50 protein-coding genes, 1 tRNA gene and 1 riboswitch (2 of these 52 only partly in view) are annotated in these 55,546 nt (G+C 65.7%); of the genes, 21 read left to right on the top strand and 30 right to left on the bottom strand.

The window, feature by feature from the left end; translation table 11 throughout:
• Together C8C93_RS13335 and C8C93_RS13330 are read right to left on the bottom strand one after the other, a co-directional pair.
• Window positions 1-251 carry the 5' portion of a hypothetical protein gene (locus C8C93_RS13335; RefSeq protein ID WP_055395103.1) on the bottom strand. Its footprint begins 154 nt before the window's first position, so only the first 251 of its 405 coding nucleotides appear in the window; its start codon is at window positions 249-251; its stop codon lies beyond the left edge, outside the window.
• Window positions 252-442: 191 nt separating this feature from the next.
• The gene (locus C8C93_RS13330; protein WP_121507215.1) at window positions 443-1,345 is read right to left on the bottom strand and encodes a LysR family transcriptional regulator; all 903 of its coding nucleotides are present in this window, start codon (window positions 1,343-1,345) and stop codon (window positions 443-445) included.
• A gap of 312 nt (window positions 1,346-1,657) precedes the next feature.
• On the opposite strand from C8C93_RS13330, the gene C8C93_RS13325 reads away from it, so the two are divergent.
• Window positions 1,658-2,299, top strand: coding sequence for an NAD(P)-dependent oxidoreductase (locus C8C93_RS13325; protein ID WP_121507214.1), 642 nt, complete (start codon window positions 1,658-1,660; stop codon window positions 2,297-2,299).
• Between the two features lie 57 nt (window positions 2,300-2,356).
• Here the strand turns inward: C8C93_RS13325 and C8C93_RS25015 are convergent, their stop codons facing one another.
• The 6 genes from C8C93_RS25015 to C8C93_RS13295 form a co-directional block, all read right to left on the bottom strand.
• Window positions 2,357-3,049, bottom strand: coding sequence for a type II CAAX prenyl endopeptidase Rce1 family protein (locus C8C93_RS25015; protein WP_147433769.1), 693 nt, complete (start codon window positions 3,047-3,049; stop codon window positions 2,357-2,359).
• A gap of 183 nt (window positions 3,050-3,232) precedes the next feature.
• The gene (locus C8C93_RS13315) at window positions 3,233-4,513 is read right to left on the bottom strand and encodes a TRAP transporter large permease subunit (protein ID WP_121507212.1); all 1,281 of its coding nucleotides are present in this window, start codon (window positions 4,511-4,513) and stop codon (window positions 3,233-3,235) included.
• A gap of 33 nt (window positions 4,514-4,546) precedes the next feature.
• Window positions 4,547-5,116: a TRAP transporter small permease gene (locus C8C93_RS13310; RefSeq protein WP_108498345.1), complete on the bottom strand. Its 570-nt coding sequence runs from the start codon at window positions 5,114-5,116 to the stop codon at window positions 4,547-4,549.
• A 26-nt stretch (window positions 5,117-5,142) separates the two neighbouring features.
• Entirely contained in the window at window positions 5,143-6,372 is a 1,230-nt protein-coding gene (locus C8C93_RS13305; protein WP_121507211.1) for a fumarylacetoacetate hydrolase family protein, read from the bottom strand.
• A 54-nt stretch (window positions 6,373-6,426) separates the two neighbouring features.
• The gene (locus C8C93_RS13300) at window positions 6,427-8,208 is read right to left on the bottom strand and encodes an IlvD/Edd family dehydratase (RefSeq protein ID WP_121507210.1); all 1,782 of its coding nucleotides are present in this window, start codon (window positions 8,206-8,208) and stop codon (window positions 6,427-6,429) included.
• A gap of 71 nt (window positions 8,209-8,279) precedes the next feature.
• On the bottom strand, window positions 8,280-9,299 hold the full coding sequence (locus C8C93_RS13295; protein ID WP_121507209.1) for a TRAP transporter substrate-binding protein: 1,020 nt from the start codon (window positions 9,297-9,299) through the stop codon (window positions 8,280-8,282).
• A 157-nt stretch (window positions 9,300-9,456) separates the two neighbouring features.
• Between C8C93_RS13295 and C8C93_RS13290 the strand changes: the two genes are divergently transcribed.
• The 4 genes from C8C93_RS13290 (at window position 9,457) to C8C93_RS13275 (ending at window position 13,078) form a co-directional block, all read left to right on the top strand.
• Window positions 9,457-10,431: a LysR family transcriptional regulator gene (locus C8C93_RS13290; RefSeq protein ID WP_055401603.1), complete on the top strand. Its 975-nt coding sequence runs from the start codon at window positions 9,457-9,459 to the stop codon at window positions 10,429-10,431.
• Window positions 10,432-10,546: 115 nt separating this feature from the next.
• Complete coding sequence (locus C8C93_RS13285) at window positions 10,547-11,032, top strand: hypothetical protein (protein WP_121507208.1); 486 nt, start codon at window positions 10,547-10,549, stop codon at window positions 11,030-11,032.
• A 141-nt stretch (window positions 11,033-11,173) separates the two neighbouring features.
• The gene (locus C8C93_RS13280; RefSeq protein ID WP_147433768.1) at window positions 11,174-11,860 is read left to right on the top strand and encodes an acyloxyacyl hydrolase; all 687 of its coding nucleotides are present in this window, start codon (window positions 11,174-11,176) and stop codon (window positions 11,858-11,860) included.
• A 182-nt stretch (window positions 11,861-12,042) separates the two neighbouring features.
• Window positions 12,043-12,213, top strand: a riboswitch (FMN riboswitch).
• A 316-nt stretch (window positions 12,214-12,529) separates the two neighbouring features.
• On the top strand, window positions 12,530-13,078 hold the full coding sequence (locus C8C93_RS13275; protein WP_121419297.1) for a 6,7-dimethyl-8-ribityllumazine synthase: 549 nt from the start codon (window positions 12,530-12,532) through the stop codon (window positions 13,076-13,078).
• A gap of 260 nt (window positions 13,079-13,338) precedes the next feature.
• Here the strand turns inward: C8C93_RS13275 and C8C93_RS13270 are convergent, their stop codons facing one another.
• From C8C93_RS13270 to C8C93_RS13260, 3 genes are all read right to left on the bottom strand, one after another.
• A complete protein-coding gene (locus tag C8C93_RS13270) occupies window positions 13,339-14,940 on the bottom strand; it encodes a methyl-accepting chemotaxis protein (protein WP_121507206.1) in 1,602 nt (533 codons plus the stop codon).
• 389 nt (window positions 14,941-15,329) lie between these two features.
• Window positions 15,330-16,604 carry a CaiB/BaiF CoA-transferase family protein gene (locus tag C8C93_RS13265; protein WP_121507205.1) on the bottom strand — a complete coding sequence of 425 codons (1,275 nt, stop codon included), beginning with the start codon at window positions 16,602-16,604 and terminating at the stop codon, window positions 15,330-15,332.
• Between the two features lie 237 nt (window positions 16,605-16,841).
• Window positions 16,842-18,038 carry an acyl-CoA dehydrogenase gene (locus C8C93_RS13260; RefSeq protein ID WP_121507204.1) on the bottom strand — a complete coding sequence of 399 codons (1,197 nt, stop codon included), beginning with the start codon at window positions 18,036-18,038 and terminating at the stop codon, window positions 16,842-16,844.
• Window positions 18,039-18,213: 175 nt separating this feature from the next.
• Here C8C93_RS13260 and C8C93_RS13255 point away from each other — a divergent pair, with 175 nt between their 5' ends.
• The 5 genes from C8C93_RS13255 (at window position 18,214) to C8C93_RS13235 (ending at window position 21,613) form a co-directional block, all read left to right on the top strand.
• Complete coding sequence (locus C8C93_RS13255) at window positions 18,214-19,179, top strand: LysR family transcriptional regulator (protein WP_121507203.1); 966 nt, start codon at window positions 18,214-18,216, stop codon at window positions 19,177-19,179.
• A gap of 80 nt (window positions 19,180-19,259) precedes the next feature.
• The gene (locus C8C93_RS13250; protein WP_055401611.1) at window positions 19,260-19,475 is read left to right on the top strand and encodes a hypothetical protein; all 216 of its coding nucleotides are present in this window, start codon (window positions 19,260-19,262) and stop codon (window positions 19,473-19,475) included.
• A 337-nt stretch (window positions 19,476-19,812) separates the two neighbouring features.
• On the top strand, window positions 19,813-20,691 hold the full coding sequence (locus C8C93_RS13245) for a DUF6279 family lipoprotein (RefSeq protein WP_121507202.1): 879 nt from the start codon (window positions 19,813-19,815) through the stop codon (window positions 20,689-20,691).
• Between the two features lie 166 nt (window positions 20,692-20,857).
• A complete protein-coding gene (locus tag C8C93_RS13240) occupies window positions 20,858-21,199 on the top strand; it encodes a DUF1090 family protein (RefSeq protein ID WP_121507201.1) in 342 nt (113 codons plus the stop codon).
• A gap of 204 nt (window positions 21,200-21,403) precedes the next feature.
• Window positions 21,404-21,613: a hypothetical protein gene (locus tag C8C93_RS13235; RefSeq protein ID WP_121508790.1), complete on the top strand. Its 210-nt coding sequence runs from the start codon at window positions 21,404-21,406 to the stop codon at window positions 21,611-21,613.
• Window positions 21,614-21,839: 226 nt separating this feature from the next.
• Here the strand turns inward: C8C93_RS13235 and C8C93_RS13230 are convergent.
• Window positions 21,840-21,924 (bottom strand) — tRNA-Leu (locus tag C8C93_RS13230).
• A gap of 40 nt (window positions 21,925-21,964) precedes the next feature.
• On the opposite strand from C8C93_RS13230, the gene cysM reads away from it, so the two are divergent.
• The 3 genes from cysM to C8C93_RS13215 all read left to right on the top strand — a co-directional run bounded on the left by cysM (window position 21,965) and on the right by C8C93_RS13215 (window position 23,777).
• Window positions 21,965-22,867: a cysteine synthase CysM gene (gene cysM / locus C8C93_RS13225; RefSeq protein ID WP_121507200.1), complete on the top strand. Its 903-nt coding sequence runs from the start codon at window positions 21,965-21,967 to the stop codon at window positions 22,865-22,867.
• Window positions 22,868-22,965: 98 nt separating this feature from the next.
• Entirely contained in the window at window positions 22,966-23,544 is a 579-nt protein-coding gene (locus C8C93_RS13220; RefSeq protein ID WP_055401638.1) for an NUDIX domain-containing protein, read from the top strand.
• A 5-nt stretch (window positions 23,545-23,549) separates the two neighbouring features.
• Entirely contained in the window at window positions 23,550-23,777 is a 228-nt protein-coding gene (locus tag C8C93_RS13215; protein ID WP_010459874.1) for a sulfurtransferase TusA family protein, read from the top strand.
• A gap of 99 nt (window positions 23,778-23,876) precedes the next feature.
• Here the strand turns inward: C8C93_RS13215 and galU are convergent, their stop codons facing one another.
• Both galU and C8C93_RS13205 read right to left on the bottom strand, forming a co-directional pair.
• The gene (gene galU, locus C8C93_RS13210; protein ID WP_055401640.1) at window positions 23,877-24,764 is read right to left on the bottom strand and encodes a UTP--glucose-1-phosphate uridylyltransferase GalU; all 888 of its coding nucleotides are present in this window, start codon (window positions 24,762-24,764) and stop codon (window positions 23,877-23,879) included.
• Between the two features lie 97 nt (window positions 24,765-24,861).
• Window positions 24,862-27,759 (bottom strand): valine--tRNA ligase, encoded by a 2,898-nt coding sequence (locus tag C8C93_RS13205; RefSeq protein ID WP_121507199.1) that lies wholly within the window; start codon window positions 27,757-27,759, stop codon window positions 24,862-24,864.
• Window positions 27,760-28,037: 278 nt separating this feature from the next.
• Here C8C93_RS13205 and C8C93_RS13200 point away from each other — a divergent pair, with 278 nt between their 5' ends.
• The gene (locus tag C8C93_RS13200) at window positions 28,038-29,903 is read left to right on the top strand and encodes a M48 family metallopeptidase (protein ID WP_121507198.1); all 1,866 of its coding nucleotides are present in this window, start codon (window positions 28,038-28,040) and stop codon (window positions 29,901-29,903) included.
• A 153-nt stretch (window positions 29,904-30,056) separates the two neighbouring features.
• Here C8C93_RS13200 and C8C93_RS13195 read toward each other — a convergent pair whose 3' ends face one another.
• Entirely contained in the window at window positions 30,057-30,677 is a 621-nt protein-coding gene (locus C8C93_RS13195) for a VOC family protein (RefSeq protein ID WP_055401646.1), read from the bottom strand.
• A 216-nt stretch (window positions 30,678-30,893) separates the two neighbouring features.
• Here C8C93_RS13195 and C8C93_RS13190 point away from each other — a divergent pair, with 216 nt between their 5' ends.
• Window positions 30,894-32,645, top strand: a complete 1,752-nt coding sequence (locus tag C8C93_RS13190) for an ABC-F family ATP-binding cassette domain-containing protein (protein ID WP_233559379.1) — start codon at window positions 30,894-30,896, stop codon at window positions 32,643-32,645.
• Window positions 32,646-32,771: 126 nt separating this feature from the next.
• On the opposite strand, the gene C8C93_RS13185 is transcribed toward C8C93_RS13190, so the two are convergent.
• The 7 genes from C8C93_RS13185 to hemC all read right to left on the bottom strand — a co-directional run bounded on the left by C8C93_RS13185 (window position 32,772) and on the right by hemC (window position 39,378).
• On the bottom strand, window positions 32,772-33,350 hold the full coding sequence (locus C8C93_RS13185) for a YceI family protein (protein WP_121419308.1): 579 nt from the start codon (window positions 33,348-33,350) through the stop codon (window positions 32,772-32,774).
• A gap of 87 nt (window positions 33,351-33,437) precedes the next feature.
• Window positions 33,438-34,013 (bottom strand): YceI family protein, encoded by a 576-nt coding sequence (locus C8C93_RS13180; protein WP_121419309.1) that lies wholly within the window; start codon window positions 34,011-34,013, stop codon window positions 33,438-33,440.
• Between the two features lie 95 nt (window positions 34,014-34,108).
• Window positions 34,109-34,693, bottom strand: coding sequence for a cytochrome b (locus tag C8C93_RS13175; protein WP_121419310.1), 585 nt, complete (start codon window positions 34,691-34,693; stop codon window positions 34,109-34,111).
• Between the two features lie 338 nt (window positions 34,694-35,031).
• Window positions 35,032-36,309: a heme biosynthesis protein HemY gene (locus C8C93_RS13170; protein WP_121507196.1), complete on the bottom strand. Its 1,278-nt coding sequence runs from the start codon at window positions 36,307-36,309 to the stop codon at window positions 35,032-35,034.
• A gap of 164 nt (window positions 36,310-36,473) precedes the next feature.
• On the bottom strand, window positions 36,474-37,619 hold the full coding sequence (locus C8C93_RS13165) for a uroporphyrinogen-III C-methyltransferase (protein WP_199727025.1): 1,146 nt from the start codon (window positions 37,617-37,619) through the stop codon (window positions 36,474-36,476).
• Entirely contained in the window at window positions 37,616-38,428 is an 813-nt protein-coding gene (locus C8C93_RS13160; protein ID WP_121507195.1) for a uroporphyrinogen-III synthase, read from the bottom strand. The genes C8C93_RS13165 and C8C93_RS13160 overlap by 4 nt, the downstream gene beginning before the upstream one ends.
• Before the next feature lie 11 nt (window positions 38,429-38,439).
• The gene (hemC, locus tag C8C93_RS13155) at window positions 38,440-39,378 is read right to left on the bottom strand and encodes a hydroxymethylbilane synthase (protein WP_121507194.1); all 939 of its coding nucleotides are present in this window, start codon (window positions 39,376-39,378) and stop codon (window positions 38,440-38,442) included.
• 132 nt (window positions 39,379-39,510) lie between these two features.
• Between hemC and ppc the strand changes: the two genes are divergently transcribed.
• Entirely contained in the window at window positions 39,511-42,300 is a 2,790-nt protein-coding gene (gene ppc, locus C8C93_RS13150; RefSeq protein WP_121507193.1) for a phosphoenolpyruvate carboxylase, read from the top strand.
• Between the two features lie 220 nt (window positions 42,301-42,520).
• Here ppc and C8C93_RS13145 read toward each other — a convergent pair whose 3' ends face one another.
• The 3 genes from C8C93_RS13145 to C8C93_RS13135 form a co-directional block, all read right to left on the bottom strand.
• Window positions 42,521-42,814 (bottom strand): hypothetical protein, encoded by a 294-nt coding sequence (locus tag C8C93_RS13145; RefSeq protein WP_055397528.1) that lies wholly within the window; start codon window positions 42,812-42,814, stop codon window positions 42,521-42,523.
• Window positions 42,815-43,139: 325 nt separating this feature from the next.
• Entirely contained in the window at window positions 43,140-44,498 is a 1,359-nt protein-coding gene (locus tag C8C93_RS13140; RefSeq protein ID WP_370109175.1) for an AI-2E family transporter, read from the bottom strand.
• A 162-nt stretch (window positions 44,499-44,660) separates the two neighbouring features.
• A complete protein-coding gene (locus tag C8C93_RS13135) occupies window positions 44,661-45,896 on the bottom strand; it encodes a spherulation-specific family 4 protein (protein WP_158603269.1) in 1,236 nt (411 codons plus the stop codon).
• A 142-nt stretch (window positions 45,897-46,038) separates the two neighbouring features.
• Here C8C93_RS13135 and C8C93_RS13130 point away from each other — a divergent pair, with 142 nt between their 5' ends.
• A complete protein-coding gene (locus C8C93_RS13130; RefSeq protein WP_228899943.1) occupies window positions 46,039-46,776 on the top strand; it encodes a hypothetical protein in 738 nt (245 codons plus the stop codon).
• On the top strand, window positions 46,773-47,369 hold the full coding sequence (locus C8C93_RS13125) for a FlgO family outer membrane protein (protein ID WP_304505073.1): 597 nt from the start codon (window positions 46,773-46,775) through the stop codon (window positions 47,367-47,369). Before C8C93_RS13130 ends, C8C93_RS13125 begins: the two co-directional genes overlap by 4 nt.
• A gap of 197 nt (window positions 47,370-47,566) precedes the next feature.
• Here C8C93_RS13125 and flhC read toward each other — a convergent pair whose 3' ends face one another.
• The 5 genes from flhC to C8C93_RS13095 form a co-directional block, all read right to left on the bottom strand.
• A complete protein-coding gene (gene flhC, locus C8C93_RS13115) occupies window positions 47,567-48,127 on the bottom strand; it encodes a flagellar transcriptional regulator FlhC (RefSeq protein WP_010459839.1) in 561 nt (186 codons plus the stop codon).
• 48 nt (window positions 48,128-48,175) lie between these two features.
• Window positions 48,176-48,502 (bottom strand): flagellar transcriptional regulator FlhD, encoded by a 327-nt coding sequence (gene flhD / locus C8C93_RS13110; RefSeq protein WP_055400499.1) that lies wholly within the window; start codon window positions 48,500-48,502, stop codon window positions 48,176-48,178.
• Window positions 48,503-48,818: 316 nt separating this feature from the next.
• On the bottom strand, window positions 48,819-49,721 hold the full coding sequence (locus tag C8C93_RS13105) for a sulfurtransferase (protein WP_121507189.1): 903 nt from the start codon (window positions 49,719-49,721) through the stop codon (window positions 48,819-48,821).
• A gap of 102 nt (window positions 49,722-49,823) precedes the next feature.
• Window positions 49,824-50,735 (bottom strand): DMT family transporter, encoded by a 912-nt coding sequence (locus C8C93_RS13100; protein WP_121507188.1) that lies wholly within the window; start codon window positions 50,733-50,735, stop codon window positions 49,824-49,826.
• 323 nt (window positions 50,736-51,058) lie between these two features.
• Window positions 51,059-52,189 (bottom strand): aromatic ring-hydroxylating dioxygenase subunit alpha, encoded by a 1,131-nt coding sequence (locus tag C8C93_RS13095; protein ID WP_121419318.1) that lies wholly within the window; start codon window positions 52,187-52,189, stop codon window positions 51,059-51,061.
• A 277-nt stretch (window positions 52,190-52,466) separates the two neighbouring features.
• Here C8C93_RS13095 and C8C93_RS13090 point away from each other — a divergent pair, with 277 nt between their 5' ends.
• From C8C93_RS13090 to dxs, 3 genes are all read left to right on the top strand, one after another.
• Window positions 52,467-52,709: an exodeoxyribonuclease VII small subunit gene (locus C8C93_RS13090; RefSeq protein ID WP_055400508.1), complete on the top strand. Its 243-nt coding sequence runs from the start codon at window positions 52,467-52,469 to the stop codon at window positions 52,707-52,709.
• Entirely contained in the window at window positions 52,706-53,671 is a 966-nt protein-coding gene (locus C8C93_RS13085) for a polyprenyl synthetase family protein (protein WP_121507187.1), read from the top strand. The genes C8C93_RS13090 and C8C93_RS13085 overlap by 4 nt, the downstream gene beginning before the upstream one ends.
• A gap of 115 nt (window positions 53,672-53,786) precedes the next feature.
• Window positions 53,787-55,546, top strand: the 5' portion of a protein-coding gene (gene dxs / locus C8C93_RS13080; protein WP_121419320.1) for a 1-deoxy-D-xylulose-5-phosphate synthase. 145 nt of this gene lie beyond the right edge of the window; the window shows 1,760 of its 1,905 coding nt (coding positions 1-1,760); the start codon lies at window positions 53,787-53,789; its stop codon lies beyond the right edge, outside the window.

Genomic DNA, 55,546 nt, shown 5'->3' with positions numbered 1-55,546 from the left:
AGCGGCTGGCTGTGGGTGTGAACGATTTGCGTGCCTTGCGGAAAGATCTCCGTGCCCAGGCGCTGCAGCACCGTCAGCAGATCGGCCTGGTTGCGGGCGACCTGCCAGCTGGTGTCTGCATCATCGCGGTAGTGGTCGATGCGGAAATCCAGGTCATCGGCAACGCTACCGAGCAGCGTGGGGACATCGCCTTTTTCAAAGGCGGCCAGTACGCGGTCGATGGGGAAGTTTGTGGTGAGGTTGGTCGTCATGTGCGCTCTCCAGTCGGGGGGTTAAAAGGGCCAGAAGCAGGCCCTTGGGGGGCGACTGTAGGCAGCCGACGCTGCCTGCACAACGATGGAATTTGTGGGTCTGAACGATAAAAAAATGATGGATAAAAAGTGGCAGCGATGTCCCGGCGAAGGAAGGCGCCGAAGGCAGTCACCCACGGACTGTTCCCCTCTCATTCCGTGACGCCGGGCAGCTGGCTCAGATAGCGGTGCAGCGCGGCAATGGTCTGGCGCACCTTGGCGGGCTGGGCGTCGCGCTGGGGCGTCATGGCCCAGATGTCCAGGGTGCCAAACGACCAGTCGGGCAACAGCCGCACCAGCCGCCCGGCCTGCAGCGCATCGTGCGAATCCATGCTGCCCACCAGCGCCAGGCCCAGCCCGGCCTCGCACATCTGCTGGATCGACAGCTGGTTGTTGCTGGCAATGCGCGGCTCCACCCGCAGGGCCCGGGGATCGCCCGTGGGGCTGCGCAGGTCGATCAGCAGGCCGCCGTTCTCGCGCGCAAAGCCCAGCCAGCTGTGCGAGAGCAGTGCGTCCGGGTGCTGTGGCACGCCGTGGGCAGCCACCCAGCCGGGCGCCGCGCACAGGTACCACTGCATGCCTCCCAGGCGCCGTGCTGCCCAGGTAGAGTCCTGCAGGCGCCCGTAGCGCACGGCCAGATCGATGCGGGCATTGATGAGGTCAATGGGCGAATCGTCTACCAGCAGGCGCAGGCGCAGCGCCGGGTGGGCGGCCAGCAGCTCGCCCAGCGCTGGGGCAATGTGGCGTGCAAACCCGACGGTAGCCGACAGCCGCAGCTCGCCACTCGGGGCATCGCGCGACGCGGCCAGCTCGGCCCGCGCCTGGTCGGCTGCGGCACACATGGCGGCGCAGCGCGCGTGGTAGCGCTGGCCTGCTTCAGTGAGTGCAAGCTTGCGCGTAGAGCGGTGAAGCAGGGTCACACCGCCATCGCTTTCCAGCTTGCGCACCTGCTGGCTCACGGCAGAAGTGCTCATGCCCAGGGCGCGGGCGGCGCCGCTCATCGAGCCGTGCTGCACCACGGCGGCAAACACCGCCATGCGTTTGAGGTCTTCCATATCAGGTCCTCTCGTCAATTCCCACTGGGCTGTTGTCCGCCTCCATGCCTTGGAACTGGCGCGACCAAGGCCAGTGCCCCCGCGCAAGGGCCGCCAAGCTGCTTGTGCGGCGCTTCGCTGGAGTGCGCTGGGGGTGTCCCCATCCCGCATGGCGCAGCCATGCGAGAGAGGGGGAGGGCGCAGAGCGACTCAGGGGGTAATTCATCCATTGTGAAGTTGAGCTTCAAAGAGAAGGCCAATTTAGCCATCTACCGCCCGCTTTGACAATCTCCTATTCTCACTACATCGCAACTTCGACCCAAGGACATCGATATGAACATTGCCCTGATTGGCGCCACCGGCTTTGTTGGCGCTGCTGTGCTGAATGAACTGCTGCAACGCGGCCACCGCGTGACGGTACTGGCCCGCAACCCCGCCAAGCTCGCCGCGCGCGAAGGTCTTACGGTAGTGGCGGCCGACGCGCAAGACGCCGCCCAGGTCGCCAAGGCCGCTGCCGGCCATGATGCTGTGGTCAGCGCCTATAACCCCGGCTGGGAGAACCCCAACATCCACGACGAGTTCCTGAAAGGTACCCGCGCCATCATCGACGGCACCAAAGCGGCTGGTGTGCGCCGCTTTCTGATGGTGGGTGGCGCTGGCAGCCTGTTTCTGGCGCCCGGCGTGCAGCTGGTGGATACGCCCCAGTTCCCCGCCGAATGGAAGCAGGGCGCCCTGGCCGCGCGCGAGGCGCTGAACTGGATTCGCACCGAAAACACGCTGGACTGGACCTTCCTCTCGCCGCCCATCCTGCTGCAGCCTGGCGAACGCACGGGCCAATACCGCCTGGGCGACGAAGCGCCGCTGATGAATGGCGAGCAACCCGGCAGCATCAGCGTGGCCGACCTGGCTGTGGCCATCGTGGACGAGCTGGAGACGCCGCGCCACGTGCAAAAGCGGTTTACGGTGGCGAACTGAGCCTTTCCGGATTGACAGGGGCTGCGTCCAGTGGGCGCAGCCCTTTTCTTTGTGACTTCAGGAAAAAGCCGCCAGGTCGATCAGTGTGTGGCCCAGCACTATGGGCCACAGGGTTCTCCAGTGCAGGAACCAGCGGCACATCACCCCATGCGCAAAGAAGGCCGCGATCACGCCGTGCCTGCCGTGCTCCCAGTGCGCCAGCGCAAAGATGGTTGATACGCAGAGTGTGAAGCGCCTTTCTGAAGGATGTTGGCGCGCACTGGCGTACAGCAGCCATGGCAGCCCAATGAAAAAGATGCTCTCTACCAGCCCGGCGCTGACTGCCGCATAGATTTGCACCGCCGCACCCGCCAGGCCCTGAGGGAAAAGATGTACCAACTGGAAGCTGCCAGGCGACGGGCCGAGTACCCGCCACGACAAGTTTCTCGCCACCAGAAAGGCCAGCCCTGCGGTGACGAACACCATCAGCCCCTGTCCTGCAAGGGGCCACAGGTTTTTCCCGAGCGGTACGAGTCCGTAGTTTCTTGGGCGCAATGCGGCTTTGTGGGAGAGCAGTCCCAGCAAGAGAGCCGGAAGCACTACCCATTGAAGCCCGCCAACCGCCCAGAAGATCAGTGCTCCCCAGCTTCCCAGGGTCGGCAGGTAAAAGCCATTGAGTTGCCAGACGAGCAGTACCGGGATCAGGGCCCCGCCCACAAGCAGCTGTTGCCAAGTAGTGAGAACAAACGGCCGTTTCAATGTCGAGATCAAGCGCTTCTCCCGGGTCCTGGTGGTTGGTCATCCCGTTCACCTGTCTCGGAAAGCTTTGACCGATGCGGGGAGGATCATCTTCTCCTCAGCTGGATGGTCCAGCCGCATCGCCAAACACCTGGGCGTGAAATAGTCCCCAACGCGCCCCCCAGATACATCTGCAGGCGCGTTGGGCGGAATCTCTCACCCGATAAACCACCGCATCGGCACCAGCACGATCGATGGAAACAGCACCATCAGGAACATCATGGCGAACTGCGCCGCCATGAAGGGGATCACTCCGCGCGTGACCTCGTCCATGCGCATCTTGCCCACGCCCGCCACCACGTTCAGCACCGTGCCCACGGGTGGGGTGATCAGCCCGATGGCGTTGTTCATGATGAACAGCACGCCGAAGTAGACCGGGTCGATGCCTGCGGCCTTTACCACCGGCATCAGCACCGGGGTCAGGATCAGGATGGTGGGCGTCATGTCCATGGCGGTGCCCACGGCCATCACCAGCACCATGATGGCGATGAGCAGCAGCGTGGGGTGTTCCATCAAGGGCTTGAGCAGGCTCACCAGCTGGCGCGGGATGTCGGCCACGGTGATGAGCCAGGCGCTGACCATGGCGGCCGCCACCAGGAACATGATCACGGCCGTGGTCTTGGCGGCGCTGATGAACACATCGGTCAGCTGGCGCCAGTGCAGCTCGCGGTAGACCAGCGTGGCCACCAGCAGGGCATAGACCGCAGCGACGGCAGCGGCTTCAGTGGGTGTGAATACGCCCATCTTCAAGCCCACGATCACGATGACCGGCAGGAACAGCGCCCAGGTCGATTCCTTGAGCGCCTGCAGCTTCTCGGCCGTGGAGGCCTTGGGCGGTGGCGTGACGTTTTCGCGCTGCGAGACCCAGTACCAGGTGATGGCAATCGCCACTCCCATCAGCAGCCCCGGCACGATGCCGGCCAGGAACAGCTTGCTGATCGACACGTTGGCCGCGACGCCGAACACCACGAAGCCGATGGACGGCGGAATCACCGGCGCGATGATGCCGGCCGAGGCAATGAGCCCGCCCGCTCGTGCCTTGTCGTGCCCGGCCTTCACCATCATGGGCAGCAGCAGGGCCGCCAGTGCCGCCGTGTCGGCCACGGCGGAGCCCGACAGCGCCGCCAGCATGCAGGCCGCCAGGATGGCAACGAACCCCAGCCCGCCCCGCTTGTGCCCCACCAGCGTAAGCGCGAGCTTGACGATGCGCTGCGACAGACCACCCACGTTCATGATCTCGCCCGCCAGCATGAAGAAGGGCACGGCCAGCAGCGGAAAACTGTCCGCGCCGTTGATCACGTTCTGCGCGAGGATTTGCGCGTCGAACAGGTCCAGGTGCCACATCAGGGCCGCGCCGGACACCAGCAGCGCGTAGGCAATCGGAACGCCGATGGCCATGGCGGCCAGCAGGGAGCCGAGGAAGATAAAAACGGTCATGGGAGAGCGCTCCAGGTCATTGCGGTGTGGGGCTCACTGGCGTGAGGCCGTGGGCGCTGGGGCTGTGTGCGGCAACTGGCTGCCCACGGCGGCCAGTTCTTCGGATTCGGCGATGTGCAGCAGCTCGTTGTCGGGCATCTGCCCCGACACAATCCGCCACAGATCCAGCGCCAGCAGCAGCCCCGCCGCCACGGCAAACACCACGCCCGACGCATAGAAGATGGCCATGGACGCGCCCGTGACCGGCGCATCCACATCCCAGTTGATGCGCGCCTGTGCCAGCGCGCCGCTGAAGAGCAGCCAGGTGCACCAGATCATCAGCGCGTAGCTGATGGCGAGGCAGATGCGCTGGCCCAGCGGCGGCAGGCGCGCCAGCAGAAAGTCCGTGCCCAGGTGGCCCCGCTCGCGCACCGCCACGATGGCGCCCAGGAAGGTGATCCACACGAACAGCCAGCGCGAGACCTCCTCGCTGATGGCGATGCCGGAGTTGAACGCGTAGCGCAGCACCACATTGCCGAACACCATCACCACCATCACGGCCAGCGCCAGGGCGATGAGCAGGTTGATCCAGCGGCAGCAGCGGTCGATGAAGGCATTGAGCATGAGGTTGACTCCTGTTTTCTTTTGACTCAAAGCGCTGTGCCCTGCAGCAGCCCGCGCTGCGCCAGGTTGGCCATGAAGGCGCGCAGGCCAAAGCGCCAGGGCGGCGCGGCCTCGCTGTGCGCCACGCGGTTGTGCAGTCCGCCCAGCCAGGCGCTCTGGATGGACACCAGATCGCCCAGCTGGTGGGTGAAGCCGCCGCCCGGCTGGCCGCGGTCTTCGATGGGGGCGAACAGCGTGCCCAGGAACAGCATGAACCCGTCCGGGTACTGGTGCGCGGCCAGCGTCTGCGCCACCAGGTCGGTGGGGTCGCGGCTGATGCTGGCCATGGTGTTGATGCCGCGCAGCTCAAAGCCGTCCGCGCCCGCCACACGCAGGTGCACTGTTTCATTGCGCACCTGTTCCAGCCCGAAGCTGGCGTCGAACAGGCGGATGAAGGGGCCTAAAGCGCATGACGCGTTGTTGTCCTTGGCCTTGCCCAGCAGCAGGGCGCTGCGGCCCTCGATGTCGCGCAGGTTCACGTCGTTGCCCAGCGTGGCGCCCACGATCTGGCCCCGGCTGTTCACGGCAAGCACCACCTCGGGCTCGGGGTTGTTCCAGGCCGAATCGGAGCGGATGCCGATGTCGTCCCCGCAGCCGACGGACGCCAGCACCGGCGCCTTGGTGAAGACCTCGGCATCGGGGCCAATACCCACCTCCAGATACTGCGACCACAGGCCTTTCTCTTGCAACAACGTTTTGAGTTCCATGGCCTCGGGCGAACCAGGGCGGATGTCGGCAAGGTTCTCGCCGATCAGCTCGATGACCTGGCTTCGCAAGGCTTGCGCACGGCTGGCGTCGCCCCGGGCCTGTTCTTCGATCACGCGCTCGATCAGGCTGGCGGCAAACGTGACGCCCGCCGCCTTGACCACCTGCAGGTCGCACGGCGCCAGCAGCCAGGGGCGGCTCTTGTCGCGCGTTCCGGGCAGGCTGTTGGCCAGCAGGTCATCCACGCTGCACAGGTACTGGCCGGTGGCTGCACGCACCGCCTCGGCGGGCGCCAGGGCGTCGAGCAGCGTGCTCATGGTGGGGTAGTGCGCGCTGAGGTCGAACACGCCTTCGGGCCGCAGGGCCACCACAGCTGGGCCCGCGACGGCGCCCTGTGGTGCCCACACCCGGCCCACCAGCGTGCCCTGCAGGCCATCGTCGGGAAGCACTTGCAATGCGGTCTGGGGCGCACGGGCCCGTTCGGCAACTGCCGCCGCCGTCATGTTGTTCATGGAGAGTCCTTCGAAAAAATCCGGGGGTGGCGCCGGTGGCCCGCCCGCTCGTTGTCAGTGGTTGTGGCGTGGTGTCTTTTCGGAAATGCGCTGGAATGCCAGCGCGAAGTCCAGCGTCGCGCCATCGGCCAGCTGCCCTGTCTTCTCGCGGTACAGCGCTTCCCAGGGGGACTGGCTCGCGGGCACGGGTGGGTCGGGCAGTTCACGTTTTCGGCGGGCGATTTCCTCGGGCGCGACCAGCGCATCGCAGCGCCCTGTGTTGAGGTCGATGCGGACCGTGTCGCCGCTTTGCAGCCAGGAGAGGCCCCCACCCACGGCGCTCTCGGGCGATGCGTTGAGGATGGACGGGCTGTCTGCCGTGCCCGACTGGCGCCCGTCACCCAGTGTGGGCAGGGTGTTGATGCCGCGCCGGATCAGCGCATCGGGCGGCTGCATGTTGACCACCTCGGCCGAACCCGGCCAGCCGATGGGCCCGGCGCCGCGCATGACCAGGATGCAGCCCTCGTCGATGTCGAGCGCTGGGTCGTTGATGCGTGCGTGGTAGTCGTCCGCGCCTTCAAAAACCACGGCACGGGCTTCGAAGATGCCCTCGCGGCCCGGCTGGCTCAGGTAGCGCTCGCGAAACGCGGGCGATATCACCGAGGTTTTCATGATGCCGAAGTCAAACAGGTTGCCGCTGAGCACCAGGAACCCAGCTTTTTCCATCAGCGGCGCGTTGAAGGGGCGAATCACTTCACGGTCGCGCGCTTCGTGGCCCTGCAGGTTGTCGCCGATGGTTTTGCCCGTCACGCTGGCGCAGTCGTTGTGCAGGCGGCCCGCTTGCTGCAGCTCCCACATCAGCGCAGGCACACCGCCCGCGCGAAAGAACCGTTCGCCCAGGAACTGGCCTGCAGGCTGCATGTTCAGCAGCAGGGGCAGGTCGTAGGCGTGGTCCGTCCAGTCCTGGGCCTCCAGCACCACGCCTGCATGCCGCGCCATGGCCATCACGTGCACCTGCGCATTGCTGGAGCCCCCGGCCACACTGATGACCGACAGCGCGTTCAAGAAGCTCTCGCGCGTCAGGATGCGCGAGGGGCGCAGGTCTTCATAGGCCATATCAACAATGCGCCGCCCGGTTTCGTAGGCCATCTGGCCGCGTTCGCGGTACGGTGCAGGAATGGCCGCGCAGCCGGGCAGCGACAGGCCCAGGGCTTCTGCCACTGCGTTCATGGTCGAGGCCGTGCCCATGGTGTTGCAGTGGCCCGCCGATGGTGCGCTGCTGCAGGCGCGCTGCAGAAACTCTTCTTCATCAATCTCGCCCGCCGCGAGCTGGCGGCGGCTGCGCCAGATGACGGTGCCCGAACCTACCAGCTGCCCGTCGTGCCAGCCATCGAGCATCGGCCCGCCCGAGAGCACGATGGCCGGAATGTCCACCGTGGACGCGGCCATGACGCCAGCAGGCGTGGTCTTGTCGCAGCCCGTGGTCAGCACCACCGCGTCGATGGGGTAGCCGTACAGGATCTCCACCAGCCCCAGATAGGCCAGGTTGCGGTCCAGTGCGGCCGTGGGCCGGCGGCAGTTTTCAAAGATGGGGTGAACAGGGAACTCCATCGGAATGCCGCCCGCATCGCGGATGCCGTCGCGCACGCGGCGCGCCAGGTCCAGGTGGATGCGGTTGCAGGGCGACAGGTCGCTGCCCGTCTGCGCGATGCCGATGATGGGCCGGCCCGAGCGCAGTTCCTCGGGCGTGAGCCCGTAGTTCATGAAGCGTTCGAGGTACATCGCGGTCATGTCCGAGCGCTCGGGGGCGGCAAACCAGTCGCGGGAGCGGAAGGGGCGGCGGGGTGTTTTGGTCATGGGGTCGGGACGTCGCAAAAGGAGGGGCGGGGGCGCAGCTGCAACCAGCTGCGCCCCGGGAGGCGAATCGCTTACTTCCCGCCCCGCGCCTTCGCCAGCTCGCCCATCATTTCGCTGGTGGTCTCTTCACCAAACTCCTTGCCGTACTTGGCCAGCACGGGCTGCAGCTTGGTGCGCAGCTTGGCCTGCTCGGCGACGGGCAGCTCGGTGATCTGCATGCCGGCCTTCTTCAGCTCGCCCAGGGCGGTCTCGCTGAAGGCACGGATGGTCTTGCGTTCGAACAGCGTGGCCTCGCGGGCAGCCTCCTGCACGATCTTGCGCTCGTCGGCCGAAAGGCCGTCCCAGGTCTTCTTGGAGATGAGCAGCACCCACGCGCTGTACATGTGGCGCGACAGCACCAGGTGCTTTTGCACCTCATAGAACTTGCTGGCCAGGATGGTGGCAGGCGGGTTCTCCTGGCCGTCGACGGCCTTTTGTTCCATGGCCGTGTACAGCTCGGTGAACGGCATGGGCGTGGCGTTGGTGCCCAGCGCGTTGAAGGTGTCGAGGAACAAGGGGCTCTGGATCACGCGCAGCTTCAGGCCTGCCAGATCGTCGGCCGTGTTGATAGGTCGGCGCGAGTTGGTCACGTGGCGGAAGCCGTTTTCCCAGAAGCCCAGGCCGATCAGGCCCTTGTCGGGCAGCATGGCCAGCAGCTTCTGGCCGAAGGGGCCGTCGAGCAAGGCGTCGGCTTCGGCCTCGGTGTTGAAGGTGAGCGGTAGGTTCAGCACGCCAAAGGGCTTGATCAGCGACATCAGCGTGGATGAATCCGGAATCGTCATCTCCAGCGTGCCGCCGCGCAGGGCCGAGGTCATGCTCACGTCGTTGCCCAGCGCACCGCTGGCAAACAGCTTGGCGTTCATCTTGCCGCCGCTCTTGGCCTGCAGGCGCTCGGCAAAGTGGCGCACGGCCTGGGCCTGCGGGTGGTCGTCGCTCAGGCCAATGCCGACCTTGAAGGTGTGTTCCTTGACTTGGGCCGCGACGGGGGCGGCAAAGGCGGCCAGCAGCGTGGCAGCAAGCGCCAAGGATTTAGCGAGGGAATTGAAATGCATGGTGTCTTGTCTCCGTTGGAATGGCGGGGCCCCGTTGGCGAGGCCTTTGGCGCCTGCGGCTTTTTTGGTGCCAGCCGTTATCGACGCAGAGCGAAGGTTAGGTTTCACGCCCCGGCGGGTCCACTGAATGTTTTGCGACAATCCATTCCAAACGCTTATGAGTCCAGACGAATTTCCGGGTAAACCCTTGTCTTTGGCGCAGGCCTGCGCGCGGCTGCGCTTTCGGCATTTGCAGTTTCTCGACATCCTGGGCCGCACGCGCAACCTGCGGCTCACGGCCGAGCAGATGCACGTCACGCAGCCTGCGGCCACCAAGATCCTGATGGACATCGAGGAGATCCTGGAGGCGCGCCTGTTCGACCGCCTCTCGCGCGGCATGCGGCCCAACGAGTTGGGGCTTTTTACGCTGCGCTACGCCAGCGCGGCGCTCGATGGGCAGCGCAAGTTTGTGGACGAGTTCAACGCACTCAAGCAGGGCGGCCATGGCCATGTGACGGTGGGCGCGATCACCGGCTCGGCCGCGCATGTGCTGGTGGCGTCGGTGGTGGAGCTCCAGCGCTTGCGGCCCCTGCTGGTCATCAAGATCCTGGAGCAGAGCAGCGACCAGCTCATCGCCTGGCTGGCCGAACGCAAGATCGACCTGATGATTGGCCGCTTCACCACCGAGGACCAGCGCAGCCAGTTCCACTACGAGCACCTGTCCGCCGAGCCGCTGCATGTGGTGGGTGGGCAGCACCACCCGCTGCGCGGCGCCACCGACCTGTCGCTCACCGAGCTGGCGCACTGGCCGTGGATTCTGTACCCCGCCTCCACGGCCGTGCGCAAGGTGTCGGACGATCTGTTCGGTGGCGCGGGGCTGGCACTCACGGCGGGGGTGGTGGAGACGCCGTCCTTCCTGTTTGCGCTGGAGCTGATGAACACCACCCACATGATGTCGCTGCAGCCCGCCGCGCTGATCCAGAAATATGTGGACCGGGGCCTGCTCTCGCGCATCCCCGTCGAGCTGCCCGACCGCATGCCCAGCTACGGCCTCATCACCCGGCTGGGCGAGCCGCCCACCCCTTCGGCACAGGCCTTTATCGATGTGCTGCGCGAGGCGGCGGGCGTGGCGCCGGACGCTTTGGGGGAGTGACCAGACCTGCGCTATGCACGGCCTTTTTCGATAACCAATGGTTATTGGAAATGAGGATGGCCAAGCCCTGCCGTTATGCTCTGCGCCCCTTCCCGCAACCCAGGCCTTTTTCTCCATGACCGACGCACCCGATACGCCCGACACCATCCAGGAACCCCGCTGCTGGAGCGATGGCCGCTGGACGGCGCAGGTCATCAAGAACGAAGACGATGATGGCTGGGCCGTGTCCATGACGCTGAAGGGGGAGTCCGAACCCGCGCTGGTGGGCCCCTGGACCATGGGCCGCGACAAGAAGAACCCCAAGCCGCTCGATGTGTCGGCCTTCCACACCCTGGTCAAGACCGCGAGCGAGGTGGTGCGCCGCCATGAGCAGCAACTGCACGCGCAGTTGAACAAGAGCGTTCACATCACGACCGCCGACGGCCAGCGCCTGCGCGTAGCGCTGGCCATCGTGCCCGACGAGGAAGGCGCCACGGCCACGCTGAGCGCCGAGGATCCACTGGGCCAGGAAATCGCCCGCGTGCCTGCGCCGCCCACCTTCCGCCTGACGGCCGCCAGCGCTACCGCCTGGGCGGACGGGGGCTTTGCGCGGCCCCGTTGACCTCGGCGCCCAGCGCTTTTGCACGCCCCCGACAAGGTACCGAAGAGTTTCTTGCAGCCCTGCGCGCTGCCAGGTGCTGCGCGCAGGGCGACGTTTGGGTAGATTGGAGGGCATGGCCCAGTGGCCCGTCGGAGTCCTGCCGTGCGTTCCTCATTTCCACCCCTGCTGCCATTGCCTTCCCCGTCCGAGGGCTTGTTCCCGCCACCACCGCGAGCCGGCTTTGCTGGAGCCGCCCTGCTGGCCTGCTGCGCGCTGTTGCCCCTGCCGGCCCTGGCGCAGCAGGGGGCTGGCGCGCCGCAGCCCTCCGCCCGGGCCCAGGAGCTTGCGGCCTCCGCTACCCCCGAGCCGCGCCGCATCTTCATCGACGGCGCACGCGCGGCCAGCGACGTCGGGCTGGCCTCGGTGGGTGTGCAATGGCCCTGGGCCTGGCGCCGTGATTTTTTGGGCGGCGAACTTACGGGGCACTGGGATACCCACATCGTGCACTGGCGCGTGCCGCCCGGCACCGCCGTGCCGGGCGGGCGCCGCCACTGGACGCAGCTGGCGGTGGTGCCGACACTGCGTTGGCGATTCGACGGCGGGCAGTCCGCCTGGTTCATGGAAGGCGGCATCGGCCTGTCGGCGCTGGACGGGCACTACGCCACCCGGCACAAGGCCTTCAGCACCCGTTTCAACTTTGCCGACCACCAGGGCGTGGGCTTCAACTTTGGCGCCCGCCGCCAGCACGAACTGATGCTGATCGTGCGCCACATTTCCAACGGCGGCATCCGCAAGCCCAACCCGGGCGAAGACTTTGTGCAGGTACGCTACAGCCGGTCTTTTGAATGATCCGGCTTCCATCAACTTGAACCGTTCGCTGAGCGCCGTTCAAGCGCCGCGCCTGGCTTGGGCAGGCTCAGCCAGAACGGGTGAACGGGATCGGCGAAGGGGGCCAATCGCCTTGGCGACGGCGCGAACGCCACCAAGCTCCTAGAATCCTCCTGCTGGCCCTGGATCCACTCCAGGGCCGGCAGCGTTCTCAGGGCGGGGTGGAATTCCCCACCGGCGGTATTTGAGGGCTGAAAAGCCAACAAGAGCCCGCGAGCGCCTGTGGTGCCGTTCTTTGGAACAGGCCCGCAGGGTCAGCAGATCTGGTGCGAAACCAGAGCCGACGGTCACAGTCCGGATGAAAGAGATCGCGAAACTAGGGATGTCCTGCATAACCCTCGCGAGTCGGTGGTAGTGCGGATCGGGATGGGCCGCAAGGCGACTTTTTGCAACCAATAGCGCGGCTAATGGTAAGAAAAGCAACGCAGCGGACCGCCCGAGACCGCGCTATCACGGACCGCAGGGAGTTATGCAGGACATCCCTAGAGCACCCGCCATGGGTGGCTGGGCCCTTGGCGTTTGCCTGCGTGTTTTTTGCCCGCTCGCAAGCGCCGTGAGGCCTGCGCCGCCCTGTGCAGGCGCCGTGTTCGCGCGCGCCCTGATTCTGGTATGACCTGTTTTGAGGAACCCATGAATCAGTCTTCTTCACCTTCCGTTTCCCCCCTGGCCCCCGTCGCCGCCCACCGTGGCGCCCGCGTGGCCATCATCAGTGCCAGCTGGCACCAGGACATCGTGCACCAGGCGCGCGACGCGGCCCTGGCCGAGTTCGACCGCCACGGCCTGCCCCCCGCGCAGGTGGCGCTGTTCGACGTGCCCGGTGCGTTTGAGATCCCGCTGTTGGCCCGCAAGCTCGCGCGCAGCGGGCGCTACGATGCCATCGTGGCCTGCGCGCTGGTGGTCAACGGCGGCATCTACCGCCACGAGTTCGTCACCACCGCTGTCATCGACGGCCTGATGCGCGTGCAGCTCGACACCGAGGTGCCCGTGATGTCGGCCGTGCTCACGCCGCGCGACTTTCACGACCACGAGGACCATGTGCGCTTCTTCCGCGAGCATTTCGTGAAGAAGGGCACCGAGGTGGCCCAGGCCTGCCTGCAGACCATGGCCTACCTGCGCAAACTGGCCTCGCCCACGTTGGCCTCCGTGCAGCAGGCTTCGCCGGTGCTGGCAGAAGTCTGAGTCGGTGGCTTTTTGATTGCTATCTTTTGGATAGCTTTTAGCGCTTGATGGTAAAGCGCTAGGGATGTCCTGCATAACCCTCGCGAGGCGGTGGTAGTGCGGATCGGGATGGGGCGCAAGGCGTCTTTTGGCAGCCAATAGCCGGGCTATTGGCAAGAAAAGCAACGCAGCGAACCGCCCGAGGCCGCGCTATCACAGACCGCAGGGAGTTATGCAGGTCATCCCTAGAGGCCGATTTGACCTGAAATTTTTGCGCCGCCTCAGCCAGCGGCCAGACGGGGCTGGTGCGGCCCGGGCACTGGCAAGTGGGCACGTGTGGGAGCGCTGGCTTCAGAGTCCGCCAGTCGGAACACCGCCACCGCCTGCACCAGCTGCTGCGCCTGCACCTTCAGGCTGTCGGCAGCTGCAGCACTCTGTTCGACCAGCGCCGCGTTCTGCTGCGTGGCCTGGTCCATTTCGGTGATGGCGTCCCCCACCTGGGCCACGCCTGCACTTTGCTCGCTGCTCGCGGCGCTGATCTCGCCCACGATGTCCGTCACACGGCGGATGGCGCTGACCACCTCGCTCATCGTGGCGCCCGCCTTGTCTACCAGCGTGGTGCCCAGCTCTACGCGCTCCACGCTGGCGTGGATCAGGGTCTTGATCTCCTTGGCGGCGTCTGCGCTGCGCTGGGCCAGGTTGCGCACCTCGCTGGCAACCACCGCAAAGCCCCGGCCCTGCTCGCCCGCGCGGGCTGCTTCCACGGCGGCGTTCAGCGCGAGGATGTTGGTCTGGAAGGCGATGCCGTCGATCACGCTGATGATGTCGGCAATCTTCTTGCTGCTGTCGTTGATGCCCTTCATGGTCGTCACCACCTCGGCCACCACATCACCGCCCTGCACGGCCACGGTGCTGGCGCTCACGGCCAGCTGGTTGGCGGTGCGCGCGTTTTCGGCATTGGCCTGCACGGTGGAGCTCAACTCCTCCATCGACGCCGAGGTTTCTTCCAGCGCGCTGGCCTGCTGCTCGGTGCGGGCGCTCAGGTCGTTGTTGCCCTGTGCGATTTCGGTACTGGCGGCGGCCACGCTGTCGGCGTTGTTGCGCACATTGCTCACCACGTGCGACAGGCTGATCTGCATGTCGTGCAGGGCATTCAGCAGCAGGGCGATTTCGTCCTTGCCCTGCACTTGCCGTGCCACGGTGAGGTCGCCGCTGGCCACGGCCTGCGACACGCGCACCGCGTTGTCCAGCGGGTTCACTACGGTGCGGCTGAAGGCAATGGCGCCCGCAATGCCCAGGGCGCACACCACCAGCATCACCACCAGGCTGATGGTGGTGGCGCGCTGCGCTGCTTTGGCGGCGCGCTCGGCCACTTCGCTGCTGGCCTTGGCGATCAGGCCACCGGCCTGGTCCAGCAGCTGCGAGGGCTCGCGGTCCATGCCCGCCACGGCCTTGTCGCCCGCCTGCGGGTCGTGGTCGGCGGCCTTGAAGGCCTCAAACCCCTTGCGATAGGCCGCGCCCATGCGCTCGTGGGCCTGGGCAAATTGCTGCACGCGTTCACGGCCTTCGCCGGGGGGCAGGGCGACCACGAGCTTTTGCGCCTCGTCCTTGATGGCCTTTTCCTGCTTTTCAAACGCGGCCCAGTAGCGCGTGAGCTGGGCCGGGTCCTTGCCGCGCAACAGCACATTCTTCCACTCCTGCACCTGCACCTTGAAGTTGTTGAGCATGTCCGCCGCCATGCGCTCGTGCTCAAAACTCTGGGCCACGGTGGTCTGGTAGGTGTCGAGCGCCTGGTTCAGGCGGCTGATGCCAAACAGCGCCGCCGCAAACAGCAAAAGCAGCGACACGGTAAAGGCCAGGGGGAGCTTGAGGCTGAGCTTCATGGGGAACTCCTGTGGGGTCCACGATTCGCCGCTGGGGCGGGGCAAAGTGCATGCGGCCCAGCCGGACTTCCCCGTACGTTGCGGCGGTTGTCCCACTGCGCCTCTCGTCTCGGTCAACCGGCGCGTGCTGTGCGCCGCGCCGGAGAGATTCCCGCTGCCATTATGGAGAGATGTGTAAATTTTTGTACATGTCTTTTTTACCAAGGTGCGAACACATGTAGGCGCCGAGAGCACCAAGATTTGTTATCAAATTGATAGCTGTTAGCGCTTATTGGATAGGCGCTAGAGCCTGATTTGGTTCAGATGGTGCAGACAAAAAAGCCTTGCCGTTCAGGGCAAGGCTGTTCAATGGCGGGGGCGTTGCGCAGCTCGGTGCCGCGTGGGGCTAGCTACAAAACCCCGCTGGCCCGCAGCGCCGCAATGCGCGCCGCATCCAGCCCCATCTCCCGCAGCACTTCGTCGGTGTGCTGGCCTAGGGCAGGCGGGGCGTTGCGCAGCACGGGCGGCGTGGCCGACAGGCGCAGTGGGCTGGCCACGCCGGTGATCTGCTGAACGTTGTCGGTGGCGGCCTCGCCGTCCTTCCAGCGCGGCAGCGTCACGGCCAGGCCACGGGCCTGCACCTGCGCGTCGTCAAACGCCTGGGCGATGGTGTTGATGGGGCCGCAGGGTACGGCCTTGTCTTCCAGCAGTGTGATCCAGTCGGCCGTGGTGCGCGTGCGGGTCACGGCCTCCATGGCGGGGATCAGCGCGGTGCGGTTTTGCACGCGCAGGGTGTTGGTCGCAAAGCGCGGGTCGCTGGCCCACTGGGGCTGCTCGGCGGCGGCGCAAAAGCGCTGGAACTGCCCGTCGTTGCCAATGGCCAGCAGCATGTTGCCGTCGGCGGTGGGGAAGTCCTGGTAGGGCGCGAGGCTCGGGTGGCTGTTGCCCATGCGTCCGGGCGCCTTGCCCGTGGCGAGGAATCCCGAGGCCTGGTTGGCCAGCACGGCCATGCCCACGTCGAGCAGGGCCATGTCGATGTGCTGGCCCTGGCCGGTGCCATTGGTGGCGTTGTCGCGCACATGCAGCGCGGCCAGGATGGCGTTGCTGGCGTACAGGCCGGTGAACAGGTCGATCACGGCCACGCCCACGCGCATGGGGCCGCCGCCGGGTTCGGTGTCGGCCTGGCCCGTGATGCTCATCAGGCCCGTCATGGCCTGCACCATCAGGTCGTAGCCTGCGCGCTCGGCGTAGGGTCCGTCCTGCCCGAAGCCGGTGACCGAGCAGTAGATGAGGCGGGGGTTGAGCGCGCGCAGGCTCTCGTGGTCCAGGCCGTATTGCTTGAGGCCGCCGACCTTGAAGTTCTCCACCACGATGTCCGCCTCTTGTGCCATCTGCCGGATCAGCGCCTGGCCCTCGGGCGAGGCCATGTCGATGGTCACCGAGCGCTTGTTGCGGTTGCAGGCGGTGTAGTAGCTGGCCTGGTTGGTGTCGTTGCCCTCGGCGTCTTTCAAGAACGGAGGGCCCCACTGGCGCGTGTCATCGCCTACGTCGGGGCGCTCCACCTTGACCACGTCCGCGCCCAGGTCGGCCAGAATCTGCGTGCACCAGGGCCCGGCCAGCACGCGGGAGAGGTCTAGCACCTTGATGCCTGCGAGGGCGCCTGGGGAGGAGGGGGATGTGGTCATGAAGGTACTATAAGTTTGATAGCTGGTAGCGCTTATCCATCAAGCGCTAGAGGCCTAAAACGCTTGAAACATGTGTAGAGGAGCCCCGTTTTAACTCCCTCTCCCCTCGCGGGAGAGGGTGGGGGAGAGGGGGCGAACAGGCACAGCGCACGCCACTACCCCCTCTCCCCCGGCCCCTCTCCCGCGAGGGGAGAGGGGAGTTCTCACCACCGCATTGGATGGAGGGGAGGCCGGGCCTCAGTTGGCAAACGCCGCAATGCCCGTCTGCGCACGGCCCAGAATCAGCGCATGCACATCGTGCGTGCCTTCATATGTGTTCACCACCTCCAGGTTCACCAGGTGGCGGGCCACGCCAAACTCGTCGCTGATGCCGTTGCCGCCCATCATGTCGCGCGCCAGGCGGGCAATGTCCAGCGCCTTGCCGCAGCTGTTGCGCTTGATGATGGAGGTGCCTTCCACGCTGGCCGTGCCCGCGTCCTTCATGCGGCCGAACTGCAGGCAGGCCTGCAGGCCAATCGCAATCTCGGTCTGCATGTCGGCCAGCTTCTTCTGGATGAGCTGGTTGGCGGCCAGGGGGCGGCCAAACTGCTTGCGGTCCAGCGTGTACTGGCGGGCGGTGTGCCAGCAGAACTCGGCCGCACCCAGGGCGCCCCAGGCGATGCCGTAGCGCGCGCTGTTCAGGCAGGTGAAGGGGCCCTTGAGGCCTTGCACTTCAGGGAAGGCGTTTTCTTCGGGCACGAACACATCGTCCATCACGATCTCGCCGGTGATGGAGGCGCGCAGGCCCACCTTGCCGTGGATGGCGGGGGCTGTCAGGCCCTTCATGCCCTTTTCCAGCACGAAGCCGCGGATGGGGCCCACGGCGCCGCCTTCGGACACTTCCTTGGCCCAGACCACGAACACGTCGGCCACGGGGCTGTTGGTGATCCACATCTTGCTGCCCTTGAGCTTGTAGCCGCCGTCGACCTTGTAGGCGCGCGTGGCCATGCTGCCGGGGTCGGAGCCGTGGTCGGGCTCGGTCAGGCCAAAGCAGCCAATCCACTCGCCGGTGGCCAGCTTGGGCAGGTACTTTTGCTTCTGCGCTTCGGTGCCGAATTCATGAATGGGCACCATCACCAGCGACGACTGCACGCTGGCCATCGAGCGGTAGCCCGAATCCACGCGCTCCACTTCGCGGGCGATCAAGCCATAGGCCACGTAGCTCAGGCCGGGGCCGCCGTACTGCTCGGGGATGGTGGGGCCGAGCAGGCCCACTTCGCCCATCTCGCGGAAGATGCTCACGTCCATCTTTTCGTGGCGGAAGGCGTCCAGCACGCGGGGCGCCAGCTTGTCCTGGCAATACGCTGCGGCGGCGTCGCGGATGGCGCGCTCGTCGTCGGTCAGTTGCTGGCTCAGGAGGAAAGGGTCATCCCATTGAAAAGCGGCGTGGGCCATGTGTGTCTCCGGTCGGAAAGAAGGTGAAAGAAACGGGTCTGAAGCGCATCGTAGGCCCTGGTGTGCCAGCCCGCAAGCGAGTTCTTTTCATCCAGATATGCGTTGTTGGAATGTATGGAATACTCGCGTCCATAGGTTGCAAGTGAGATAACCTCGTTAAAAGTTCCTCTTCATCATGCGCCGCAACATCCCATCGACCCAGGCCCTGGCCTGTTTTGAAGTCGCCGCCCGACACGAGAGCTACACCCGCGCCGCGCAGGAGCTGTCGCTCACCCAAAGCGCGGTGTCGCGCCAGATCCAGGCGCTGGAAGAGTTTTTGGGCGTGGCGCTGTTTCGCCGCACGCGCCACGGCGTGGTGCTGACGCCTGCGGGCGCCCACTACGGCCGCCAGGTGGCGCGCTGGCTGCAGGGCCTGGAGCGCGACACGCTGGACGTGATGGCTCACCAGGGCGAGGGTGGCACTCTGTCGCTGGCCGCAGTGCCCACCTTTGCCACGCGCTGGCTCATCCCACGCCTGCCGCTGCTGGCGCAGGAGCATCCGGACATCGTGGTGCACATCGACACGCAAACGCGGCCTTTTCTGTTTGCCGACACCACCTTCGATGCCGCCTTGTATGCAGGCACCCCCGAGCAGGTCGCCAACTGGCCCGGCGTGCAGGCCCTGCTGCTCATGCGCGAAGACGTGGTGCCCGTGTGTTGCCCCCGCCTGCTCGAATCCGCCGCGCCCCGGGGCCGCGGCCGCGCCCACCAGCCGATCGCTGCCGAGGCGCTGGCCGAGCTGCCGCTGCTGCAGCAAAGCACACGCCCCTATGGCTGGCGCCAGTGGTTTGATGCGATGGGTGTGGATGCCCCGCATGCGCTGGATGGCCCGCGCTACGAGCTGTTCTCCATGCTGGCCGTGGCCGCCACGCATGGCATGGGCGTGGCGCTGATGCCGCCTTTGTTGATCGAGGCCGAACTGGCCAGCGGCGAGCTGGTGGTGGCCTGCAACCGCCCGCTGCGTGGCGAGCGTGCCTACTACCTCATCAGCCCCGCGCAAGCCCAGCCGCCGGTGTTGGGGGCGTTTGCACGGTGGCTGCAGGGTATGGCAGCGGCGGCAGGCGGAGTGCCGCCGGTCGCCGGGGCAGACGGCAAGGGATGACGCGCTTGCATCCGCCCAGGGGCTGAACTAATCTGGTGGCGCTGGAGTCTGTCTGCACATACCGATCCGGGAGTGACCCCATGACCACCTACCATGCCCCGCATTTCGACCCCACCGTGGACGAGATCGAGACCCTCAAACAACTCGAAATGGGCCAAGTCATTACGTTGCCCCATGCGCTCAAGGACCACGTGTCTGGCCGCCTGCTCGAATGGGGCTTCATCACCAAAGGCTCCGGCGGCGAACTGGCCATTACGCCCAGCGGTCGGCAACTGATTCGCCGACAGGACAACTAGTGTGGTGTTGCACGCTATCCGGCACATAAAACCGCGTCTTTTCGACCAGGGCTGCGTTGCAAATCCGCGCGATACCTACGGGTATCGCTGTGGTTTGCGCCTTGCCCTGGCCAAAAAATCCATCGGTTTTCAATGTGCCGTCAAGCATGCAACACCACACTAGCCCCACGGCGCCGCAGAGCGCCACCGATGGCTAGGTCACCGCCGCCTGCTCCCCAGTGCCGGAGCTCTCGCCAATCCTCGCGCAGTTGGCGGGGTATTGCAGCCCGCAAATTTCGCCGTGCAGCATTGGCCCTATTCTGCCTCTTTCGCTTTCCTTTCTTCACGAGGAGCTTCTGTGCGCGCACCGTCCCTGATTCGCAAAGCGCTGTGTGCTGCCACCCTGGCGGCATGTGGGCTGCTGTTGCAAGGCTGCAGCACTGTCAAGCTGGCCTACAACCAGGTGCCGCACCTGGCCTACTGGCAGCTGAACAGCTACCTCGGCCTGTCAGAAACCCAGACCGAGCGCGTGCGCGACGAACTGGGCGACCTGCACCAGTGGCACCGTGACACCATGCTGCCCCGGCATGCCGAGCTGCTGCAGAAGGTACAGCAACAACTGCCATCCGCCATATCGCCCGGCCAGGCCTGCCGCACCTACGACGCAGTGCGCACCCAGATCGACAAGGTCATCGCCCAGGCCGAACCCAAACTGGCCTGGCTGGCCGCCCAGCTCACCGACACCCAGATCCGCAACCTGCAAAAGAAGCAGGCCGACAGCAACGCAGACTGGAAGAAGGAATGGGTAGATATCACGCCCGACAAGCTGCGAGAGCAGCGCTTCAAGCAGCTCTTGTCCCGCGCCGAAGGCTTCTACGGCGCCTTGGACGAACCGCAAAAATCCGCACTGCGCACCTTCATCGCCCAGTCGTCCTTTGACCCACAGCGCACCTATGCCGAACGCCTGCGCCGCCAGAAAGACCTGGTGCAGGTGCTGCAGAAAATCGCCGAAGACCGCACCAACACCGACCAAGCCCGGAGCCTGCTGCGCGGCTACCTCGCACGTTTTCAAACATCGCCCGACGCGGCCTACCAGCGTTATGCGCAGGCGCTGGTGGAAGAGGGCTGCGAAGGCTTCTCTAATGTGCACAACGCGATGACGGCTGCGCAGCGGTTGAAAGTAGTGCAGTCGGTAAAGGGGTATGAGCAGGACTTTCTGGTGCTGGCGGCGCAGTGAGCGTTGGAAGGTAGAAATACGAACAAGAGATGAACAAAAGGCCGCGTTGCCCCTGAAGCCGCTCAGGGTCGCCTGTGACGCCCGACCATGTCCCGCATGTGGCATCGAGGCCGCCTGCGCCAATTGCTGTCATGCTCAGCCCCCATTCCCTCAGGTACTTACTTGTATGCGTTTCAGCGGCTATTGCACTTTGGTCATCGCGATAACCGTGGCAGGTTTCGCTATCGCTCAGCCTGCGAATCCGGTGGACAACCACACGTCGTGCACTGCAGAAAAGGCGGACGTCGAAAAACGCATGGAAGTCGCGCGATCCAAGGGGCAGATGCTGCTACGTAGGCAACTGGCTGACCAACTGGCGGCGCTGCAATCGAGCTGTCAGCCGCTCGCGGTTGATCAGGGCCACACGGCGAATATTGAAAGGCTGGAGAAGGAAGTCCGAGCGCTCAGGGCAGAGCTTGAAGCTGCCGAAGAGCAATTGCGCAAGTTGAAAAGCGAAGCAAATCGCTAGACGGTGAATGGACTGCAGGAGCCGCGCCAGGGGACGCAGACTCGGCGTCACGCTGCGGGTTGAGAGATTTCCACGCCAGATGGCAGCCGTAAAAATGAACCCGGGGTGTGGGGCTAGTTGGGCTCTGTGTGCCGGTGACTGTAGCCTCGCAGACCACCCCAAAGTAACGCACTGAAAATGGCACTTTAGAAGATGGAAGCCCCTGTGAATCAACCTGTTGCCCATGCCGAGCTGATCGCCACTTACAAAAGGGCGCAGGCTGACGACGCCCACAAGCACGGCCTCATCAAGGCTGTCGGCGCCAAGGGCCCAAAAGCCATACAGGCGGCTGTTGATACGGCAGCCAAAGCAGCGAAGCGCAGGGATTCGTATGCGGAAAAGCTCGCTGCGCTGGGGGTGGTTCTCAAGGATTGAGCGGGGTACGGCGATGGCATCTGCCAGGACAAGGCGATCGGAATCGCCGAGGTACCGGCTGTGGGCACCGGGAACGTATCAATCTGCCCCTCTTTTTTGAAAATGTACCCCCAGATATGCCCCCACCCGTTGCGGATGGGATGGATAGGTCTGGGCGGCTAAGGTGCGGATTTCAAAGGCGCAAGAAAAAAGTCCGCAAGAGCCTGCGCTCTTACGGACTTGTTCGTGGTGCCCGGGGCCGGAATCGAACCGGCACGCCTTGCGGCGGGGGATTTTGAGTCCCCTGCGTCTACCAATTTCACCACCCGGGCTGGAATTCGTGAAGCCCCAAATTATGGCACAGTAGGGCGCATGAAATATCCGACGATTGAAGATGCAGTGGGTAACACCCCTCTGGTCGCTTTGCAGCGCATTGGGGCCAAGGACAACGCGGCGCGCGGCAATGTGGTGCTGGGCAAGCTGGAGGGCAACAACCCGGCCGGGTCAGTCAAGGACAGGCCCGCGCTGTCGATGATCCGCCGGGCCGAGGAGCGTGGCGACATCCGCCCCGGCGACACGCTGATCGAGGCCACGTCGGGCAACACCGGCATTGCGCTGGCGATGGCGGCGGCCATCAAGGGTTACCGCATGGTGCTGGTGATGCCCGAAGACTTGTCCATCGAACGCGCACAGACCATGAAGGCCTTTGGTGCCGAACTTGTGCTCACGCCCAAGAGCGGCGGCATGGAGCACGCACGCGACCTGGCCGAGGCCATGCAAAAGCGCGGCGAGGGCAAGGTGCTCGACCAGTTCTGCAACCCCGACAACCCACGCATCCACTACGAAACCACCGGCCCGGAGATCTGGGAGCAGACGGGCGGGCGCATCACGCACTTTGTGAGCGCCATGGGGACCACGGGCACCATCACCGGCGTGTCGCGTTTCCTCAAGGAGAAGAACCCCGGCATCCAGATCATCGGCGCGCAGCCAGAGGAAGGCTCGCGCATCCCGGGCATCCGCAAGTGGCCGCAAGAGTACCTGCCCAAGATCTATGACCCGAGCACGGTGGACGAGCTGGTCTATGTGAACCAAGACAGCGCCGAAGACATGTGCCGCCGTCTCGCGCGCGAAGAGGGCATCTTTGCAGGCATCTCGGCCGCAGGCGCGTGCTGGGTGGCGCAGCAGATTGCGGCGCGGGACAGCAATGCCACCATTGTGTTCATCGTGTGCGACCGGGGCGACCGGTATCTGTCTACCGGTGTGTTTCCGGCGTGACAGGCGGCCGCCGGCTGCCGGGTTCGAAGGTTTTAATGAAATTGGCTGCTAGCGCTTGATGGATAAGCGCTAGCAGCTATAAAAATAATAGCTATACCATGCACTACGAAGTCCGCCACTGCACCCACTGCGGTACCGCGCTACAGCCCATCACCCTGGCCGAAGACGGAGGCGACAAGGAGCGGCTGCGCTGCCCCGCCTGCGGCTGGACCCACTGGAACAACCCCACGCCCGTGCTGGCAGCGATTGTCGAGATCGACGGCAAGGTGCTGCTGGCGCGCAACGCGGCATGGCCGGGCAAGATGTTCGCGCTGATCACCGGCTTCATGGAGGCAGGCGAGTCGCCCCAGGAAGGCATTGCGCGCGAGGTGAAGGAGGAAACCAACCTCGACGTGCAGTCCACCACCCTGGTGGGCGCCTATGAGTTCCTGCGCATGAACCAGATCATCATTGCCTACCATGTGGTGGCCACGGGGCAGGTTCAGTTATCGCCCGAGCTGGTGGACTACCGGCTGTACGATCTGGCAGACCTCAAATGCTGGCCTGCGGGCACGGGCTACGCGCTGGCCGACTGGCTGCGCACCAAGGGGCACGAGCCGGTGTTTTTTACCGCTGAAGAAAATGCAGAACGGCGGCGCGGCCTGGACGAACAACCGCCGCAGCCGCCAAAGGATTGACGACCATGGACATTCACAAAGAAATCGACACACGGGGCCTGAACTGCCCCTTGCCCATCCTCAAGGCCAAGAAGGCACTGTCCGACATGGCCAGCGGCCAGTTGCTGAAGGTGGTGGCCACCGATGGCGGGTCGCTGCGGGATTTTCAGGCGTTTGCCAAGCAGACGGGCAACGAGCTGGTGGAGCAGCAGACGGTGGGCGAGGAATACATCCACATCCTGCGTCGTCGGTAGATTTAAGAAAAAATAGCTGCCAGCGCTCTATGGATAAGCGCTGACAGCTATTAATTTGGGAGCGTTTGAGGCGCTTCCAATGTGAGCCCGGACTGTGGCTTACAGCGCCAAGGTCTTCAGATATTCCCGGAACTGCGCGCCCACCTGCGGGTGTTGCAAAGCCAGCTCCACCGTCGCTTCCAGAAAACCTTCCTTGCTGCCGCAGTCGTAGCGCTTGCCTTCGTACTGGAAGGCGTACACGGCTTCGTGCTGCATCAGGCGGGCGATACCGTCGGTGAGCTGGATCTCGCCGCCCACGCCGCGTGGCTGGTTGCGGATCTCGTCGAACACGCCGGGCGTGAGGATGTAGCGGCCGGCCACGCCCATGCGCGAGGGGGCGACATCGGCCTTGGGCTTTTCGACGATGCGTTCAATGCGGATCAGCGGGCCGCCAGCGGGCTCGCCCGCCACGATGCCGTATTTGTGGACCTGGTCTTCCGGCACTTCCTGCACCGCGATGACCGAGCGGCCTTGCTGGCGGAAGGCGGTGGCCATCTGGGCCAGCACGGGCTGGCCGCCTGGGGGGCCCACCATCAGGTCGTCGGCCAGCAGCACGGCAAAGGGCTCCTTGCCCACCAGCGGCTCGGCGCACAGCACGGCGTGGCCCAGGCCCAGCGAGCGGGGCTGGCGCACGAATGCGCAGTCCATGTCGTCGGGCTGGATGGAACGCACCAGCGCCAGCAGTTCCTTCTTGCCGGCGGCTTCGAGTTCGGCCTCCAGCTCATACGCCGTGTCGAAATGGTCTTCGATGGCGCGCTTGCTGCGGCCGGTCACAAAGATCATGTGGCGGATGCCAGCGGCATAAGCCTCTTCCACAGCGTACTGAATCAGCGGCTTGTCAACCACGGGCAGCATTTCCTTCGGAGACGCCTTGGTGGCAGGCAGAAAACGGGTGCCCAGGCCAGCGACGGGAAATACGGCTTTGCGAACGGTGGTGGCAACAGTCATGAGACTCCTTGAGTGAAGACAGGGATTCGGGGTGTTGTGGTCGTCGTGGATATGCAAGTGTCAGGCCAGAGCTGCCCGGCCCTACACTTTTGTTCTGTCAACCCAGGCGGCCCAGCTGGTCGCGCAGGCGGGTCAGCGTGGCGCCGAAGTCAGCGATGCGCTTTTTCTCCTGGTCGATCACGGCCGGTGGGGCCTTGGCCACAAAGGCTTCGTTCGAGAGCTTGTTGTTGGCCTTGGCGACTTCGCCTTCGATGCGGGCGATTTCCTTGGACAAGCGGGCCTTCTCGGCGGCCACGTCAATCTCCATGTACAGCGCCAGCCGAGCTTCGCCCACCACGGCCACAGGCGCTGCCTGCGCGGCAGCGGCCCAGGCGGCCTCGTCGTCAAACACCTTGACCTCGCTGAGCTTGGCCAGGGCCTGCAGCACCGGGCCTACGCCGCGCATGAAGTCGGTGTCGCCCACGGTGTACAGCGGCAGGCGGGTGGACGGGGACACGTTCATTTCGCCACGCAATGCGCGGCAAGCGTCCACCAGGCCCTTCACGCGGCCCATGTGGGCAATCGCGGCCTCGTCGATCTTCTCGGGCTGGGCCTGGGGGTAGCGCGCAATGCTGACCGACTCGCCCGGGATGCCTGCCACAGGCGCCACCACCTGCCACAGGGCTTCGGTGATGAACGGGATGATGGGGTGGGCCAGGCGCAGGATGGCTTCGAGCGTGCGGATCAGCGTGCGGCGCGTGGCGCGTTGCTGCGCTTCGGTACCGTTCTGGATCTGCACCTTGGCGATTTCCAGGTACCAGTCGCAGTACTCGTTCCAGACAAAGTCGTAGATCGTGTTGGCCACGTTGTCCAGGCGATATTCCTCAAAGCCCTTGGCGACTTCGGCCTCGGTCTTTTGCAGCAGCGAGGTGATCCAGCGGTCAGCCTGGCTGAACTGCATGTAGCCGTGGGCGCTGCCGCCGGGCTGGCACTCTTCCTTGGTGTGCTCCTTCAAGCCGCAGTCCTGGCCTTCGCAGTTCATCAGCACAAAGCGGCTGGCGTTCCAGAGCTTGTTGCAGAAGTTGCGGTAGCCCTCGCAGCGCTTGCTGTCAAAGTTGATGCTGCGGCCCAGTGATGCCAGCGCTGCAAAGGTGAAGCGCAGCGCATCGGCGCCATAGGCCGGAATGCCCTCGGGGAATTCCTTTTGCGTGTTCTTGCGCACGGTGGGCGCGGTCTCGGGCTTGCGCAGGCCGGTGGTGCGCTTGTCGAGCAGCGGCTCCAGAGCGATGCCGTCGATCAGGTCCACCGGGTCGAGCACGTTGCCTTCGGACTTGCTCATCTTCTTGCCCTGCGCGTCGCGCACCAGGCCGTGGATGTACACGTGCTTGAACGGCACACGGCCGGTGAAGTGCGTGGTCATCATGATCATCCGGGCGACCCAGAAGAAGATGATGTCGTAGCCCGTCACCAGCACGGTGCTGGGCAGGTACAGGTTGAAGTCGTCCGTTTCGCCAGTGCCCTGGTTGGGCCAGCCCATGGTGCTGAACGGCACGAGGGCTGACGAGTACCAGGTGTCGAGCACGTCCTCGTCGCGGCGCAGCGTTTTGCCCGGTGCCTTGGCCTGCGCCTCGGCTTCCGTGCGGGCCACGATCACGTTGCCGTCTTCGTCGTACCAGGCCGGGATCTGATGGCCCCACCACAGCTGGCGGCTGATGCACCAGTCCTGGATGTTGTTCATCCACTGGTTGTAGGTGTTGACCCAGTTCTCGGGCACAAAGGTCACCTCGCCGCTGGCCACTGCGTCAATCGCCTTTTGCGCAATGCTCTTGCCGGTCGCGTCACCTGCGCCCACCTTGCTCATGGCCACAAACCACTGGTCTGTCAGCATGGGCTCGATCACCTGGCCGGTGCGGGTGCAGATCGGCACCATGAGCTTGTGCTTTTTCACCTCGACCAGCGCGCCGATGGCTTCCAGGTCGGCCACCACGGCCTTGCGGGCCACGAAGCGGTCCATGCCCTGGTACTTGGCGGGGGCGTTTTCGTTGATGGTGGCTTGCAGGGTCAGCACCACGATCATGGGCAGCTTGTGGCGCTGGCCCACGGCGTAGTCGTTCTGGTCGTGCGCAGGCGTTACCTTCACCACGCCCGTGCCGAATTCCTTGTCCACGTACTCGTCTGCGATCACCGGGATCTGGCGGTCGCACAGCGGCAGGTTGACCATCTTGCCGATCAGGTGCGTGTAGCGTGCATCCTCCGGGTGCACCATCAGCGCCACGTCGCCCAGCATGGTTTCAGGCCGGGTGGTGGCCACCGTCAGGCTGCCCGATCCATCGGCCAGCGGGTAGGCGATGTGCCACAGCGAGCCGTCTTTTTCTTCGCTCTCGACTTCCAGGTCGGACACGGCGGACTGCAGCTTCGGGTCCCAGTTCACCAGGCGCTTGCCGCGGTAGATCAGGCCCTGCTCATACAGCTTCACGAAGGTGTCGGTGACCACGGCGCTCAGCTTGTCGTCCATGGTGAAGTATTCGCGGCCCCAGTCCACGCTGTCGCCCATGCGGCGCATCTGCGTGGTGATGGTGTTGCCAGACTTTTCCTTCCACTCCCACACCTTGCTCACAAAGTTCTTGCGCGCCTCGGGCGGGGTAGGGCCCATGTCGTAGCGGCTGATGCCCTGCTCTTGCAGCTGGCGTTCCACGACGATCTGCGTGGCGATGCCGGCGTGGTCAGTGCCCGGCACCCACACGGTGTTGAAGCCACGCATGCGGTGGTAGCGCGTGAGGCTGTCCATGATCGTCTGGTTGAACGCATGGCCCATGTGCAGCGTGCCCGTCACGTTGGGCGGGGGCAGCTGGATGGAAAAGGCGGGCTCGCCCGCCTGGGGCTGGCCCGTGCCACGGTGGCCTGCGGTGCCATACCCGCGCTTTTCCCATTCGGGGCCCCAGTGGGCTTCCAGCGCGGCGGGTTCAAAGGACTTGGACAGGCTGTCGAGGCCGGGTTGTGCTTGGGGCGTGCTCATGGGGTTTGGCAGAAGGAAGAGGCAGGCACAGGGCGTGCCTCAACGGTCAAGAGGGTGGACCGGGCATTTTACGGGAGCGCCAGCCGGTCTTCCCCTGCGCTCGCATCCCACCGGCATTCCGTCTGTCGGGCATTTCTCGCCAATTGTTACCTTGTCGCTCGACCTGCCCACCGTGGCGTCTTGATAATCCCGCCCGGTGGAGCGAGAGGGCCCCTGGAGAGGGGGGCGGGCTCCACGCATTGCCCGGGTCAAAAACATACAACCAATCGGTCCCATCCATGCATCTTCCATCCGCACTCCGCGCGGGCCTTGCCAAGGTCTTTGTCTACGCGCTGCTGGCGCTTTTTCTCATCCCGGCGTTGACCTATGGGTTCACCGTCTACGCGCAGCGCGACCAGGACGCGAACTTTGTGGCCGGCATCAGCCAGCGCATCGACGCTGAAAAGGGCATGCCGCCCGCCGAGAAGCAGGCGCGCAAGGATTACTACCGCAGCAATCCGCCGTCCACCATTTGCAGCAGCACCGACCCCGAGGCGCAGGACTACCGCGAAGCCCTGTGCGAGCGCTATTCCGACGTGTGGCAGTTCCACATGGCGCGAGCCGTGTCGTTCTGGACCCTGGTAGCCAGTGGCGTGCTGCTGGTGGCCGTGCTGGGCCTGGGCGCGCTGGCCTTTGCCGACCGCACGCTGCAGTACACCAGCTTTGTCGCGGGCTGGCGCCTGACCACCTGTGCCAGTGCCGCCGCGCTGGTGGTGCAGGGGGCGATGGCGGTGTGGCTGTCGTTCTGGGTCACGGCGTTCTTCTTTCACAAGTATTCGCCCAAGCTCATCATCGTCGTGGGGCTGGCCGTGGCGGTGGGTGTGTTTGTGGCGGTGGCGGGCATCTTCAAGCGCGTGCAGTCTGACAACCATGCCGTGGGCGAGCTGGTGTCCGAAGACGATGCGCCCCTGCTGTGGAAGCGCATCCGCCACATGGCCCAGCGCCTTAAGACCGAGCCCCCGAAGAACATCGTGGCGGGCATCGACGCGAATTTTTTCGTGACCGAGTCACCGCTCACGGTGGGCAACCACACGCTCACGGGCCGCACGCTGTTTGTCAGCCTGCCCCTGCTGCGCATCCTCGACCAGGCCGAGGCCGACGCCGTGTTTGGCCACGAGCTGGCCCACCTGCGCGGCGGCGACACCCAGAGCAGCGCCCGGCTGGGCCCGAAGCTGGTGCAGTTTGACCACTACCGCCATGCGATTCGCAGCGGTGGGCTCTCGGCCGTGGTGTCGCCAGTGCTGGACCTGTACCGCACCATCTTCGAAATCGCCCTGGCGCGCGACAGCCGCGAGCGCGAGTTCAAGGCTGACCGCATCGCTGCCAAGCTCATCTCGCCAGCGGCCATTGCGCAGTCGCTGGTCAAGATCGCGGCCTACGCGCAATACCGTTTCAAGATCGAGGACGAGCTGTTTGGCCGCAATGAGCGGCACGACACCACCCCGCTGGGCATCGCCCGCTTTGTGGCCCAGGGGCTGGCGCCCTATGCGGCCTCCGACGATTTTCTGGATGCGATGAAGACGGCCAACGTGCCCCACCCCTTTGACTCGCACCCCGCCATGCCCGAGCGCCTGCGCAACGTGGGCATGGCGCTGAAAGAGCAGGACTACGGTGCCATCGCCGTGCGCGCGCCCGCTGCCACCTGGGTGCAAGAGATATTGACGGCGGACGCGATCGAGCAGCGCCTGTGGAGTGACTACGAACAGCAGTTTGCGCAAGACCATGAGCGCAGCCTGGCCTACCGCTACGAGCCCGCCACCGACGAAGAGCGCGCGCTGGTGCTGCGCTACTTTCCGCCCGTGGTGTTTGCGCTCAAGGGGGAGAACACGGTGGAGGTCAGCATCGACGGCATCCGCACCTCGGCCGACGAGACCACGGTGTTCTGGGACGCCATCAAGGCGCTGGAATTCAAGGAAAGCAGCTTCGGCAATGCACTGGTCGTGACGCACCCCGAAAAGAACGCCCTGGGCCTGGGCGCCAAGACCAGCAAGATCAAGCTGTCCGGCCTCACCAAGGAAAAGGACCAGTTCAACGCCGTGGTGGGGGCCTACTGGCAGCGCCACCAGATCATGCGGGCGCAGCAGCAACAGCCTCAGGAAGGCTGATTGCGACCGGCGGAGTGGTTGGTGGAGCTTTGCTACCAAATAAATAGCTGTTAGCGCTTGTTGGTAAAGCGCTGGCGGCTATTTTTACCTGTATTTTTATCGCTGACGCCACGTTGCACGTTGGGTGTGCAACGTGGCGGCGCCAAAGGCTTGTCAGCCTTTGACGAACTCTGGCCGGTCGTTCTGCTGCGGCTTGAGCGGTTCCACCGCCTTGCCTTCAGCGCGCTCCTTGCGCCACTGCTCCTTGCGCGCCGTCCACTCGTTCAGGCGGGCGTGGGCCACGGTGCTGTCCTTGGCCATCTGTTCTTCGTCGGCCAGCTGGGCCGACAGCTCCAGACGGATACCGTTCGGGTCAAAGAAATAGATGCTGTGAAAGATGTGGTGGTCCGTTACGCCCAGCACCTCGATGCCGTGGGCCTCCAGGCGCTTCTTGGTGTTCTCCAGCTCCTGCACCGTGTCCACGCGAAAAGCAATGTGGTTGACCCACAGCGGCGTGTTCGGCGAGGGCTCTGCCTTCACGTCGTCGCCCAGGTCGAAGAAGGCGATGAAAGAACCGTCCTTGAGGCGAAAGAAGAAGTGCGTGTAGGGGCAGTATTCGCCCGTGCTCGGCACGTAGTCGCTCTGGATGATGTGGTACAGCGGCAGGCCCAGGATGTCCTCATAGAACTGGCGCGTTTCTTCAGCGTCACGCGCCTTGTAGGCGTAGTGGTGCAGTTGCTGGATGGGCGCGGGCGGGGGCAGGGTGGCCAGATCAGGTTTCAGGATGGCGTTCATGCAGAGTCTCCTCAAATCGGTTTTGCGATTCTACTATTCGTAATTGATTTACGTTAAGTTAATTTTTTGAGGGCCGGGATTGCGGTACATTCCGCAGTCGTCCTTCTTTGCCCCTGAGGTATTCGTCCGATGCGCCTGTAAGCCCCTCAAGCCTTTCCTTCCTGCTTGCCCATTGCCGGGCCAGGCGGTTGTATGTCTTGTCTGGAGTGCTTTTGCATGGCGACACCTTCAATGCCGGGCGATTCCGCCCATCGCAGCCGCAGCGCTGCCGCAGCCTCGACGGCTGCCTTCCCTCCTCGGCCCTCTATTGCCGCCCCCCGCAGTGCGGCTTCGTCTGCGGGTCCCGTTGTCCTTCAGTTCCACGACGTCACATTCAGCTTGCCTGACGGGCAGGCACTGTGGGCACGCCCGCTGAATGTGGCCCTGGGCCAAGGCGTGATCGGCTTGGTGGGCGCCAACGGCGTTGGCAAAAGCGTTTTCTTGCAGCTTGCGCAGCGCATGCTGCAGCCTGCAAGCGGTGTGGTGGCGGGCAGCCCTTCCGTGCACGCGGTGGCGCAGGAGGTCGGTGCAGCACCTTCGGCCACGGTCGCCGATATTGCGGGCCTGGGCCCGGTTCTGGGTGCACTCGACCGACTGGAAGCGGGCCGGGGCACGCCCGACGATCTGCTTTTGGCCGACGGGCGGTGGGACCTGCCCTCGCAATGGCAGCAGGCGCTGCACGCGCTGGGGTTGGGCCACCTGCCGCCGGGACACGCGGCGCAGCACCTTAGCGGTGGCGAGCGCATGCGCGTGGCGCTGGCGGGGGCATTCCTGTCGGGCGCCGATCTGCTGGTGCTGGATGAGCCCACCAACCACCTTGACCGGCCGGGTCGGCGCTGGTTGATGGAGTCGCTGGCGCAGTGGCGCGGTGGCGTGCTGGTGGCCAGCCACGACCGCGAATTGCTGGGCATGGCGAACAACATGGTTGCGTTGTCTGCAGCGGGGCTGCAGCGCTACGGCGGAAACTGGTCCGTGTACGAGGCACAGCGCCAGGCCGAGGCTGCTGCTGCCCAGGCCGCGCTGGACCACGCGCGCACCGAGCGCGAGCGGGGCATGCGGGCGCTGCAGCGCGAGCACGATGCCCAGCAGAGCCGCGCCGCGCGGGGGCGCGAGGCCGGCCGCACTGCCAACCAGGCATCCGTCCTGCTGGACCGCAAGAAGAACAACGCCCAGGCCCACGCGGGTCGCGGGCACGAGCGGCAGCAGCAGGAGCGCCTGCGGCTGAACGATGCGGTGCGCGAGGCCGCTCAGCGTGTTCCTGCGGGGGGCGATACGGCGCTGGTGCTGCCCCAAAGCGCCGTGCCTGCGGGCAAGCAGGTGCTGGCGTTCGAGCAGGTACATGTGCCGCATGCGCCGCCCGGCTTTCCCCCGCTCCATGGAGTCTGGAACGGGCCCATCCGCATCGCCATCACCGGGCCCAACGGCTGCGGCAAAAGCAGCCTGCTGCGCACCATTGCCAACCCTGCGTTGGCCACTGCGGGGCGGGTGTTGCGGGGTGTGCGGGCCGCCTGGCTGGACCAGCACAACGCCGACCTGCTTCCACCCCAGCACGGTGTGCTGGCGCGCCTGCAGGCGCTCGGCACGCCCCTGCCCGAAGCGGCGCTGCGCACGCACCTGGCGCAGCTTGGCCTGGGTGCGGACAAAGTGCAGCGGCCTGCGGGCGTGCTCAGCGGCGGAGAGCGCATCAAGGCCTTCCTGGCCTGCGCCCTGTGGTCGGGCGAGCCCGCGCAAATGCTGCTGCTCGATGAGCCCACCAACCATCTCGATGTGGATGCCATCGAAGCGCTGCAGTCCGCCTTGCAAGCCTTCACGGGCGCGCTGGCCGTGGTGTCGCACGACGTCACCTTCCTGCGTGCGCTTGGGCCTCATGTGGTGTGGGCATGGCAGCCGCAAGGCTGGAATCTGGATGCCACGCTGGACGCTGCCTGACACTCTTGGCGAAGTGCGCGTGCATGAAAAAGCCACCCGCTGCGTGAACGCAGGGGTGGCCCGTGGGTTTGGCGCGCAGCAGCCGCCCTTCCGGGGCGAGCAGCCCGCGTGCCTGCCGATGGTGGATTACTGCTTCACAGCTTCGATCTGCACCACCAGGCGCACGTTCTTGGGGAAGCCCCATTCCACGCCGTAGTTCATGCCCCACTGGGTGCGGTCGATGGTGGTTTCAAAGTCGCCACCGCACACTTCGCGCTTGAGCATGGGGCTGTCGTAGCAGTTGAACTGTGTGGCTTTGAGGGTGACGGGCGCGGTCTTGCCCAGCAGCGTGAGCTGGCCGGTCACTTCGCTGACCTTGTCGCCGGTGAAGCTGAACTTGTCGGACACGAACTTGATCGTGGGGTGCTTGGCGGCGTCAAACAGATCGGCGCTTTGCAGGTGCTTGTCAAAGGGAGGCGTGCCGGTATTCACCGAGGTGGTGTCGATGGTGATGTCCACCTTGCCGGTCTTGGCGGCGCGGTCAAATTCCACAGTGCCTTGCTTCTTGTCGAAGCGGCCACGGTTGGTGGTGGCGCCAAAGTGGCTGATCTCGAACGTCACGAAGGTGTGCGTGGGGTCGATGGCGTAGTTGGCGGCCTGGGCAGCGCCAGCGGTCATTGCGGTGGCAGCGGCCACGGCGAGCAGGGAGAAGAGGGACTTGCGCATGAAAAAGACTCCTTGAAAAGAGGAACTACGAAACGAACCAGGGGAAAAACGGAGGATGAAAGAGGCGTAGCTGGAGCCAGAAGCTGGTCAAAGCTTGCCGACGCCCGTCAGTGCGAGCTTGAACTTCACGGTGACGTCGTCGGCCACCATCGAGGTGTCGGCCCACTCGTTTTCGCCAATCTTGAAAGCCAGCCGCTTGATGGGCAGCGTGCCGGTGGCCGTGGTGGTGGGGCCGCTTTGCGTGAGCGCCACGGGCACCACCACGTTCTGCGCAGTGCCCTTGATGGTGAGCTTGCCCGCCACCTCAAACTTGCCGCCGCCCAGCGCCTTGATGGCCGTGGATTCGAACTGCGCCTGCGGGAACTTGGGCACGTTGAACCAGGTGGGCTTGGGCAGCTCGGCATCGGTTTCGCGCGAGCCCAGCGTGGCGCTGCCGGTGTCTACGGTGAAGGCGATCTTGCTCGTGGCCAGCTTGGCGGGGTCAAACGCCACCTGGGCGCTGAACTTCTTGAAATGGCCATCCAGCGGCACGCCCATCTGGCGCGCGGTGAACTGCACCTCGCTCTGGGCGGGGACCAGTTGCTGCTGGGCCAGTGCGGCCTGCGCGCTCAAGGCTACGGCGGCCACCAGGAGGGTGCGAGACAGTTGGGAAGACAGGTTCATGCAAAAAACTCCGTTCAAAAGACAGAAAGTGAAAGCCAGATCCATGATCTGGAGGGCGGTGCGTTGCCCCGCCATGCACGCGACTCAGGGGTGTTTCATCTGCCCGGCAGCATGCGGGCGATGAGCCCATCGCGGTCCACGATCTGGTGCTTGAGCGCGCCTGCGATGTGCAGCAGCACCAGGCCCGCCATCGCAAAGGCGGTGTATTGGTGCCAGGGTTTGATCGCCTCGGCCAGCTCCTTGCTCACGGGCACGAAGTCGGGCAACTGCCACAAGCCCAGAAACACGATGGGAAAGCCTGCTGCCGAGCTGTAGGCCCAGCCAATCAACGGCACGGCGAAAAACAGCGTGTACAGCAGCCCGTGCGTGGCGTGGTGCGCCAGCTTTTGCCAGCCCGGCATGGCGTTTTCGATGGCTGGCGGCAGCTCGGGAGGGCGGTGCGTGGCGCGCCACAGCAGGCGCAGCACCGAGAGCACGAGGATGGTGACCCCCGCCCACTTGTGCCAGTTGTAGAGCTTGAGCCGCTGCGGCGAGAACGGCAGCCCGGTCATGTAAATGCCCACGCCAAACAAGCCAATCAGTGCCAAGCCCAGCACCCAGTGCAAAAGCATGGCGGTGCGCGTATAGCGGCGAGGCGGTGCGTCGGCAGCGGTGCGGGTGGCGGTGGCTGAAGCAGTCATGAAGAGAGGAAACGTGGGGCTGTTGGACGGAGCGCCGGGCGGGGTCGCCAGCCCGTTTGGGGCTGACATGCGTCAAGCGATGGGGCAGTGTAGGAAGCCGTTGCCGCATTCGGCTTCAGGCAGATTGATGCTTCAATTCAAAAAAAATGAATTGATAAGGCCTGAGCGCTCAAAGTTCCCCAATGCTGTGCACGTTGCACCAGCGTGTATCCGATGGGGTGTGAGGGCGGCGGATTCACCAGGGATGCCCTGGTTCGGTGCGGCCCAGAGCGCTGCGGCCCGGGCTTTTTTACGCAAAGGGCTGCGCCTGGAAGGCGCAGCCTTGCAAAGAAGGCCGTTTACCGGCCGAGCGCGGCCTTCTTCCAGGCCTCGGCGGCGGCGCTGTCGTCGCCGCGTTTTTCTGCCAGCTCGGCCAGGTGGCGCCAGGCGCTGGCCCGCAGGCTGCTGTCGCCCAGCTGCTGCGCCGCCTGTGTGAGCAACTGCTGGGCCTTGCCCCACAGCTGGCGCTTGAGGCAGGCCATGCCCGCCAGATACTGCAGGCGGGCGTCGCGGGGATTTCCCTGGTAGGCCGACTCGATGCGCGCCAGCCAGGGGGCGTCGAGGTCGTCCAGCCCGGCTTCGAGTGCGCGCACCAGCTTCAGCGCGTGGTGTTCGGCCAGCGCGTCGGGCAGGTCCACCATGCGGTCCCACACGGGCAGCAGCCAGGCGCGTACCTGCGTCGCGTCGCCGCCCAGGGCTGCCAGCCGCTGTGCGGCGTGGATGGCCAGCTCGGGCATGCTGCGCTCGGACGATTCCAGCGACATCCAGGTCTGCTGCAGCTGCGCGGTGTCGTGCGCGCTGTTGATGAGTTCAATGGCCAGGCCCCGCACGATGCTCTGGGCCGCAGCGGGCGAGAAGGCGCGGTGCTTGCCCAGCAGGCGTGCGGTGTCCAGCGCCTCCTGTGTCTGGCGTGCCAGCCGTGTGGCTTTGAGCTTGATGCGCAGCGACAGTGTGCGGCGTGCGGCACCTTGCGGCAGGGCGGCCAGGCGGTCGAGCGCAGCGTTGGCATCGCGGTCGTCCAGCGACCAGCGGGCGGCACGCATCTGGGCGCCCTCGCGCATTTCCTGCTCGTTCACGGTGCCGCGCAGCGGCGCCTCTTGCAGGGCGTCCTGCAGATGGCTTTCGCGCGTGGCGCTGTCTTGCAGCGCGTGCGAGGCCTCGGCCGCAATCATGTGGGCCAGGGCGCGCAACTGGCGGCCGTGGGGCACGGCCTCGCCAGCGGTGGCCAGCGCGTTTTCTTGCGACAGCGCAGCCACCGCGGCCTTGCGCGAGCGGATGAAGCGCCCGCCCAGCATGTGCGTCAGGGCGTCCAGCAAGGCCGCGTGCATGGCGCGCTCCTTTTGCTGCACGCGCCAGCGCCGGGCCTGGTGGGGCAGCTCCAGCAGCGCCGCCAGGGCGCGCAGCGCGGCGTACACGGTGACAAACCCGCCCACCAGCAACAGCACGACCAGGTTCAGCGACAGGTCGATGCGGTACGGCGGCCAGTACAGGGTGACGGTGCCCTGGTTGTTGCCCGCAAACAGCGCGGCGGCCACGGCCACGCCAAACAACGCCAAAAGCCAAAGAGCTGCTCGCATATCAGTTCAGTTGTCCGTTGCGCTGTGCGCAAATTGCTGAAACTGGCGCGACCAAGGCCAGTGCCCCCGCGCAAGGGCCGCCCCGCCGCGCTGGGGGCGTCCCCCTCCCGCATTGCGCAGCAATGCGAGAGAGGGGGAAGGCGCGAAGCGACTCAGGGGGTGTGTCATCTTCCGGCTGCAGCTGTTGCCAGCGCAGAGAGCGTTTCGTCCAGGCGCGGCTGTTCGGCCGCTTTCATGCTGGCCTGGGCGGTCTGCAGCGTGCTGGCAGCGTTCTGCGTGCGGCGCGATGCCGGGTCAAAGTATTTGTTGAGCGCAGCGTTGGCGGCGGCCAGGTCGGCGCGGGCCGATTCGAACTGGCGCGCCAGCACGCCCAGGCGGGCGTTGAGCAGCTTGAGCTTGAGATTCTCGCGCAGGAAGAAGGTCTGCTCGGGCGCCAGCAAGATGGCCTCGGGCTGGTCGATGCGGCTCACGCGCACCAGGCCCCGGGCCTCGTCGCGCACCACTTCCCAGCTGCGCTGCAAGGCTGCCTGCCACCAGGCCAGGTCGCCCTGGTTGAGCGGTGGCGTGTTTGTGGGAGCGGGTGTGGCTGCCAGGCGGCGTGTGGCGGCCGCCTGGGCCACGGCGTTCAGCACGGGCAGCTCGTCCACCTGGCGTACCAGGTCGTCCAGGCGGGCCAGCAGGCCGGCGGTGTCGGTCACGGTGGCGCGGGTCAGGCGGTCCAGGTCGCGGCCAATGGCGCGCTGCACGGGGGCCAGGCGGGGCTGTGCGGCGCGTTCGATGCGCTGGTTGGCGCTTTTTAGCGCGGCCACCAGGGGCTCCAGGCTGCCGGTGAGCTGCGCCTGTTGCTGCGCCAGGCGGATGGCCGATTCGATGTCCACCACCAGGTTCTCGTCGCGCGAGCGCGACAGGCTTTGCATGAGTTCTTCAAGCTGGCTGCGCTGCAGCGCCACTTCGCTCACCCGCGCTTCGGCCACCGACAGGCGGGCTGCCGTCTCGCGCACCAGTTCTTCGGCCTGGCGGGCCATGGTGCGGGCCTCGATGGCCTGCGCGCCCGAGTCGGCGGACTGACGGGCCAGTTGCTCTTGAATGGCGCTGAGCTTTTGCCACAGCATGCCGCTGCTGACCAGCGCGGCAGCGGCCACCGCGCCCAGGAGCAGCGTGACGGCGCCACCCCGGCCCGGGGTAGGTGCTGGAGGGGATGGCGAGGCTGCCGGGCCCATGGCCGGTGCGCCCACGGGTGCCGCGGCAGGTGCCGCCATGGGCGCTGCAGTGGGTGCGGGGGGCAGATCGTTGGGGGGCACGGAACTCATGCGGCCGATTCTATCGAGGCCACCACATCCTCCAGCGCCGGACGGCATTCCCGCACGGTGCCAAAGCCCGCTGCGCGGGCCGCTTCGGCGATGCGCGGGTGGGTGGCCAGTGCGTGCGCGGCGCCCCAGTGCTGGCCGGGCAGGGCCTCGGCCAGGTGGGCTACGGCTTCAGAGCTGCTCAGCAGCCAGATGGAGCCATCGCATGCCGCCTGTTGCGCCAGCGCCACCTCGTGCGCTGAAAAATGCGGCGCGCCGCGTTGGTAGGCCACCACAAACTCCACCGTGCCGCCCGCTGCCTCGATCTGGCGCGCCAGCCAGTCGCGGCCGTTGCCTGGGCTTTCATGTACACCCTGGGGCGTGGAGGACCTCCCGCGCACGATCAGCACGCAGTCGCCGGGCCGGATCTGCCCAGAGACCTGCTGCCACAGCGCTTCCGAGTCGAACTGGGGGGCATCCGGTGCCGGGCCGTCGATGCAGCCAGGCGGCACACCGGCCTGCTCCAGCGCACGCGCCGTGCCGGGGCCAGGTGCCCATGCTCTTGTTTTGATAGCTGCTAGCGCTTGTCCATCAGGCGCTAGGGCCTTATTTGGCTCAAAAAAATGAAACACCGCATTGCCACTGACAAACATCAGGGCCCGGTACTGTGCAAGCCGGGCATGCGCCTGGGTGAGTGCTTGCTCTGCTGCCGCATCACGGCAGGGGCCGATGGCGATGAGCGGCAGGGCCACGGCATGCACACCGCGCGCGCCCAGCAGCTGTACCCAGTGCGCAGCCTCGCGGGCGGGCCGCGTGACGATCACCCGGGGCATGGCATGCGCGTTCAAACCAGGGGTTCTGCGCCCCGTGCGCCACCGGCACGCAGGCGCTGCGCAATCGCGTCGCCCAGCGCTTCGGCCTGCGCCAGCGTGGAGACGGCGGCGCTGGCCGCTGCGCGCACCAGGGGGGCCTGCGCGTCCACGTCGCCCCAGGCGGCGTCGAGCTGCAGCACGCCATCGGTGAACGTGCCGTGCGCGGCCAGCGGCATCGAGCAGCTGCCGCCCATGGCGCGGCTCACGGCGCGCTCTGCGGCCACGGTCAGCCAGGTGGGCTGGTGGGCCAGCGGGGCCAGTGCTGCGATCAGGTCTTGCCGGTCGCTGCGCACTTCAATGCCCAAGGCACCCTGGCCCGCTGCGGGCAGCATGGCCGTGGGCGCAAACGTGGCGCGGATGCGGGATTCCAGCCGCAGGCGCTTCAGGCCCGCAGCCGCCAGCACGATGGCGTCGTACTGGCCTTCGTCCAGCTTGCGCAGGCGGGTGTCGAGGTTGCCACGCAGGGGTTCGATCTTGAGGTCGGGCCGCAGGGCCTGCAGCAGCACCTGGCGGCGCAGGCTGGAGGTGCCCACCACCGCGCCCTGGGGCAGGGCATCAATGTTCGGGTAGTTGGGTGAGACAAACGCATCGCGCGGGTCTTCGCGCTCCATCACGCAGGCCAGGGCAAAACCCTCGGGCAGCTCCATGGGCACATCCTTGAGCGAGTGCACGGCGATGTGCGCGCGGCCTTCTTCCAGCGCCACCTCCAGTTCTTTCACAAACAGGCCCTTGCCGCCCACCTTGCTGAGCGAGCGGTCCAGGATCTGGTCGCCCTTGGTGGTCATGCCCAGCAGCTCCACCGTGTGGCCCCGTGCGCGCAAAAGAGCCTGTACATGCTCGGCCTGCCACAGCGCCAGGCGGCTCTCTCGGGTGGCAATGACGATGGAAAGGGGGGAATGGGCGAGGCTCAAGTTCGTAACCTGTTTGTAATCATTCAGGGGCGGGCGATGCTAGCATGCGCCCGCACTGGGGCCGGTGCGCCCCGGGGGACGCGGGGGCAGGCGGCGCCAGGTCACCTACCCACCTCCGGAGACCCACGCACCATGAAACGATCCGACAAGGACCAGCCCCTGATTGACGACATCCGCCTGCTTGGCCGTATTCTGGGCGATGTGATCCGGGACCAGGAGGGCGTGGCCGCCTACGAACTGGTCGAGCAGGTGCGCAAGCTCTCGGTGGCCTTCCGCCGCGATGCCGACCAGGAGGCCGACCGCGCGCTCAAGAAGCTGCTCAAGTCCCTGTCGGGCGACCAGACGGTGAGCGTGATCCGCGCCTTCACTTACTTCAGTCACCTGGCCAACCTGGCCGAAGACCGCCACCACATCCGCCGCCGCGCCGTGCACGAACGCGCGGGCGACACGCAAGAGGGCAGCATCGAAGTCGCCCTGTCGCGCCTGCGCTGGGCTGGCATTGCGCCCAAGACGATTTCACAGACGTTGGCGGGCAGCTACGTGGCCCCCGTGCTCACCGCCCACCCCACCGAGGTGCAGCGCAAGAGCATTCTGGATGCCGAACGCGACATCGCCCAACTGCTGGCCACGCGCGACGACATACAGGTGCGCGCCCAGCTCTACAACAGCGCCAAAGACGCGCTCACCCCGCGCGAGCTGGCCGCCAACGAAGCCCTGCTGCGCGCCCGCGTGGCCCAGCTGTGGCAAACGCGCCTCTTGCGCTACAGCAAGCTCACCGTGGCTGACGAGATCGAGAACGCGCTGTCGTATTACGAAGCCACCTTTCTGCGCGAGATCCCCAAGATCTACGCCGACCTCGAAAACGAGCTGGGCCAGTACCCCGTACACAGCTTTCTGCGCATGGGCCAGTGGATCGGCGGCGACCGCGACGGCAACCCCAACGTCACCGCGCAAACCCTGCAATACGCGCTGAGCCGCCAGGCCGAGGTGGCCTTGCGCCACTACCTGACCGAGGTGCACTACCTGGGCGGCGAGCTGTCATTGTCGGCCCGCCTGGTGCAGGTATCGGCCGAGATGGAGGCCCTGGCCCAGCGCTCGCCCGACACCAACGAACACCGCGTGGACGAGCCCTACCGCCGCGCCCTGACAGGCATCTACGCGCGCCTGGCTGCGTCGCTCAAGGACCTGACCGGTGGCGAGGCCGCCCGCCATGCCGTGGCCCCACAAAACGCCTACGCCAGCGCCGAAGAGTTCCTGGCCGACCTGCGCGTGATCGAAGCGTCATTGAAGTCGCACCACGGCGAAGCCCTGGCCGCCGAGCGCCTGCACCCGCTGATCCGCGCCGTGCAGGTGTTCGGCTTTCATCTGGCCACGGTGGATTTGCGCCAAAGCTCCGACAAACACGAAGAAGTGGTGGCCGAGCTGCTGGCCAAGGCGCGCATTGAGCCCAACTACGCCAGCCTGCAAGAGGCCGCCAAGCGTGCCCTGTTGATCAAGCTGCTGAACGACGCCCGCCCCCTGCGCGTGGTGGGTGCCGAATACTCTGCCCATGCAAAGGGCGAGCTGGCCATCTTCGAAACCGCCCGCGTCATGCGCGAGCGCTTCGGCCACGAGGCCATTCGCCACTACATCATCAGCCACACCGAAACGGTGAGCGACCTGCTGGAAGTGCTGCTGCTGCAAAAGGAAGTGGGCCTGATGAATGGCACCTTGGACACTGAGTCCAAGAACCACCTCATCGTGGTGCCGCTGTTCGAAACCATCGAAGACCTGCGCAACGCCGCGCCCATCATGCGCGAGTTCTATGCGCTGCCCGGCGTCGCTGCCCTGGTGCAGCGCAGCGGTGGCGAGCAAGACATCATGCTGGGCTACAGCGACAGCAACAAAGACGGCGGCATCTTCACCAGCAACTGGGAGCTGTACCGCGCTGAGATCGCGCTCGTCGAATTGTTCGACGAGTTGGCCACCACCCACGGCATCCAGCTGCGCATGTTCCACGGCCGGGGCGGCACCGTGGGCCGGGGCGGCGGCCCCAGCTACCAGGCCATCCTGGCGCAACCCCCCGGCACCGTGCGCGGCCAGATCCGCCTGACCGAGCAGGGCGAAGTCATTGCCTCCAAATACGCCAACCCCGAGATCGGCCGCCGCAACCTCGAAACCCTGGTCGCTGCCACGCTCGAAGCCACCCTGCTGCAGCCCACCAAGCCCGCTACCAAGGCGTTTCTGGATGCTGCTGCGCAGCTCTCACTGGCCAGCATGGGCAGCTACCGCGCGCTGGTGTACGAGACACCCGGTTTTACCGACTACTTCTTCAACTCCACCCCCATCCGCGAGATCGCCGAGCTCAACATCGGCTCCCGCCCCGCCAGCCGCAAGGCCAGCCAGAAGATCGAAGACCTGCGCGCCATCCCCTGGGGCTTCAGCTGGGGCCAGTGCCGCCTCACGCTGCCCGGCTGGTACGGCTTTGGCTCGGCGGTGGACGCCTTTGTGAACACCGAGGGCAAAGACCCCAAGACCCAACTGGCCCTGCTGCAAAAGATGTACCGCCAATGGCCGTTCTTCCGCACCTTGCTGTCCAACATGGACATGGTGCTGGCCAAAAGCGACCTGGCCCTGGCCTCACGCTACAGCGAACTCGTCACCGACGCCCGCCTGCGCAAAAAGGTGTTCACCAGCATCGAGGCCGAATGGCACCGCACCGCCGAGGCGCTGACCCGCATCACCGGCGACAAACAGCGCCTCACCCACAACACGGCCCTGGCCCGCTCCATCAAACACCGCTTTCCGTACATTGACCCGCTGCACCACTTGCAGGTAGAGCTGGTGCGCCGCTGGCGCGCAGGGCAGGGGGATGAGCGGGTGCAGACGGGGATTCACATTTCCATTAATGGGATTGCGGCGGGGTTGAGGAATACCGGCTGAGTGGCGGACAGCGCAGCGCGATTCGAACCTGCGCATCGCGGCCTGTTTTGATCGCAGGCACCCATAACAAAAAGGGCTCCCGAAGGGAGCCCGATCTGCCTGCCCGCCCCTGCGGTTCAGTTAACACTCCCCATGGCAGCGCCACCCGCAAATGCAAAGTGCCACCACCATGGGAAGTCCCGCAACTGCTTCAACCAATCTCAAGCAGTTGGTCTGCCAATTACATGGCGCTGAATTCGCCGTGGGGGATCTGGCCGGTGCGCAGTGCTTCGGCAGCCTGGGCACGCACGGCAGCGCGGTCAGCGGTGGAGGTGTAGGTCACCACACGCGAACCAGCAGGTTCCTGGCTGCGGGTCTGGGCAACGGTTGCGGCTTCAGCGGCCACTTCAGCGCGGGTGCGGTTCGTTTCGAACTTCAGGGCGAATTGCGAGCTGTCGGCTTCGTCAGCCTGGGCGCCAAAAGAAGCGAAAGCGGCAACAGCAGCGACGGAGAGGAAACGGGCGGTCTTGTTCATGATGAAAATCCTTGAAGGTTAAAAAGCGTCTCAAAAAGCCGGGTCAAAAACCATTCCTGAACCGGGTTCGGTGAGTCGCCTTGCGGGTTCGGCTCATCGATGGGATGAACTGTACGCCGATGGTGTTCACGGAAAAACTACCTGGTCGCGAACTAACTGTTCCAGTATTGGAAACAATCTTTGAGGCCGCCTTGACCTCCTGGGCCACGCAGGTGCGCCGTGATGGCGAGTGATGTGGGTGGGGTGGGTGAGGTGGGGCTGAGATGCCCATCGCCCCGCAGCGTGGCGGGGGGGGAATCTGCCGGTTTGCGGCAGATGCCGGGTATCAATCCCCCAGCAATTCGCCCACGGCCTTCAGATCTTCGACCCGGTCGCACACGGCCTTCACGGCCATCATCACCGGGATGCCCAGCAGCAGGCCCCACAGGCCCCACAGCCAGCCCCAGGCGAGCACGCTGACGAACACGGCCACAGGGCTCATGCTGCTGGTGCGGCTGGTGAGCCAGGGGGTGAGCAGGTTGCCTACCAGGGTGTGGATGACCAGCGATGCACCGCCGATGGCCAGGGCCATGTCCAGGGTGCCGAACTGCAGGAAGGCCACCAGGGCCGATGCGCCGGTGACCAGGGCCGAGCCGATGTAGGGCGCGAGGTTGAGCACCCCGGCCGCCACACCCCACACGGCGGCGTTCTCCAGGCCCAGGGCCCAGTAGGCAAGGCCGGTGGCCACGCCCACCAGCACGCTGGTGAACACCTGCACCATCAGGTAGCGCTGGATCTGGTTGGTGATGTCTTCCAGCACGTGGATGGTGACCTTGCGCCGCTCCAGGCTGGTGCCCGCGATGCGCAGCAGCTTGTTGCGAAACAGGTTGCCCGATGCCAGCGCAAAGTAGGTAAGGAACACCACCACCGTGAGCTGCCCCAGCGCGGACATGAGCCCCATGGTGCCGCTCCACAGGTAGTCGCGGATGTTGAAGGGCGGGCGCTCTACCACCACGCGCTGCACGCCGCGCCGGGGGGGGCTGGCGGTGGCGCTGTTTTCGTTGGCGGCCTGTTCGATCTGCGTTGCGGCCTTTTGCATGGTGTCGAGCGGGCTGCTGGCGCCGGTGCGCGCCTTGAGGCTGTCGCGCACCTTCTTGGCGGCCACGGGCAGCGAGTCCACCAGTTGCGCGGCGCCGTCGCTCAGCGACCAGGCGGCGCTGGCCAGGCCCAGAACGATGGCGATCAGCAGCACACCGGCCCCCAGCCAGCGGGGCACGTAGCAGCGCCGCAAGACCTCCACCACGGGCCGCAGCGCCGTGGTGAGCAGCAGGCTGAGCATGATGGGGATGAACACGGCGCTGGCCCAGTGCAGCAGGGCCACGCTGGCAAACAGCGCCAGCAGCGCGAGCGAGAGGTTGCGCACGTCCACGGGCATGTGGAGCATGAGCGGGCCGGGGAGGGATGCGGTGGCTGCGGGCGCGCCGCTTGGTGGTTGCGCAGGCGGTGGGGGGCTGTCGGGGGTTGACCGGGCTTTGGCGGGTGGGGCCGCTTCGTCCGCTTGGGCCATTTGGGCCACTGGTGCGGGGCCGTCCGCCGCAGGCGCGTGGGGGGGCATGGTCGGGGCTGCTTCAGCGGCGGGGCTGTCTGGCTGTGGGGGCTCGGCAGCGGAGGCGGGCGGGGATGCAGGGGTGGGCTCGGTCATCATGCGCGGATTGTGATGGGACTCGGGCCTGCTGGGTTGTAGGTCGGGCTGACATGCAGCGTGTCGGCGGGGGGATGTGGCGGTTCGGAAGCTCTGGCGGGTGGTTTGCCTGGCGACCCGCCAGCGGTGCCTGTGTGGCAGGGTTCGGCGCCCTGCCCGGTGGCATCAGCACAGCGGCAGCGGGCGCTTCTTGTTGAGTGCATCCACCGTGCCCAGCAGCTGCTGCCAGTAGGTGGGCAGTGACGACCACGAGGCGCCGATGGCCAGGTTGGTGGCATAGACCATGCCGGTGTTCAGGCGGGGCCGGTGGGCGTGCTTCACGGCAGCCTGCATGTCGGTGCAGGTGCTGGCGGTGTGGACCAGCATGGCCTGGGCGGTGTTGTCCTTGGCGTAGACCCAAGTGCTGGCGGGCTGGGGGTCTGTGGCCTGGTAGGCGGCGGCATTGCCAGCGTAGGTGACCAGCGTGTCGGCCACACCCGCATAGGCCGCTACGGGGTAGGTGCCTGGGTTGCCGATCACCGTGGGCGCGTTGGGCGGCGTGGCGCCTTTGCTCATGCCCGAGGCCCGGGCCTTGGCGTAGTTGTAGACGTCCTGAAAGTACGCCAGCCGTGCGCTGTCGGTGGCCATGCCGTCCAGGAAGAAGCCGTCGAGCTGGTCGGGGTAGAGGCGGATGTAGTTGTCGATGGTGGCCTTCACGTCAGCCACCGAGCGCGACCCGCCGCTGCCCGAGGTGGCCACGTAGGCGACGACTTTGTTGGTGGTGCCCGCCACGGCCTTGAAGTCTTTGATGGCCGTGAGCAGGTCGTCGTCAACCTCGGAGTCCGCGGTCAGCACGCCGTCGCTGGCGCTGGCCACGGCGGTGATCTGCACGTCCGGGTAGCTGGCTGCGCCGCTGGTGAGGGTGGCCCAGGGCGATGAGGTGCCGCTGGCGCTGAAATACGCGGGCACCAGCACCTGCAGGTTTTTGTGGGTGGGGCGCACGTAGTACGTGAGGCTGTCGCCCGCCGTGTTGGCGCTGCTGGTGGCCGTGGCGCTGACCTGGAAGGTGGCGCTGGGCGGCAGGCTGCTCACGGTGAGCGTGGTGCTGGCCACGCTGGCCACGGTGGTGGGCGCCACGGGAGAGAAGGTGGCGGCTGCGGAGGGGTTGACGGTGAAGGTGACCACCGTGCCGTTGGGGGCTGCGCCGCCGTTGACGCTAACGTCGGCCGCCAGCGGCTCAGATGCGCCGGGTTCGAGCACGTTCTCGGTGGGCTGCACGAAATGCAGCGTGACGGGCGCGCTCGCGGGTGGCGGTGGGGCGGTCGTGTTGTTGTCCTTGTCCGTGGCGCCGCCGCAGCCCGCCAGAGCCGCAGTGAGGGCCATCAAGGACGCGAGGCGGTGGGTGCGGGTTGTGGTGAGCATGGTCTTCACGGAGGGTTGGTATGAATGGGTTGATTGTGAAGGCTTGCGCCAGCAGCTCCAAGGGCCGAAACGGCCGCTTTGGCCGGGAAAAACGGCCTTGTTGCGCCGATTGCCGCAGGCGGGCGCCAGTACCATGGCCCACATGCCATCCTTCCTTCACCGCATTCCGGCCGCCGCAGCAGCCTTGCTGTGCGCAGCGCTGCTGGTCGGCTGCGGCACGCTGGACGTGCCGCGTGCCGACAACTACCCCGCCACCGGCCAGAAGAAAGCCCGCGCCGTGCACCACTGGGATGTGCTGGCGGGCGATGTGGCCGGGCGCGTGGCCGAAAAGATCGCATCCTGGCCCGAGGGCGAATACCCGCTGTACGTCACGGTGGCAGACAACTCCAGTTTCAACCAGAGCTTTCTCAAGTTGCTCAAGGTGCACCTGCTGAACCGGGGCGTGGCGGTGTCCACGGTGCCCACGGCGGTGGAGCTGGAGGTGCAGACGCAACTGGTGCAGCACGGGTCTGGCTCACCGCGCGGCTTGCCCGTGCCCATGGCCGGCACCATCATCGGCACTGGCGTGGGCGTGTGGCGCGACTGGGCGGTGCACTATTCCGACCGCACCCTGTTGCCGGGTGTGGCCACGGCCCTGGGCGTGGGGGCAGGGGTGGCGCTGGACATGGCCCAGCTCTACACCCAGGGCGCCGCCGCAGGCGGACCCACGCGCACCGAGGTGCTGATCACATCCACGCTCAAGTCGCGCGACCGGTACCTGGCCGGAACGGCCGATCTGTATTACATCGAGGGGGCCGATGCAGTGCTGTATCAGCCCGAGCGGCCGCCCGCGCCTGCACCGATGACGCCCGTCAAGACCTGGCGGGTGGTGGCGCCATGAAGGGCTTGTGGACGCCGCAACAAGTTCCCCGGGGCGCACGCGCCGCCAGCTGGTGGGCGGCTGCCGCCCTTGCGCTGGCGGGCCTGCAGGGCTGCGAGACCACCAACCCCATGCACAGCTACTACTACGGTGACCGGGCGGGCGGAATATCGCGCTCCAACCTCATCGAGCTGAATGAACGCGCCACCGATGCGCTGCTGCAGACCGCACCGCTGGATGCCAACCAGCCCGTGCTGGTGGCCACGCTGGTCAATGTGGACCGGCTCACTGAATCGTCGCGGCTGGGCCGCATCTTCTCGGAGCAGATCGCGGGCCGCATGGTGCACCGGGGTCTGAAGGTGACCGAGGTGAAACTGCGCGAGAACCTGCTGCTGCAGCGCGACCAGGGTGAGCTGCTGCTGTCGCGCGAAGTGCGCGAGGTGAGCCAGTCGCAGAACGCGCAGGCCGTGGTGGTGGGCACGTATGCGGTTTCCACGTCGGTGGTGTACATCAGCCTCAAGCTGGTGAACCCGGTAGGCAACACCGTGGTGGCGGCGCACAACTATGCCGTGCCAATGGATGAAAACGTGCGCGCGCTGCTGGCTGGGAGATAGATGACATCCCCATGAGCGGCTTCGCCGCTTCCCCCTTCTCTCGCGCTACGCGCGGGAAGGGGGACGCCGCCAGCGCGGCGGGGCGGCCCTTGCGCGGCGGCCCTGGCGGGTGCAGCGCCCATTTTTTTGGTCGGGGTGGGAATCAGGCTAGCGCGCCCGTTTGGTAGGTGCAAAAAGCTAATGCTTTGATATCCATCTCAGTGCAGCATCAGTGCGCCAGCCGTCTTGCTCTTACCGGCGCGGGCGGGTGGATTGCACAGGCCGCAGGTGAAGTGGCGGTTCTCATACAGCTCGGTCACGAACTGGCCGCTGCACTGGCTGCACTTGGTGCGCGTCAACATGCCGGCGTCCACAAATTTCACCAGGCGCCAGGCGCGCGTGAAGGAGAGCAGGGGTTCGATCTCGGCCGTGGCGACCTGCTCGTTGTACAGGCGGTAGGCTTTGGTCAGCAGCTCCACCGAATCCAGGTCCACGCCCTTGGACAGGTATTCGTAGATGTTCAGGAACAGTGAGCTGTGGATGTTCTCTTGCCAGGTCAGGAACCAGTCGGTGGAGAAGGGCAGCTGGCCTTTCGAGGGTGATTTGCCCGCGATCTCTTTGTACAGCCGGATCAGCCGTTCATACGACAGCGTGGTTTCCGATTCAAGCACCTGCATGCGGGCGCCCATCTGGATCAGCATGGCCGCGCGTTCGATCTGCTTGGATTCGTTCAGCACGCTCTTGGCGGGGGCTTTGGCAGCGGGTGCGTTGGTGGACATGGCGGGCTTTCGGTGGAGACTGGGGGAAGAGGGCTGCGGGCAAGTGCTTCAGAGCACTTCCGACACGCGGCTGGCCATCAGGATGTTGGCGTGCAGCGTGTTGGTGGCTTCGTTGCCCACCTTCTTGGCTGAGTGGTTGGTGAGCAAGCTCCACACCAGGTTGTCGTCCACGCGGAAGCTGCAAAGAAGCGTGTTGCGGGAGGCCAGTTTCATCACTTGCGCTGGCGACAGCGATGCCAGAATGTCGGCAGACTCTTCGTTCATGCCCAAGCGGAACACGGCTTCGGCCTTGTCCTGACGGATCAGGGTTTGGGCCAACATCAGGTAGGTGAGGTTGGCTTCGCGGATTTCAGCGAGGATTTGTTCGTTGGTCATGGCAGCTTCCTTTTTCCAGTACCGGGTCTTGCGTTGCCTGCTGATTGCAGGTTTTGCGTGATCCGTTGAAATGGATTGTGAAACCGCCCCAATCAGAAATTAAGTCGGGGTTTGGCTGTGCCGCGTGTCTGGTTCTGCGGTGGGCCGTGTAGGAATTTGCCCTACACGCACATCAGGTGCAGGCTGGCATTTCAGGCGATGGCCGCTGCTGTGGCAGTGGGCCCAGGCTGCCCACTTCTGTTCATGGTTTTGATAGCACCCTCAAAACCATCTTTTTTGCACTTTTACAACCTGCGCTGCCGTGCTGGACGCTGGATCAGCCTTTTTCGACCGGGCGCGTGGGGTCTGAACACCACTCGCTCCAGCTGCCGGCAAACAATGCTGTCGGGCCGAGGCCGGCTATCTCCATGCCCAGCAGATTGGGCACGGCGCTCACGCCGCTGCCGCACTGGTGCACCACGGTGGCGGGGTCACGGCCGCCCAGCAGCGCTTCAAATTCAGCGCGCAGCACGTCGGCAGGCTTGAAGCGGCCATCCGCGCCGATGTTTTCGGCAAAGGGGCGGTTCAGCGCGCCCGGAATGTGGCCCGCCACGGGGTCCAGAGGCTCCACTTCGCCCCGGTAGCGGGCACCTGCACGGGCGTCGATCACGGTCTGGCCGGGCTGCTGCAGGCGCGCGAGCACCTCGCTGGCCGTGGCCAGCTGGCGCAAGGGGGTGCCCAGCTGGAAATTGGTCTGGAAGTGCGCGGGCTCTTCGCCGCTGTTCACCGCCCCACCGGCGGCCTGCCAGGCTTGCAGCCCACCGTCGAGCACGGCCACGGCTTCATGCCCCGCCCACTTGAGCATCCACCACAGGCGGCCACAGTAGTTGGCGCCCTGGCGGTCGTACACCACGGCCTGCATGCCATTGGCAAAACCCACGCTGGACAGCCACATGGCAAAACGCTCGCGGCTGGGCAGGGGGTGGCGTCCACCGGATGCCGGCTGGTCGGCTTCCTGGGCGGTCAGCGTGCCGTGAGCGCCGGGGGCACCGTGTTTGGCGCTGAGGTCGTTGTCAAGGTTGGCGTACACCGCGCCGGGGATGTGCGCCTGTGCGTACTGCTGGGCACCGGCCGTGGGTTGCATCAGTTCGAAGCTGCAGTCAAACACCATCAGCGGCGCACCGCTGGCGATCAGGGATTGCAGGTCGGGGGCAGAGATGAGCGTGGTGTAGGTGGTCATCGGCAGAAAATGGGCAAAGTGACGGAGTGCGTCGAAAGGGGCTCCATTGTGGCCATCCCGGTGGGGCGTGTCCTCGTGTGGCCGTATCTGTTTTTGTATCCGTCAGTGTTCTTCGGCAGGTGCCCCGGGCGCAGCCCGCGCGCGCAGGATGGTGGCCACAATGCCGCTGCCCACGATGAGGGCCATGCCGAACCAGCCGATGGGCGGGATCTTGTCGCCAAACAGCAGCACGCTGTAGACGGCGGCAAACACGATGCCCGAATACTGCAGGTTGGCCACCACCAGCGTGCCGCGCTGGGTCTTGGCGCTGGCGTAAGCCTTGGTCATGCACAGCTGGCCGCCCGCAGCCAGCACACCGATGGGCAGCAGCCACAGCGCCTGCCAGCCCGGCCAGTCCGACATGCCGGTAAACAGCATGGCCCCGCCCCCCGCCACCGCAGAGCCCACGGCAAAGTAGAAAACGGTGCGCGATTCGGGCTCGCCCAGGCGCGACAGCGCCACCACCTGCATGTAGGCAAATGCAGCCGTCAGGCCGGACATCAGCCCGATCATCCCGGCAAAGGCCTGGTTCTGGTCCAGGCTGGGGCGCAGCATCAGCACCACGCCCACGAATCCGGTGAGTACGGTGAGAATCAGCGGCCCTTGCAGGGCGGGCCGTGGAGATGCCGCAGAAGGGCGCCAGGCCAGCAGCGTGCCGCCGACCAGGAAGGCGGCGATCCACACGCTGCTCATGTAGTTGAGCGTCATGGCCGTGGCCAGCGGCAGGTGGGCAATGGCGTAGAACCAGGCGCCCAGCGACGCCACCCCCACCAGGCTGCGCCAGGCGTGCATGCCGGGGTATTGCGTGGCCAGCGTCACTTTTTGAGAGCGTGCCAGCAGCCACAGGATGGCCATGCCGATCAGGCCCCGGTAACACACCAGTTCGGCCGAGTTGAAGAAGTCCGATGCGATCTTGACGCACACCCCCATGCTGGCAAACAAGAACGCGGCCAACACCATCCAGAGGGCTTGCATCGTGACGTGATCCTGTGAAAGGCCGCGCGCCGCACGTGGGGCATAGGATTGCACGGCTTGAAATAAAAATAGCTGCCAGCGCTTGCGGATCAAGCGGTGGCAGCTATTGTAATGAGAGCGGTCAGGGTAGTCGTCGCGAATGGATAGCGTTTACCTCGCTGTTCGAGACTTCACAGATCGACGGCACAGACTCAGGTTGGGGCCTCTCAAAACTGGCGGTGCTCAGGCCAGTGCCCCCGCGCGAGGGCCGCCAAGCCGCGGATGCGGCACTTCGCTTGCGTACGCCGGGGGGCGTCCCCCGTGGGGGGAAGACGCGAAGTGGCTCAGGGGGGGCTTCCCATGACCTGGCGGTACCACTCGTGGAAGTGCTGCATGCCATCTTCCATGGGGCTCTGGTAGGGGCCGACTTCGTTGTCGCCGCGCGCCAGCAGGGCCTTGCGGCCTGCGTCCATGCGCTCGCCGATTTCGTCGTCCTCGATGCAGGTCTCCATGTAGGCGGCCTTTTGCGCCTCGACGAATTCGCGCTCGAAGGCGGCGATCTCCTCGGGGTAGTAGAACTCCACCATGTTCAGCGTCTTGGTGGGGCTGATGGGGTGTAGCGTGGACACGGTGAGTACATGCGGGTACCACTCGATCATGATGTGCGGGTACAGCGTGAGCCAGATAGCGCCGTACTTCGGCGGCTTGCCTTCGCGGTAGTCCAGCAGCGCCTTGTGCCAGCGCTCGTACACCGGGCTGCCGGCCTTGCCCAGTCGGTTGGCCACACCCACGGTTTGTACCGAGTAGTTCTTGCCGAACTCCCAGCGCAGGTCGTCACACGTCACAAAGCTGCCCAGGCCCGGGTGGAAGGGGCCAACGTGGTAGTCCTCCAGATAGACCTCGATGAAGGTCTTCCAGTTGTAGTTGCACTCGTGCAGCTCCACATGGTCGAGCACGTAGCCGTCAAAGTCCAGGTCGGCACGCGGGCCCATCTGGGCCAGGTCGGCGGCCACGTCGTAGCCGTTGTCTTCAAACAGCAGGCCGTTCCACTCACGCAGCTTGTAGTTGTTCAGGTTCAGGCACGGGTCATGCGCAAAGTGGGGTGCGCCCAGCAGTTCGCCCTGGGGGTTGTACGTCCAGCGGTGCAATGGGCACACGATGTTGCCGCCCGCGCTGCCCTTTTGCTGGGTGTTCAGCGAGCCTTTGCCCTTGAGCATGACGGCCTGGCGGTGGCGGCACACGTTGGACACCAGCTCAATGCCGCCTTGGGCGTTGCGCACCAAGGCGCGGCCCTCGCCCTCCTGGGGCAGTGCGTAGTAGTCGCCCGTGTTGGGCACCGCCAATTGGTGCCCCACATAGCGGGGCCCGCGCTGGAAGATGGTGTCCAGCTCGCGCTGGAACAGCGCATCGTCAAAGTAGCTTGAAACTGGTAGTTGGCTTGCGGCCTGCTGCAGTTGAAGACTTAAATCAGACATGGGTGACCTGACCTAAAGACTCCCCACAGGGAGAAAGTGCGGGAGGTGCGCCAGGGAATGCGCATCTGGAAAAAAGGAAACCGGCTAGTGTGGCTAGCCGGCTCGACTGGAATGGGATTATAGGCGGTGGGGTTATTCCCGCACCCCCGCTACGTGAATAGAAAACATCGCTTTCTGAAAATAGAGCGGCGTCACGCATCGGACCGCGTCTGACACGAAGGGCGTACCGGTGCGCCTAAAATCATCGGTTTTTCACCCGCGCTCTGCCGCCCCCTCCATGCCCAAGGCCCCCGCAACCCCCGCTCCTCCCGCCGAACCCGCCAGCTATGAGGCGGCCCTGGAAGAGCTGGAGCAACTCGTGGCCCGCATCGAGTCGGGCCAGTTGCCGCTGGACCAGATGCTGGCCGGCTACCAGCGCGGCGCCACGTTGCTGGCGTTTTGCCGCCAGCGGCTCGAAGCCGTGCAGGACCAGATCAAGGTGCTGGATGAAGGGCAACTGCAACCATGGAACCAGGAATGAGCGCGGTGCCAATGAATTTCGAGAGCCAGCCGCTGGACATGAACCTCTGGAGCCAGAACCACCTGGCCCGGGTGGAGCAGGCCCTGTCGCAATGGGTGGGCGATGGCGCACCCGCCGGGCTGGGCGACGCCATGCGCTATGCCGTGCTCGATGGTGGCAAGCGGCTGCGTCCCCTGCTGGTGCTGGCGGCCTATGAGGCGGTCTGCAGTGGCGCACCGGCCTCTGCGGTGGTTGACGATGCCGCGCTGCGCGCTGGCCTGGACGAGGCGGCCCTGCGGGCCGCGTGCGCGGTGGAACTCATTCACGCCTACTCGCTGGTGCACGACGACATGCCCTGCATGGACAACGACGTGCTGCGCCGTGGCAAGCCCACCGTACATGTGCAGTTTGGCGAGGCCCAGGCGCTGTTGGCGGGCGATGCCTTGCAGGCCTTTGCATTTGAGTTGCTTACGCCCGACAACACCCTCATCCCCGCCGCCACGCAGGCCACGCTGTGCAGGCTGCTGGCGCGGGCCGCCGGATCGGCCGGCATGGCGGGCGGGCAGGCCATCGACCTGGCCAGCGTGGGTGTGGCGTTGACCGAAGACCAGTTGCGCCAGATGCACCGGCTCAAGACCGGCGCGCTGCTGCAGGGCAGTGTGCTCATGGGGGCGGCGTGCGGCCACGCCGTGGGCGCGGCCTACCAGGCGCTGTCCGACTACGGGGCCGCCATGGGCCTAGCGTTCCAGGTGGTGGATGACATCCTGGACGTGGTGGCCGATTCGGCCACGCTGGGCAAGACGGCCGGCAAGGACGCTGCGGCCGACAAGCCCACCTATGTGTCTTTGCTGGGGCTTGCGCGGGCGCAGGCCTATGCCCAGGAGCTGCTGGCCGAGGCCCATGCGGCCCTGGCCCGCAGTGGCCTGCCCGATAGCCGCGCGCTGGCGGCCCTGGCGGACATGGTGGTGCGCCGCTCGCACTGAGCCTGGCCCGATGATCCGTGCTGCGCCCTGTTCATGCCCGTTGCAGTGAAATCAATGCCAAATCGGCCTCCAGCGCTTTCCTGTAAAGCGCTGGCAGCTATGAAAAGAATAGTAAATGTCCACGATGTCCTTTCCCCTGCTGCAGACCATCAATGACCCGGCCGACCTGCGCCAGCTTTCGCGCGCAGATCTCAAGGCCCTGGCGACCGAGTTGCGCGGGTTCGTGATCGAAAGTGTTGCGCGCACGGGTGGGCACCTCAGCTCCAACCTGGGCACGGTGGAGCTGACGATCGCGCTGCACCATGTCTTCAACACCCCCGAAGACCGGCTGGTGTGGGACGTGGGCCACCAGACCTATCCGCACAAGATCCTGACCGGCCGCCGCGACCGCATGCACACGCTGCGCCAGTTGGGCGGTATCTCGGGCTTTCCGCAGCGGGCCGAGAGCATTTACGACACCTTTGGCACCGCGCATTCGAGCACCAGCATCTCGGCCGCGCTGGGCATGGCGCTGGCCGCCAAGCGCAAGGGCGAAAACCGCCACGCCGTGGCGATCATCGGCGATGGCGCCATGAGTGCGGGCATGGCCTTCGAGGCGCTGAACAACGGCGGTGTGGCCGATGCCAACCTGCTCGTGGTGCTGAACGACAACGACATGAGCATCAGCCCGCCCGTGGGCGCGCTCAATCGCTACCTCGCTCAGCTCATGAGCGGGCAGTTTTACGCGGCTGCCAAGAACGTGGGCAAGACCGTGCTGCGGCCCGTGCCGCCCCTGCTGGAGCTGGCCAAGCGCTTCGAGCAGCAGGCCAAGGGCATGGTGGTGCCTGCCACGTTGTTCGAGAAGTTCGGCTTCAACTACATCGGCCCCATTGATGGGCATGACCTCGATTCGCTGATCCCCACGCTGGAGAACATCAAGGGCCTCAAAGGCCCGCAGTTCCTGCACGTGGTCACCAAAAAAGGCCAGGGCTACAAGCTGGCCGAGGCCGACCCCGTGGCCTACCATGGCCCCGGCAAGTTCGACCCCTCCGTGGGCCTCACCAAGCCCGCCACGCCGCCCAAGCAGACGTTCACGCAGGTGTTTGGCCAGTGGCTGTGCGACATGGCCGCACACGACTCTCGCCTGGTGGGCATCACGCCCGCCATGCGCGAGGGCTCGGGCATGGTGGAGTTTGAAAAACGTTTCCCGGACCGCTACTACGACGTGGGCATTGCCGAGCAGCATGCCGTAACCTTTGCCGCCGGCATGGCCTGCGAAGGCGTCAAGCCGGTGGTGGCGATTTACTCCACCTTCTTGCAGCGCGGTTATGACCAGCTGATCCACGACGTGGCCCTGCAAAACCTGCCCGTGGTGTTTGCGCTGGACCGCGCGGGCCTGGTAGGCGCCGACGGTGCCACGCATGCAGGCGCGTACGACATCCCGTTTGTGCGCTGTATTCCCAACATGAGCATGGCCTGCCCTGCTGACGAGCGCGAATGCCGCCAACTGCTCAGCAGCGCCTTCGAGCAAGACCACCCAGTGGCCGTGCGTTACCCGCGTGGCAGCGGCGCCGGTGTGGCACCACTGGCGGCGTTGGATGGCCTGCCTTTTGGCAAAGGCGAGATCCGTCGCGAGCGCCAGGGCACCGATGCCAAGGCGCCGCGCATCGCGATCCTGTCGTTTGGCACGTTGCTGTACCCCGCGCTGGAAGCGGCCGAGGCTCTGGACGCCACGGTGGTCAACATGCGCTGGGCCAAACCCATCGACGAGGCCTTGTTGCGCGAGGTGGCCGAGCGCCACGATGCGCTGGTCACGCTGGAAGAGGGGGCGATCATGGGCGGTGCGGGCAGCGCCGTGACCGAGGCGCTCCACAGCATGGGCATCGTGCGGCCCGT

The sequence above is a fragment of the Acidovorax sp. 93 genome, from assembly GCF_003633835.1.
GTDB classification, from domain to species: domain Bacteria; phylum Pseudomonadota; class Gammaproteobacteria; order Burkholderiales; family Burkholderiaceae_C; genus Acidovorax; species Acidovorax facilis.
This window is presented reverse-complemented; position numbering and strand designations above follow the sequence as displayed.

What these genes read in the sequence shown, in the direction of transcription:
- C8C93_RS13265 (WP_121507205.1), bottom strand. Translation starts at nt 16,604, where the DNA reads ATGACCACATCCCCCTCCTCCCCAGGCGCCCTCGCAGGCATCAAGGTG.
- C8C93_RS13170 (WP_121507196.1), bottom strand. Translation starts at nt 36,309, where the DNA reads ATGCGAGCAGCTCTTTGGCTTTTGGCGTTGTTTGGCGTGGCCGTGGCC.
- C8C93_RS13205 (WP_121507199.1), bottom strand. Translation starts at nt 27,759, where the DNA reads ATGAGCACGCCCCAAGCACAACCCGGCCTCGACAGCCTGTCCAAGTCC.
- C8C93_RS13215 (WP_010459874.1), top strand. Translation starts at nt 23,550, where the DNA reads ATGGACATTCACAAAGAAATCGACACACGGGGCCTGAACTGCCCCTTG.
- C8C93_RS13135 (WP_158603269.1), bottom strand. Translation starts at nt 45,896, where the DNA reads ATGCTCACCACAACCCGCACCCACCGCCTCGCGTCCTTGATGGCCCTC.
- ppc (WP_121507193.1), top strand. Translation starts at nt 39,511, where the DNA reads ATGAAACGATCCGACAAGGACCAGCCCCTGATTGACGACATCCGCCTG.
- C8C93_RS13195 (WP_055401646.1), bottom strand. Translation starts at nt 30,677, where the DNA reads ATGAACGCCATCCTGAAACCTGATCTGGCCACCCTGCCCCCGCCCGCG.
- flhC (WP_010459839.1), bottom strand. Translation starts at nt 48,127, where the DNA reads ATGTCCACCAACGCACCCGCTGCCAAAGCCCCCGCCAAGAGCGTGCTG.
- C8C93_RS13220 (WP_055401638.1), top strand. Translation starts at nt 22,966, where the DNA reads ATGCACTACGAAGTCCGCCACTGCACCCACTGCGGTACCGCGCTACAG.
- C8C93_RS13180 (WP_121419309.1), bottom strand. Translation starts at nt 34,013, where the DNA reads ATGAACCTGTCTTCCCAACTGTCTCGCACCCTCCTGGTGGCCGCCGTA.
- C8C93_RS13310 (WP_108498345.1), bottom strand. Translation starts at nt 5,116, where the DNA reads ATGCTCAATGCCTTCATCGACCGCTGCTGCCGCTGGATCAACCTGCTC.
- C8C93_RS13305 (WP_121507211.1), bottom strand. Translation starts at nt 6,372, where the DNA reads ATGAACAACATGACGGCGGCGGCAGTTGCCGAACGGGCCCGTGCGCCC.
- C8C93_RS13130 (WP_228899943.1), top strand. Translation starts at nt 46,039, where the DNA reads ATGCCATCCTTCCTTCACCGCATTCCGGCCGCCGCAGCAGCCTTGCTG.
- C8C93_RS13250 (WP_055401611.1), top strand. Translation starts at nt 19,260, where the DNA reads ATGACCACCTACCATGCCCCGCATTTCGACCCCACCGTGGACGAGATC.
- C8C93_RS13190 (WP_233559379.1), top strand. Translation starts at nt 30,894, where the DNA reads ATGGCGACACCTTCAATGCCGGGCGATTCCGCCCATCGCAGCCGCAGC.
- C8C93_RS13315 (WP_121507212.1), bottom strand. Translation starts at nt 4,513, where the DNA reads ATGACCGTTTTTATCTTCCTCGGCTCCCTGCTGGCCGCCATGGCCATC.
- C8C93_RS13330 (WP_121507215.1), bottom strand. Translation starts at nt 1,345, where the DNA reads ATGGAAGACCTCAAACGCATGGCGGTGTTTGCCGCCGTGGTGCAGCAC.
- C8C93_RS13255 (WP_121507203.1), top strand. Translation starts at nt 18,214, where the DNA reads ATGCGCCGCAACATCCCATCGACCCAGGCCCTGGCCTGTTTTGAAGTC.
- C8C93_RS13140 (WP_370109175.1), bottom strand. Translation starts at nt 44,498, where the DNA reads ATGATGACCGAGCCCACCCCTGCATCCCCGCCCGCCTCCGCTGCCGAG.
- C8C93_RS13300 (WP_121507210.1), bottom strand. Translation starts at nt 8,208, where the DNA reads ATGACCAAAACACCCCGCCGCCCCTTCCGCTCCCGCGACTGGTTTGCC.
- C8C93_RS13090 (WP_055400508.1), top strand. Translation starts at nt 52,467, where the DNA reads ATGCCCAAGGCCCCCGCAACCCCCGCTCCTCCCGCCGAACCCGCCAGC.
- C8C93_RS13165 (WP_199727025.1), bottom strand. Translation starts at nt 37,619, where the DNA reads ATGAGTTCCGTGCCCCCCAACGATCTGCCCCCCGCACCCACTGCAGCG.
- C8C93_RS13085 (WP_121507187.1), top strand. Translation starts at nt 52,706, where the DNA reads ATGAGCGCGGTGCCAATGAATTTCGAGAGCCAGCCGCTGGACATGAAC.
- C8C93_RS13125 (WP_304505073.1), top strand. Translation starts at nt 46,773, where the DNA reads ATGAAGGGCTTGTGGACGCCGCAACAAGTTCCCCGGGGCGCACGCGCC.
- C8C93_RS13100 (WP_121507188.1), bottom strand. Translation starts at nt 50,735, where the DNA reads ATGCAAGCCCTCTGGATGGTGTTGGCCGCGTTCTTGTTTGCCAGCATG.
- C8C93_RS13290 (WP_055401603.1), top strand. Translation starts at nt 9,457, where the DNA reads ATGAGTCCAGACGAATTTCCGGGTAAACCCTTGTCTTTGGCGCAGGCC.
- C8C93_RS13185 (WP_121419308.1), bottom strand. Translation starts at nt 33,350, where the DNA reads ATGCGCAAGTCCCTCTTCTCCCTGCTCGCCGTGGCCGCTGCCACCGCA.
- C8C93_RS13175 (WP_121419310.1), bottom strand. Translation starts at nt 34,693, where the DNA reads ATGACTGCTTCAGCCACCGCCACCCGCACCGCTGCCGACGCACCGCCT.
- C8C93_RS13095 (WP_121419318.1), bottom strand. Translation starts at nt 52,189, where the DNA reads ATGTCTGATTTAAGTCTTCAACTGCAGCAGGCCGCAAGCCAACTACCA.
- C8C93_RS13200 (WP_121507198.1), top strand. Translation starts at nt 28,038, where the DNA reads ATGCATCTTCCATCCGCACTCCGCGCGGGCCTTGCCAAGGTCTTTGTC.
- C8C93_RS13145 (WP_055397528.1), bottom strand. Translation starts at nt 42,814, where the DNA reads ATGAACAAGACCGCCCGTTTCCTCTCCGTCGCTGCTGTTGCCGCTTTC.
- C8C93_RS13160 (WP_121507195.1), bottom strand. Translation starts at nt 38,428, where the DNA reads ATGCCCCGGGTGATCGTCACGCGGCCCGCCCGCGAGGCTGCGCACTGG.
- cysM (WP_121507200.1), top strand. Translation starts at nt 21,965, where the DNA reads ATGAAATATCCGACGATTGAAGATGCAGTGGGTAACACCCCTCTGGTC.
- C8C93_RS13260 (WP_121507204.1), bottom strand. Translation starts at nt 18,038, where the DNA reads ATGGCCCACGCCGCTTTTCAATGGGATGACCCTTTCCTCCTGAGCCAG.
- C8C93_RS13240 (WP_121507201.1), top strand. Translation starts at nt 20,858, where the DNA reads ATGCGTTTCAGCGGCTATTGCACTTTGGTCATCGCGATAACCGTGGCA.
- C8C93_RS13270 (WP_121507206.1), bottom strand. Translation starts at nt 14,940, where the DNA reads ATGAAGCTCAGCCTCAAGCTCCCCCTGGCCTTTACCGTGTCGCTGCTT.
- C8C93_RS13275 (WP_121419297.1), top strand. Translation starts at nt 12,530, where the DNA reads ATGAATCAGTCTTCTTCACCTTCCGTTTCCCCCCTGGCCCCCGTCGCC.
- flhD (WP_055400499.1), bottom strand. Translation starts at nt 48,502, where the DNA reads ATGACCAACGAACAAATCCTCGCTGAAATCCGCGAAGCCAACCTCACC.
- C8C93_RS13285 (WP_121507208.1), top strand. Translation starts at nt 10,547, where the DNA reads ATGACCGACGCACCCGATACGCCCGACACCATCCAGGAACCCCGCTGC.
- C8C93_RS13105 (WP_121507189.1), bottom strand. Translation starts at nt 49,721, where the DNA reads ATGACCACCTACACCACGCTCATCTCTGCCCCCGACCTGCAATCCCTG.
- galU (WP_055401640.1), bottom strand. Translation starts at nt 24,764, where the DNA reads ATGACTGTTGCCACCACCGTTCGCAAAGCCGTATTTCCCGTCGCTGGC.
- C8C93_RS13325 (WP_121507214.1), top strand. Translation starts at nt 1,658, where the DNA reads ATGAACATTGCCCTGATTGGCGCCACCGGCTTTGTTGGCGCTGCTGTG.
- C8C93_RS13295 (WP_121507209.1), bottom strand. Translation starts at nt 9,299, where the DNA reads ATGCATTTCAATTCCCTCGCTAAATCCTTGGCGCTTGCTGCCACGCTG.